Annotated in this window: 53 protein-coding genes (2 of these 53 only partly in view); 13 read left to right on the forward strand and 40 right to left on the reverse strand. The window is 69.8% G+C overall.

Translation table 11 applies throughout. From position 1 onward, the window contains the following. The 11 genes from FM069_RS22075 to FM069_RS13565 all read right to left on the reverse strand — a co-directional run. On the reverse strand, positions 1–448 hold the 5' end (the start) of the coding sequence (locus tag FM069_RS22075; RefSeq protein ID WP_143488886.1) for a cupin domain-containing protein. Its footprint begins 620 nt before the window's first position; the window shows 448 of its 1,068 coding nt (coding positions 1–448); the start codon lies at positions 446–448; the stop codon falls past the left edge of the window. 79 nt (positions 449–527) lie between these two features. Continuing rightward, entirely contained in the window at positions 528–1,616 is a 1,089-nt protein-coding gene (locus FM069_RS13520) for an MBL fold metallo-hydrolase (protein WP_143488887.1), read from the reverse strand. After that, a complete protein-coding gene (locus tag FM069_RS13525) occupies positions 1,595–3,226 on the reverse strand; it encodes a class I adenylate-forming enzyme family protein (RefSeq protein WP_233282046.1) in 1,632 nt (543 codons plus the stop codon). The genes FM069_RS13520 and FM069_RS13525 overlap by 22 nt, the downstream gene beginning before the upstream one ends. 78 nt (positions 3,227–3,304) lie before the next feature. Further along, complete coding sequence (locus tag FM069_RS13530; RefSeq protein WP_143488889.1) at positions 3,305–4,477, reverse strand: CaiB/BaiF CoA transferase family protein; 1,173 nt, start codon at positions 4,475–4,477, stop codon at positions 3,305–3,307. Between the two features lie 158 nt (positions 4,478–4,635). Next, positions 4,636–5,517 carry a DMT family transporter gene (locus tag FM069_RS13535; protein WP_143488890.1) on the reverse strand — a complete coding sequence of 294 codons (882 nt, stop codon included), beginning with the start codon at positions 5,515–5,517 and terminating at the stop codon, positions 4,636–4,638. A gap of 94 nt (positions 5,518–5,611) precedes the next feature. Further along, the gene (locus FM069_RS13540; protein ID WP_143488891.1) at positions 5,612–7,369 is read right to left on the reverse strand and encodes a GMC family oxidoreductase; all 1,758 of its coding nucleotides are present in this window, start codon (positions 7,367–7,369) and stop codon (positions 5,612–5,614) included. Positions 7,370–7,377: 8 nt separating this feature from the next. Continuing rightward, positions 7,378–8,871, reverse strand: coding sequence for an aldehyde dehydrogenase family protein (locus tag FM069_RS13545; protein ID WP_143488892.1), 1,494 nt, complete (start codon positions 8,869–8,871; stop codon positions 7,378–7,380). Positions 8,872–8,890: 19 nt separating this feature from the next. Next, a complete protein-coding gene (locus tag FM069_RS13550; protein ID WP_143488893.1) occupies positions 8,891–10,135 on the reverse strand; it encodes an NAD(P)/FAD-dependent oxidoreductase in 1,245 nt (414 codons plus the stop codon). A 40-nt stretch (positions 10,136–10,175) separates the two neighbouring features. Further along, a complete protein-coding gene (locus tag FM069_RS13555; protein ID WP_143488894.1) occupies positions 10,176–11,606 on the reverse strand; it encodes a cytochrome P450 in 1,431 nt (476 codons plus the stop codon). A 70-nt stretch (positions 11,607–11,676) separates the two neighbouring features. Then, positions 11,677–12,762 carry a zinc-binding dehydrogenase gene (locus tag FM069_RS13560; protein WP_143488895.1) on the reverse strand — a complete coding sequence of 362 codons (1,086 nt, stop codon included), beginning with the start codon at positions 12,760–12,762 and terminating at the stop codon, positions 11,677–11,679. Continuing rightward, the gene (locus tag FM069_RS13565; RefSeq protein WP_143488896.1) at positions 12,762–13,907 is read right to left on the reverse strand and encodes a CaiB/BaiF CoA transferase family protein; all 1,146 of its coding nucleotides are present in this window, start codon (positions 13,905–13,907) and stop codon (positions 12,762–12,764) included. The genes FM069_RS13560 and FM069_RS13565 overlap by 1 nt, the downstream gene beginning before the upstream one ends. 235 nt (positions 13,908–14,142) lie before the next feature. Between FM069_RS13565 and FM069_RS13570 the strand changes: the two genes are divergently transcribed. Then, positions 14,143–14,889, forward strand: coding sequence for a FadR/GntR family transcriptional regulator (locus tag FM069_RS13570; protein ID WP_178106734.1), 747 nt, complete (start codon positions 14,143–14,145; stop codon positions 14,887–14,889). A 90-nt stretch (positions 14,890–14,979) separates the two neighbouring features. Here FM069_RS13570 and FM069_RS13575 read toward each other — a convergent pair whose 3' ends face one another. From FM069_RS13575 to FM069_RS13625, 11 genes are all read right to left on the reverse strand, one after another. Beyond that, a complete protein-coding gene (locus tag FM069_RS13575; protein WP_143488898.1) occupies positions 14,980–16,602 on the reverse strand; it encodes an FAD-dependent oxidoreductase in 1,623 nt (540 codons plus the stop codon). A 79-nt stretch (positions 16,603–16,681) separates the two neighbouring features. After that, a complete protein-coding gene (locus FM069_RS13580) occupies positions 16,682–17,824 on the reverse strand; it encodes an acyl-CoA dehydrogenase family protein (protein ID WP_143488899.1) in 1,143 nt (380 codons plus the stop codon). Between the two features lie 19 nt (positions 17,825–17,843). After that, a complete protein-coding gene (locus tag FM069_RS13585; RefSeq protein WP_143488900.1) occupies positions 17,844–18,638 on the reverse strand; it encodes an SDR family NAD(P)-dependent oxidoreductase in 795 nt (264 codons plus the stop codon). Between the two features lie 37 nt (positions 18,639–18,675). Beyond that, positions 18,676–19,551: an enoyl-CoA hydratase/isomerase family protein gene (locus FM069_RS13590; protein WP_143488901.1), complete on the reverse strand. Its 876-nt coding sequence runs from the start codon at positions 19,549–19,551 to the stop codon at positions 18,676–18,678. Between the two features lie 193 nt (positions 19,552–19,744). Then, entirely contained in the window at positions 19,745–21,202 is a 1,458-nt protein-coding gene (locus tag FM069_RS13595) for an FAD-dependent oxidoreductase (RefSeq protein WP_143488902.1), read from the reverse strand. Beyond that, positions 21,199–21,942, reverse strand: a complete 744-nt coding sequence (locus FM069_RS13600) for an ABC transporter ATP-binding protein (RefSeq protein ID WP_143488903.1) — start codon at positions 21,940–21,942, stop codon at positions 21,199–21,201. Before FM069_RS13600 ends, FM069_RS13595 begins: the two co-directional genes overlap by 4 nt. After that, positions 21,935–22,741, reverse strand: a complete 807-nt coding sequence (locus FM069_RS13605) for an ABC transporter ATP-binding protein (RefSeq protein WP_218570300.1) — start codon at positions 22,739–22,741, stop codon at positions 21,935–21,937. The genes FM069_RS13600 and FM069_RS13605 overlap by 8 nt, the downstream gene beginning before the upstream one ends. After that, positions 22,738–23,727, reverse strand: coding sequence for a branched-chain amino acid ABC transporter permease (locus tag FM069_RS13610; RefSeq protein WP_143488904.1), 990 nt, complete (start codon positions 23,725–23,727; stop codon positions 22,738–22,740). Before FM069_RS13610 ends, FM069_RS13605 begins: the two co-directional genes overlap by 4 nt. Position 23,728: 1 nt before the next feature. Continuing rightward, complete coding sequence (locus tag FM069_RS13615) at positions 23,729–24,610, reverse strand: branched-chain amino acid ABC transporter permease (protein ID WP_143488905.1); 882 nt, start codon at positions 24,608–24,610, stop codon at positions 23,729–23,731. Between the two features lie 52 nt (positions 24,611–24,662). Beyond that, positions 24,663–25,913: an ABC transporter substrate-binding protein gene (locus FM069_RS13620; RefSeq protein ID WP_143488906.1), complete on the reverse strand. Its 1,251-nt coding sequence runs from the start codon at positions 25,911–25,913 to the stop codon at positions 24,663–24,665. Between the two features lie 298 nt (positions 25,914–26,211). Continuing rightward, the gene (locus FM069_RS13625; RefSeq protein WP_178106735.1) at positions 26,212–27,177 is read right to left on the reverse strand and encodes a PDR/VanB family oxidoreductase; all 966 of its coding nucleotides are present in this window, start codon (positions 27,175–27,177) and stop codon (positions 26,212–26,214) included. A gap of 46 nt (positions 27,178–27,223) precedes the next feature. On the opposite strand from FM069_RS13625, the gene FM069_RS13630 reads away from it, so the two are divergent. Continuing rightward, positions 27,224–27,874, forward strand: a complete 651-nt coding sequence (locus FM069_RS13630; RefSeq protein ID WP_178106736.1) for a TetR/AcrR family transcriptional regulator — start codon at positions 27,224–27,226, stop codon at positions 27,872–27,874. Here FM069_RS13630 and FM069_RS13635 read toward each other — a convergent pair. From FM069_RS13635 to FM069_RS13655, 5 genes are read right to left on the reverse strand one after another with little or no spacing between them, the layout of a single operon-like run. Next, complete coding sequence (locus FM069_RS13635) at positions 27,850–28,953, reverse strand: ABC transporter ATP-binding protein (RefSeq protein ID WP_143488909.1); 1,104 nt, start codon at positions 28,951–28,953, stop codon at positions 27,850–27,852. The two genes, FM069_RS13630 and FM069_RS13635, sit on opposite strands and share 25 nt — an antisense overlap. A 7-nt stretch (positions 28,954–28,960) precedes the next feature. Beyond that, positions 28,961–29,782, reverse strand: a complete 822-nt coding sequence (locus tag FM069_RS13640; protein WP_143488910.1) for an ABC transporter permease — start codon at positions 29,780–29,782, stop codon at positions 28,961–28,963. After that, positions 29,779–30,678, reverse strand: coding sequence for an ABC transporter permease (locus FM069_RS13645; RefSeq protein ID WP_143488911.1), 900 nt, complete (start codon positions 30,676–30,678; stop codon positions 29,779–29,781). Before FM069_RS13645 ends, FM069_RS13640 begins: the two co-directional genes overlap by 4 nt. 6 nt (positions 30,679–30,684) lie before the next feature. Then, a complete protein-coding gene (locus FM069_RS13650) occupies positions 30,685–31,824 on the reverse strand; it encodes an aromatic ring-hydroxylating oxygenase subunit alpha (RefSeq protein ID WP_143488912.1) in 1,140 nt (379 codons plus the stop codon). Between the two features lie 33 nt (positions 31,825–31,857). Further along, positions 31,858–32,931 carry an ABC transporter substrate-binding protein gene (locus FM069_RS13655; protein ID WP_143488913.1) on the reverse strand — a complete coding sequence of 358 codons (1,074 nt, stop codon included), beginning with the start codon at positions 32,929–32,931 and terminating at the stop codon, positions 31,858–31,860. Between the two features lie 362 nt (positions 32,932–33,293). Here FM069_RS13655 and FM069_RS13660 point away from each other — a divergent pair, with 362 nt between their 5' ends. Beyond that, a complete protein-coding gene (locus FM069_RS13660; protein WP_143488914.1) occupies positions 33,294–34,010 on the forward strand; it encodes an RraA family protein in 717 nt (238 codons plus the stop codon). Between the two features lie 115 nt (positions 34,011–34,125). On the opposite strand, the gene ehuD is transcribed toward FM069_RS13660, so the two are convergent. The 6 genes from ehuD to FM069_RS13690 form a co-directional block, all read right to left on the reverse strand. Then, positions 34,126–34,782 carry an ectoine/hydroxyectoine ABC transporter permease subunit EhuD gene (gene ehuD / locus FM069_RS13665; protein ID WP_143488915.1) on the reverse strand — a complete coding sequence of 219 codons (657 nt, stop codon included), beginning with the start codon at positions 34,780–34,782 and terminating at the stop codon, positions 34,126–34,128. 13 nt (positions 34,783–34,795) lie between these two features. Beyond that, positions 34,796–35,443 carry an ectoine/hydroxyectoine ABC transporter permease subunit EhuC gene (gene ehuC, locus FM069_RS13670; RefSeq protein ID WP_143488916.1) on the reverse strand — a complete coding sequence of 216 codons (648 nt, stop codon included), beginning with the start codon at positions 35,441–35,443 and terminating at the stop codon, positions 34,796–34,798. Between the two features lie 112 nt (positions 35,444–35,555). After that, on the reverse strand, positions 35,556–36,422 hold the full coding sequence (gene ehuB, locus FM069_RS13675) for an ectoine/hydroxyectoine ABC transporter substrate-binding protein EhuB (RefSeq protein ID WP_178106737.1): 867 nt from the start codon (positions 36,420–36,422) through the stop codon (positions 35,556–35,558). A gap of 146 nt (positions 36,423–36,568) precedes the next feature. Then, positions 36,569–37,363 (reverse strand): ectoine/hydroxyectoine ABC transporter ATP-binding protein EhuA, encoded by a 795-nt coding sequence (gene ehuA / locus FM069_RS13680; RefSeq protein ID WP_178106738.1) that lies wholly within the window; start codon positions 37,361–37,363, stop codon positions 36,569–36,571. 59 nt (positions 37,364–37,422) lie between these two features. Then, positions 37,423–38,289: a TauD/TfdA dioxygenase family protein gene (locus FM069_RS13685; RefSeq protein ID WP_143488919.1), complete on the reverse strand. Its 867-nt coding sequence runs from the start codon at positions 38,287–38,289 to the stop codon at positions 37,423–37,425. Between the two features lie 59 nt (positions 38,290–38,348). Then, on the reverse strand, positions 38,349–39,128 hold the full coding sequence (locus FM069_RS13690; protein ID WP_178106740.1) for an HpcH/HpaI aldolase family protein: 780 nt from the start codon (positions 39,126–39,128) through the stop codon (positions 38,349–38,351). Positions 39,129–39,318: 190 nt separating this feature from the next. Between FM069_RS13690 and FM069_RS13695 the strand changes: the two genes are divergently transcribed. After that, entirely contained in the window at positions 39,319–40,074 is a 756-nt protein-coding gene (locus FM069_RS13695) for an MBL fold metallo-hydrolase (protein WP_143488921.1), read from the forward strand. A gap of 36 nt (positions 40,075–40,110) precedes the next feature. After that, on the forward strand, positions 40,111–40,731 hold the full coding sequence (locus tag FM069_RS13700) for a TetR/AcrR family transcriptional regulator (protein ID WP_143488922.1): 621 nt from the start codon (positions 40,111–40,113) through the stop codon (positions 40,729–40,731). A gap of 142 nt (positions 40,732–40,873) precedes the next feature. Here FM069_RS13700 and gcvA read toward each other — a convergent pair whose 3' ends face one another. Then, a complete protein-coding gene (gcvA, locus tag FM069_RS13705; protein WP_143488923.1) occupies positions 40,874–41,788 on the reverse strand; it encodes a transcriptional regulator GcvA in 915 nt (304 codons plus the stop codon). A 117-nt stretch (positions 41,789–41,905) separates the two neighbouring features. Here gcvA and FM069_RS13710 point away from each other — a divergent pair, with 117 nt between their 5' ends. The 4 genes from FM069_RS13710 to FM069_RS13725 all read left to right on the forward strand — a co-directional run bounded on the left by FM069_RS13710 (position 41,906) and on the right by FM069_RS13725 (position 47,215). Beyond that, positions 41,906–42,610, forward strand: coding sequence for an SDR family oxidoreductase (locus FM069_RS13710; protein WP_143488924.1), 705 nt, complete (start codon positions 41,906–41,908; stop codon positions 42,608–42,610). A 2-nt stretch (positions 42,611–42,612) separates the two neighbouring features. Further along, positions 42,613–43,602 carry a DMT family transporter gene (locus FM069_RS13715; RefSeq protein ID WP_143488925.1) on the forward strand — a complete coding sequence of 330 codons (990 nt, stop codon included), beginning with the start codon at positions 42,613–42,615 and terminating at the stop codon, positions 43,600–43,602. Positions 43,603–43,653: 51 nt separating this feature from the next. Beyond that, positions 43,654–45,129 carry an inorganic phosphate transporter gene (locus FM069_RS13720; RefSeq protein ID WP_143488926.1) on the forward strand — a complete coding sequence of 492 codons (1,476 nt, stop codon included), beginning with the start codon at positions 43,654–43,656 and terminating at the stop codon, positions 45,127–45,129. Between the two features lie 211 nt (positions 45,130–45,340). After that, entirely contained in the window at positions 45,341–47,215 is a 1,875-nt protein-coding gene (locus FM069_RS13725) for a methyl-accepting chemotaxis protein (RefSeq protein ID WP_143488927.1), read from the forward strand. Positions 47,216–47,282: 67 nt separating this feature from the next. Here FM069_RS13725 and FM069_RS13730 read toward each other — a convergent pair whose 3' ends face one another. After that, positions 47,283–47,567 carry a hypothetical protein gene (locus tag FM069_RS13730; RefSeq protein WP_143488928.1) on the reverse strand — a complete coding sequence of 95 codons (285 nt, stop codon included), beginning with the start codon at positions 47,565–47,567 and terminating at the stop codon, positions 47,283–47,285. Between the two features lie 92 nt (positions 47,568–47,659). Further along, positions 47,660–49,198, reverse strand: a complete 1,539-nt coding sequence (locus tag FM069_RS13735; protein ID WP_143488929.1) for an FAD-dependent oxidoreductase — start codon at positions 49,196–49,198, stop codon at positions 47,660–47,662. A gap of 144 nt (positions 49,199–49,342) precedes the next feature. Between FM069_RS13735 and cysZ the strand changes: the two genes are divergently transcribed. After that, positions 49,343–50,095: a sulfate transporter CysZ gene (gene cysZ, locus FM069_RS13740; RefSeq protein ID WP_143488930.1), complete on the forward strand. Its 753-nt coding sequence runs from the start codon at positions 49,343–49,345 to the stop codon at positions 50,093–50,095. Positions 50,096–50,179: 84 nt separating this feature from the next. Here the strand turns inward: cysZ and FM069_RS13745 are convergent, their stop codons facing one another. The 4 genes from FM069_RS13745 to FM069_RS13760 form a co-directional block, all read right to left on the reverse strand. Next, positions 50,180–51,289, reverse strand: a complete 1,110-nt coding sequence (locus FM069_RS13745) for an NADH:flavin oxidoreductase (RefSeq protein ID WP_143488931.1) — start codon at positions 51,287–51,289, stop codon at positions 50,180–50,182. 62 nt (positions 51,290–51,351) lie between these two features. After that, entirely contained in the window at positions 51,352–51,942 is a 591-nt protein-coding gene (locus FM069_RS13750; protein WP_143488932.1) for a TetR/AcrR family transcriptional regulator, read from the reverse strand. Between the two features lie 131 nt (positions 51,943–52,073). Continuing rightward, positions 52,074–52,556 (reverse strand): glutathione peroxidase, encoded by a 483-nt coding sequence (locus FM069_RS13755; protein ID WP_143488933.1) that lies wholly within the window; start codon positions 52,554–52,556, stop codon positions 52,074–52,076. A gap of 131 nt (positions 52,557–52,687) precedes the next feature. Then, complete coding sequence (locus FM069_RS13760; RefSeq protein WP_143488934.1) at positions 52,688–53,173, reverse strand: FKBP-type peptidyl-prolyl cis-trans isomerase; 486 nt, start codon at positions 53,171–53,173, stop codon at positions 52,688–52,690. Between the two features lie 12 nt (positions 53,174–53,185). On the opposite strand from FM069_RS13760, the gene FM069_RS13765 reads away from it, so the two are divergent. The 3 genes from FM069_RS13765 to pta form a co-directional block, all read left to right on the forward strand. Beyond that, positions 53,186–53,473 (forward strand): DUF3565 domain-containing protein, encoded by a 288-nt coding sequence (locus tag FM069_RS13765; protein WP_143488935.1) that lies wholly within the window; start codon positions 53,186–53,188, stop codon positions 53,471–53,473. After that, on the forward strand, positions 53,473–54,660 hold the full coding sequence (locus tag FM069_RS13770) for an acetate kinase (protein WP_143488936.1): 1,188 nt from the start codon (positions 53,473–53,475) through the stop codon (positions 54,658–54,660). Before FM069_RS13765 ends, FM069_RS13770 begins: the two co-directional genes overlap by 1 nt. A 160-nt stretch (positions 54,661–54,820) precedes the next feature. Beyond that, a protein-coding gene (gene pta, locus FM069_RS13775; protein WP_143488937.1) for a phosphate acetyltransferase crosses the window boundary here: on the forward strand, positions 54,821–55,858 show its beginning. It continues 1,041 nt past the right edge of the window; only the first 1,038 of its 2,079 coding nucleotides appear in the window; the start codon lies at positions 54,821–54,823; its stop codon lies off the right edge, out of view.

The following is a 55,858-nucleotide window of genomic DNA, read 5'->3' on the forward strand; positions in this document are numbered from 1 at the left end:
CGGCGCCACGGTGCACGTGGTCGTGCCAGGCCATGCTCGGGGTGAGCACCAGGTCGCCCTCGTTCATCTCGTAGCACTCGCCGTCCACGGTGGTGCTGCACCCGGTGCCGCGCAGGATGAAGCGAAAGGCGTTGGCGGTGTGGCGATGCGCCTCGGCCACTTCCCCCGGCAGGATGTACTGGATCGACGCCCAGAACGTGTGGGTGGTGCCGAAGGGCAGGCCCGGGTTGGCCAGGCGCAGGGTGCGCCGTTGCCCGCCGGAGCCGATCCGGATGGCCTCGCCGACCCGCTCCAGCAGCGGCATCAGGTCGTTCCAGCACCACAGCACGGTCTGCATGTCCGAGCGCGGCTCGCGGGTGAACAGCGGCGGGTCGTCCGGCTGGTGGACGCGGCAGTTGAAGCGGGCCAGGTCCTCCTTGAGGGCGCGGCGGGCATCGCCGTCGGCCATGGAGCCAGTCGCTTCGGGGGAAGAGCCGTGAGCATTCATTGTTATTCTGCCCTTTTGGTTAAAAGGTTTAACCATTCTATCATTGAGAAGTCATTTGACAAGCCGGTTCCCGGAAAAACCAGGCCACGCCCTCCCCATCCACCTCGCAGCGCGCTTCGCCACGCCGCAGCAGGTGGTTGAGGTGGGAAACCGCCTCCCCCGTTGCCATGCGCAGCAGCGTCACGTTGCCGGGGTCGATGGGCCGGGCGAACAGCGCCTCGAAGGTGTCCAGCACCCGCCGCGGCTGCACCAGCGCCTCGCGCAGGGCGTCCAGGGCCTGGTCCGTGGACCGCCGCAGTTGCTCCAGCCGCGCGTGCAGGCCGTAGAAGCATTCGTTGTGGGAAGGCAGCACCAGCACGTCGTCGGGCACCTCGCGGCGCAACCGCGCCAGGGAGGCGTACCAGCCGGCCAGGGGGTCGGCGTCCGGCTCGCGGGGGTAGGTGGACAGGTTCGAGGTGATGCGCGGCAGCACTTGGTCGCCGGATACCAGCAGGCCCAGTTCGGGACAGTGCAGGCAGACGTGCTCCGGTGAATGGCCGGTGCCAACGATCACCCGCCAGCGCTGCTCGCCGATGGTGAACGTGTCGCCTTCCACCAGGCGCCGGTAGTGGTCCGGCAGCGGGTGGAACTGCGCCGCGTAGCGGACCTGGCCACGGGCCTGCTCGGCGATGGCCGAGGGGCTCCATCCGGCGCGGTGGTAGAAGGCCGCTGCCTCCGCCGAGGGTGCGCCGGCCTCGGCCACGGTCAGGCGGCTGCCCTGGTATTCCAGGCGGGACATCCACAGCGCGCAGCCGTGGCGCTCGGCGAACCAGCCGGCCAGGCCGACGTGGTCGGCGTGCAGGTGGGTGACGATCACCCGAGTCGGCGGGCGCCGGTCCGGCCAGTGGGCGAACAGCTCGTCCCAGACCGCCAGGCTGGTGGCGCTGCGCACCCCGGTGTCCACCAGGGTCCAGCCCGGGCCGTCCTCCAGGGCCCACAGGTTGATGTGGTCCAGGGCGTAGGGCAGCGGCATGCGGATCCAGTACACCCCCGGCGCCACCGGCAGCAGGCGGCCACGGGGCGGCGGCGCCGGGAACGGGTAGCGCAGCGACCCTTCGCCGGCACCGCTCACCCGCGTGCCCCGAGCCATTCCAGGAGTACGTTCTTCTGCACCTTGAGCGAGGCGCTGCGGGGGAAGCCGTCGAAGCACTCCACCCGTTCCGGCCAGCTGTAGCGGGCCACGCCCTTGGCTTCCAGGTACAGCCGCAGGTCGTCCAGGGACAACGGTGCGCCGTCGCGGGTGATGACGCAGGCGCAGGCGCGTTCCCCCAGGCGCTCGTCCGGCACCCCCACCACCGCCACGTGCTCGATGCGCGGGTGGCCGTAGAGCACCGCCTCCAGGTCCCCCGGTACGATGGTCACGCCGCCGCGGCGGATCATGTCCTTCTCCCGCGCCACGTAGTGCAGGGTGCCCTGGGCGCCCTGGCGGCCCAGGTCGCCGGTGCGAAAGAAGCCCTCGCGGTCGAGGGCCGCGGCGCTCAGGGCGTCGGCGCCGTAGTAGCCGAGGAAGCGGCTCGGGCCGCGCACCAGAATGTGCCCGACCTGCCCCGCCGGCACGGGCGCGCCGGCATCGTCCACCAGCCGCACCTCGGTACCGGGAAAGGGGTGCCCGTCGCTGCCCAGCAGCGCCTCGTCGTCGTCCCCGGGGGTGCAGCTGGCGAAGCCCAGGCACTCGGACATGCCGTAGGCCGGGAACGGATTGGGGCACAGCCGCTGGCGCACATCGAGTCGCCGGGAACGGCTGAGCCCGCCCATGGCGCAGCGCTGGAAGCAGCCGACGTCGGCGTCGGCCAGCAGCGGCGAGGCCAGTACGTCGTGGACGTGGGTCGGCATCAGCAGGCCGTAGGTCACCCGGTGGCGCTCGATCAGCCGCACCGCGTCGTCGCCGCTCCAGCTGCGCATCAGTACGCTGGTGAGCCCCAGCAGCGGCCCGGCCAGCAGGCCGAAGACGATGCTGCCGACGAAGCCGAACTGGGAGGCCACCAGGCTGACGTCGCCGGCGCCAACGCCGTGCATGCGGGCGCGTTGCTCGATGGCGTAGCGCACGGTGTTGGCGCTGTGCATCACGCCCTTGGGCGCGCCGGTGGTGCCGGAGGAGTACACCAGCAGCGCCAGGGCGTCGGCATCCGTCGGCCGCGGTGGCAACGCGCCCTCCCCGCGCAGGCTCGACCAGGTCAGGCAACCGTCCTCGGCCGGGTAATCGTCGGCCACCACCACCTGGGCCCCGCAGGCGGCCAGCCGTACGCCCTCCAAGGCGGCGGCCACCTCGCGCTCGTCCCCCAGGGCCAGCACCAGCCGGGCCCGGGCGTTGCGGCAGATCACGCCCAGTTGCGCGGCGGAGAACATCGGCGGGACCGGCGCCATCACCGCGCCCAGGCAGGCGCAGGCGAGCAGCGCCAGGGTCGCCGGAATGCCGTTGCGGCCATGGATCAGCACCACGTCGCCGGGCTGCACGCCCTGTTGATGCAGCCCGACGGCCACGGCACGGGCCTCGTCCAGCAGGGCGTCGAAACCCAGGCTCCGTTCGCCGTCGATCAGGGCCGGCCGGCCACCCTGGCGCCGGGCCATGGCCTCCAGGGAGGCCCACAGGTCGTCGTCGCGCCAGTAGCCGTCGCGGTAATAGCGGCGCGACCGTTCCGCCGAATCGGGCGCCGTCGGCAACGGGCCGGCCGGCGACCGGCCGGGGTCATCCGGGGTCATCAGGTTCACGTCATGCACTCCAGGGAAGGGCGCTGCGCGTTCCCGGCGCCACGGGACGCCGGGGCCACTCGCAGGGGATCAGGACACCACGGGCGCGGCCGGCTCGCGGACGATGCCGAACTCCGCCAGCACCTCGTCGGTGTGCTGGCCCAGCACCGGCGGCGGCTGGCACGGGCGGATGGCGGTCTCGGACAGGCGGATGGGGTTGTTGATCAGCTTGAAGCGGCCCGCCACCGGGTGGTCCACCTCCACCACCAGGTCGCGCTGCACGCGGGGGTCCTCGAACACCTCGGGGAAGGTCAGTACCGGCGAGAACATCACCCCGGCCGCCAGCAGCTTCTCGTTCCAGTAGGCCATGGGCTGCCGGGCGAACGCCGCGGCGACGCCGGCGTCGACCCGCTCGCGGTGTTCCAGGCGGCCGTTCTTGGTGGCCAGGCGCGGGTCGTCCAGCAGGTCCGGGGCGTCCAGGGCGGTGGCCAGGGCGCGCCAGAACTTGTCGGTGTGGGCGATGATCATGATGTGGCGGTCGTCCGCCGTGCGGTAGGTGTTGTAGGGGACGATCTGCCAGTGGGCGTTGCCGATCCGCCCGGGGGTCTCGCCGGTGGCGAAGTAGTAGGCGTCCCGCGGGATCATGCTGAAGATGGTGGCGTCCAGCATCGACAGGTCGACGCGCTGGCCGCGGCCAGTCTTGTTGCGCGCCTGCAGCGCCGCCAGCAGGCCGATGGTGGACAGCAGCGGGGTGATCAGGTCGGCGTAGGGCATGCCGGTCTTCAGCGGCCCGGTGCTCTCGTCGCCGGTGAGCTGCATGATGCCGGACATGGCCTGCACCACCGGGTCCATGCCCGGCCGGATCGCGTCGGGTCCGACCCGGCCGAAGGCCGAAGTGGAGCAGTAGATCATCCGCTCGTTGAGGGGCTGCAGGGTCTCGTAGTCGATGCCCAGCTTCTTCGCCACGCCGGGGCGGAAGTTCTCCACCACGATGTCCACCTGGGCCACCAGCCGGTGGGCGATGGCGCGGCCTTCCGGGGTGGTCAGGTCCAGCACCACGCTGCGCTTGTTGCGGTTGAGGGTCATGAAGTAGACGGCGTCGTCGCCGAGGAAGGTCTCGCCGGTCTTGCGCATGGTGTCGCCTTCCGGCGGCTCCACCTTGATCACGTCGGCGCCGAAGTCCGCCAGCAGCATGGTGCCGAACGGTCCGTTCATCATCTGCGTGAAATCCAGGACCCGAAGGCCCTCCAGTGCTCCCGACATAGGTCTCTCCTGCAAAGGCTGAGCGCGTTCTTGTTGTTGTATGGTCATCCGGGTATTCATTGGCCCATTGGATGAACCTTTGAAAAATAATCAGCGTTCGACGAGGCCTTGTCAACCGCTGGCGCAGCGAATGGCGAAGTGGGAAAGGGCGAAGAGGATCAGCCGCGGCGCCGCGGCCGTACGCTCACCAGCCGCCGCAGGTCCAGCTCGCAGAGCCCGACCCCGGCCACGGTGAGCAGGCCGCCCACGGCCAGGTTCCAGGTCAGCGGCTCGTGCAGCAGCGGGATCGCCAGGAACACCGCGATCACCGGCGGCAGCAGGGCGAAGGGGACGATGCGGCTGACCGGATGCAGGTTGAGCAGGCTGTACCAGAGGGTGTACCCCACCACCCCGGCGGCCAGCACGATGTAGCTCACCGCGGCCCACCCGGCCGCATCCGCCTCGCGCACCGCCTGCCACTGGCCATGCTCCACCAGCAGCGAGACCGCCAGCAGTTGCGGCGCGGCGAACAGCGCCATCCAGCCGGTCAGCATCAGCGGGTCGAACGGCCCGAAGTGCTTGATCACGCCGTTGGCCACCGCCCAGCAGGCGGCGCCGATGACGATCAGGCCGATGCCCAGGGGGTCGCTGGCAGTGCCGGGCGCCCCGGCGAGCAGGGCCACGCCGGCGAAGGCCAGGGCGATCCCCGCCACCTGGCGCAGGCCGAGCCGCTCCTTGAACAGCAGCGTGGCCAGCAACGCGCTGAACGGTACGCTGAGCTGGGACAGGATCGCGCCGGTGGCCGCCTCGACCCGGGACAGGCCGGTGAACATCGGCCCGAAGTGCAGGCCGCCAAGGGTGAAGGACACCGCCAGGATGCCCGGCAGCATGGCCCGCGTCGGCACCTTGACGAACGGCAGCATCAGCGCCGCCACGCAGGCGAAGCGCATCGCCGCCATGAAGATCGGCGGGAAGGCCTGGGTGGCCAGTTTCAGGGCGATGAAGTTACCGCCCCAGAGCACGGCGACCAGCAGGGCGAGCAGAACCGAACGGGCAGGCATGGGCGATCTCGCAGGCGGCGGGCCGCGACCCCTCGGCCCCGGCGGAACCACCGCCCGGCAGCCCGGGCGGTGGGTGGCGCGGTGGACGGCGCGGTCAGTCCGGCAGCGCGGCCGCCCGGTCGCTGTCGTGCCGGGCGAGGGCGGCGTCGGCGCTGGCCCGCTCGGCGAGGATCAGGTCGGCCATGCGCTCGGCGACCATCATGGTCGGGAAGTTGATGTTGCCGCTGGGCAGCGTCGGGAAGATCGACGCGTCCACCACCCGCAGACCGGACGTGCCCCGCACGCGGCCGGCGGCATCGGTCACCGCGCCCGGATCGTCGTCGGCGCCCATCCGGCAGGTGCAGCCGGGGTGCCAGACCCCCACGCAGGCGCCGCGGATGAAGGTCCGCAGCAGCTCTTCGTCGGCCAGCACCGCCGCCAGGCTGGGGCCGCCGGCCACCAGCTCGCGCATCAGCAGACGGCGCAGGGGCGCCGGGCCGTCCAGCAGGCCGGCGAGGACCCGGGTCAGCACCCGGTTGCGCCGGCTGAGCATGCCCACCTGGCGCACCTTTTCGCTGTAGCTGGCGGGAAACGCCTCGCTGGTGACCGCCGCCATGGCCGCGCTGGCCTGCAACGCGGCCATGCGGTGGAAGCCGTCCACCAGCCGGTCCAGGTCGCGGGGGTCCGACAGCAGGTTCAGCGCCACCGTCGGCGGCGTGCGCCAGTCAGTCGAGGCCAGGCGCACCTGGCCGCTGTCGGAATAGGGCTTGTTGACGTACATGAGCAGCGTACCCACCTGCTCGCCCACCGCGTGCCAGGAGGTCTTGGTGACCGCCGCGACGAACATGTCGCCCGGCGGCGCGCCGTGCAGGTTCGAGGAGTAGCGCCAGCCCAGCAGGATGTGCCGGCGGGTCGCCTGGTTGACCCGGGCCTCCTTGTGGATGAACGACGCCAGGGCGATGGAGGGGTGCTCCATGAGGTTCTGCCCCACCCCGGGCACGTCCGCCACCACCGCGATGCCGTGCTCCTGCAGGTGTGCGGCCGGGCCGACCCCGGAGCGCATCAGCAGCGCCGGGGAATGCAGCGCACCGGCGCAGACGATCACCTGGCGGGCGCGCACCGTGCGCACCTGCCCGGCCAGCACCACCTCGGCGCCGTAGCAGCGGGGGCCCTCGAACAGCAGCCGCGCCACCGGCGCGTCGGGCCAGATCGTCAGGTTCGGCCGGCGCCGGGTCTCGCCGTCCAGGTAGCCCATGGCCGCGGACACCCGCTGCTCGTTCTGGTTGGAGATGGCGATGGGGAAGTAGCCGTCCTCGAAAACCCCGTTCTGGTCCGGCAGGTAGGGGTAGCCGGCCTGCTCCAAGGCCGCGGCGACGGCGCGGGCGTGGCCCGGCCAGTGCTCGGGAAAGATGCGCCGCACCGGGATGCGGCCTTCCTTGCCGTGCAGCGGCCCGTCGAAATCCAGGTCGCGCTCCACCTTGCGAAAGTACGGCAGCACCGCCTCCCAGTTCCAGCCGCCGGCGCCCCGGGCTTCCCATTCCTCGTAGTCGCCGGGCCCGCCACGGTTGAAGAACTGCCCGTTGATGGAAGAACCACCACCCATCACCTTGGCCTGCTCGTACTTGCGCAGGGGCGGCCGGAACGCGTCCCGGGCCGCCTGGGTGGTGACCTGCAGCTCGCGCCAGAGGAAGCGCGGGTCCAGGTAGGCGGTGCCCGGGTAGCTGTCGAGGATCGCCGCCGGCACTTGCCCGTCCGGGGTGTCGACGCCGGCCTCGCACAGCAGCACGCGGTGGCGCGGGTCGCTGGACAGCCGGTGGGCCAGCACCGAGCCGGCCGAGCCGCCGCCGACGATGAGGTAGTCGTACTCGCTCATGGATTCGCTCATCCCAGGTTGATGGCGACGCTTTTCAGCTCGCAATACAGCTCCAGCGCCTCGCGCCCGCGCTCGCGGCCCCAGCCGGACTGCTTGTAGCCGCCGAAGGGCAGCGCCGGGTCGTTGACCATGTGGGCGTTCACCGACACCGAGCCGGCACGGATGCGCCGGGCGAAGCGGTGGGCCAGGGTCAGGTCACGGGTCCAGATGCCGGCGAACAGGCCGTACTCAGTGTCGTTGGCCAGCCCGGCGAGGCGCTCCAGGTCGTCATCGTCGAAGGGCATGGCGCAGAGCACCGGGCCGAAGATTTCCTCGCGCACCACCCGCAGGTCGGCGCGGGTGTCGGCCAGCACCGTGGGCGCCACGAAATGCCCGTGCTCCGGCAGCACCTGGCGCCCGCCCAGCACCTCGACGCCGCTGGCGCGGCCATCCGCCACGTAGGCCTCGACCCGCTCGCGCTGCGGGCGCGAGATCAGCGGGCCGAGGTCGACCCCCTCCTCCAGGCCGTGGCCCAGGCGCAGGCGTTCGCCGTGGGCGGCGATGTCCGCCAGCACCCGGTCGTAGACCCGCCGGTGCACGTACAGCCGCGACCCGGCGGAGCACACCTGGCCGCTGTTGAAGAAGATCGCGTTGGCGGCGCCGGGGATCGCCGCCTCCAGGTCCGCGTCGGGGAAGATGAATACCGGGGACTTGCCGCCCAGCTCCAGGGTCACCCGCTTGAGGTTGCCCAGGGCCGCCTGGACGATGCGCTTGCCGGTCTGGGTCGAGCCGGTGAAGGCCACCTTGTCCACCCCGGGGTGGGCCGCCAGGGCGGCGCCGGCATCGCCGCCGAAGCCGGTGACGATGTTCACCACCCCCGGCGGGAAGCCCGCCTCGAGGATCAGTTCGCCCAGGCGCAGCGCGTTGAGCGGGGTCTGCTCGGCCGGCTTGAGCACCACCGTGCAGCCGGCCGCCAGGGCCGGGGCGAGTTTCCAGATGGCCATGGACAGCGGGAAATTCCAGGGGATGATCTGCCCCACCACGCCCACCGGCTCGTGGGCGGTGTAGGCGTGCCATTCCCCTGGCATCGACAGCGGCACCGCCTCGCCGGTGAGCTTGGTCGCCCAGCCGGCCATGTAGCGGACCATGTCGGCGGTGCCGGCGATGCCGCGCCGCGCCACCGCCAGGGGCTTGCCGTTGTCCAGGGTCTCCAGTTGCGCCAGTTCGTCGCCGTGCTGTTCGAGGAGTTCGGCCAGGCGCAGTAGTAGCCGGGTCCGCTCGGCCGGGCGGCTGGTGGCCCAAGGGCCAGACTCGAAGGCGCGCCGCGCCGCGGCCACCGCCAGGTCGATGTCGGCCGCGGTGCCCTCGGCGACCCGGGCGATGACCGCGCCGGTGCCCGGGTCCTCCACGTCGAAGCGCCGCTCCGAGCGGGGCTCGACCCACTGGCCGTCGATCAGCAGGCGGTGCGGGCGGGCGAGGAACGCGGTGACGTTGGCGCCGAGCCGGGAATACAGGGTGTGCATGAGGTCCTCCGGGAACGGCCTAGGCCGTGGGGGCGGCCGCCGGCGAAGCGGGCAGCAGCGTCTTCAGATCCAACGTGGCGTCGCGCACCTGGGCGGGGGTGACCCGCGCCCCGCTGCTCAGCAGGCGCCGCGCGGCCATGTGGTCGGTGGGCCGCGCCACGGACTCCACCGCCACCAGCTCGCCGCCGCGGAACCGGTAGGCGGAGAACGCCGGCACGGCCGGATCGCCCCGCACCACCACCTCGTCGGCGCCCGTGGAGAGCCCGGCGATCTGCAGCTTGAGGCCGCCCTGGTCGCTCCAGAACCAGGGCACCGCGTCGTAGGCGGCGGCCTGCCCGGTGAGCCGGCGGGCCACGCAACGGGCCTGGTCCATGGCGTTCTGCACCGACTCGATGCGGCAGAAGCCGAGGGCGAAGCGCGACTCGAAGGCCGCGCAGTCGCCGATGGCGGAGATCGCCGGGTCGTCGGTGCCCAGGTGCGCATCGACGAGAATGCCGTTGGCGGTCCGCAGACCGGCCTGCTCGGCCAGCTCGACATTGGGCTGCACGCCGATGCTGACCACCACCAGGTCCGCCACCAGGCTCTCGCCGGTGGACAGCGTCACCCGGGCGCCGCCGTCGGCCGCCTGCAGCGCGGTCAGCGTGGCGCCCAGGCGGAAGGTCACGCCGAGGCCTTCCTGGTGACGGCGGAAGGCGTCGCTCACCTCGCCGCACACCGCGCGGCCCATCAGCCCCGGTCCGGCTTCCACCACGGTCACCCGGGCGCCCTTCTTGGCCGCCACGGCGGCGAACTCCAGGCCGAGGAAGCCGGCGCCGATCACCACGATGTCGGCGGCACTGGCCAGCCGCTCGCGGATCGCCCGGGCGTCATCGAGGCTCCGCAGGTCCAGGGGCACCGGCCCCGCGGGGTCGAGCCCCGGCAGGGTTCGGTTGCGCGCCCCGGTGGCCAGCACCAGGTGCGCGTAGCCCAGCCGTTCGCCGTCCGCGGTCTCCACCTGGCGGGCGGCGCGGTCGATGCGCGTCACGCGGCTGCCCAGGTGCAGGTCGATGCCGCGCCGGGCGTAGTAGTCGCGGGTCTGGAAGCTCAGCCCGTCGGCCTCGCACTCGCCGTTCATGTAGGCCTTGGACAGGGGCGGCCGCTGGTACGGCAGGTGCGCCTCGTCGCCCACCAGGCGGATGCGCCCGGTATAGCCCTCGTCGCGCAGGAAGCCGGCGAGCTGGAAGGCCGCCTGGCCACTGCCGACGATGATGATGCCTTGGTCCATCTGATCCCCCGGGGGCGGCGCGCCACGGCGCCGCGGCTGCTCACTTGTCGACGTGGATGCACAGGGCCGGGCACAGGCGCGCGGCCTCGCGCACGGCGTCGTGCTCCTCCGGCGGCGGGTTCTCGTCGAGGACGATCACCAGGCCGTCGTCCTCGTTCTGGGCGAACACCTTGGGCGCGGCCATCACGCACAGCCCACCGCCGACGCAGCGGGAGTAGTCCACCGAGAAGAAGCTGCCGCCCTTCTTCTTCGAGGCCCACTTCAGCGGCAGGGACTTGATGCCGTAGACAAAGGCGTCGTGGTTGAAGGTGAGGGACTCCAGGGGCACCGCCAGCTCCAGGGTGGGAAAACGCTGGAACAGCGAGGTGAAGACGATCTGCAGCTCCAGGCGCGCCAACTGCTGGCCCAGGCACTGGTGCGGGCCGTAGCTGAAGGCCACGTGGTGGCGCGCCTCGCGGTGGATGTCGAAACGGTCCGGGTCGGGGAACTGCTCGGGGTCGCGGTTGGCCGCGCTGATCATCGCCAGCACGCCCTCGCCCTTGCGGATCAACTGGCCGCCCACCTCCACGTCTTCCAGGGCGACCCGCGGGCCGTTGTAGTGGACGATGGTGTGGAAGCGCAGCATTTCCTCCACGGCGTTCTTCACCAGGGACGGGTCGGCGATCAGCTCGTCCTTCTGGTCCGGGTGGGTCAGCAGCGACAGGGTGCCCAGGGCGATCATGTTGGCGGTGGTCTCGTGGCCACCCATCAGCAGCAGCTCGATGGTGGCCAGGGCCTCCTCGCGGCTCAGGTGGCCGGGCACCACCTGGTTGACGATCAGCCGGCTGATCAGATCGTCGCGGTTGCCGGGGCTCGCCATCTTCTCGGTGAGCAGCTTGTCCAGGTAGGCGCGCATTTCCTCCCCGGCGCGCAGCGGCACCTCGGGGTCGGCGGTGAGGTCCAGCTTGGCCTGGGCGCGCTCCTGGAAGAAGTCGCGGTCCTCGTAGGGCACCCCCAGCAGGTTGGCGATCACCGTGGTGGGCAGCGCCAGGGCGAATTCCTCGGCGAAGTCCACCGGGCCGCCGTCGTGGCTTTCCAGCTGGTCGAGCAGCTCGTCTACCGTCTTCTGCACGAACGGCCGCATCGCCTCCACCTGGGTCAGCATGAATTCCTTGGTGAGCATGCGGCGGTGCTTGGTGTGCTCCGGCGGGTCCAGGCGGATCAGGGTCTTCGGCCGCTCGTTCATCAGCAGCGCGGCGCGCGCCGGGGCGATGAAGGGGTAGCCGGGGGTCGAGGCATCGGTGGAGAAGCGGTTGTCGCCGAGGACCGCCTTGACGTCGTCGTAGCGGGTCAGCAGCCAGGCCTGGGAGCCGTCGGGCATGGTCACCCGGGTGATGGGCGACTCGGCGCGGGCCTGCGCGTATTCGGGCGGCGGCGAGAACGGGCAGCGCTTCATGGGGAAGGCGGGTGGCGTGGAATCGTTGCGATGCATGGGTGTGTTCTCCCTTGTTTTTATTGGTCTGTCCCACGCGCCGGGCAGGGCCCGGCGCCGCGCGGGGCGCTCAGAAACCGATCACGGTCCGGGTCGCCGTGCCGCTGGCGAGCAGCTCGAAGCCCCGGTTGATGTCATCCAGTCCGATGCGATGGGATATCAGCGAATCCAGGGAGATCCGCCCCTCCATGTACAGGTCCACCAGCCCCGGCAACTGGCTGCGGGTCTTCACGTTGCCGAGGTAGGAGCCCATCAGCCGGCGTCCTTCCAGCAGCGCCCGGGGTCGCAGGGCGATCTCCTGGTCGCCGGGCAGCACGCCGATGGTCACCGTGGTGCCCCAGCCCGGCCGGGTGCATTCCACCGCGTCGCGCAGCACACGCTGGCTGCCGACGCACTCGAAGCTGTAGTCCGCGCCGCCGCCGGTCAGCTCGCGCAGGTGGCCGGGCAGGTCGGCGATCGCCCGGGGGTCGACGAACTGATGCACGCCAGCCCGCTGCGCGGCTTCGCGCTTGGACGGGTTGCTGTCGACCCCGACGATCAGCCGGGCGCCGGCCAGGCGCGCGCCTTCCACCACGTTCAGGCCGATCCCGCCCAGGCCGAACACCACCACGCTGCTGCCGGCTTCCACCCGGGCGGTGTACAGCGCCGCGCCGAGGCCGGTGGCGCCGGCGCACCCCAGGCAGCAGACCACGTCGAGGGGCGCGTCGGGGCGGATCTTCGCCACCCGGGTCTCGCGCACCACGATGTGCTCGGCGAAGGTGCCCAGCTCGCAGAAGCCCTTGAACGCCCGGTCGCCCAGGCGGAACGGACGCTGATCGCCGGGGGCGAAGTATTCGTCGCAGAGGTTGGTACGGGTGCTCAGGCAGGCCGGGCAGCCGCCGCACTCCGGCACGCCCACCGGGATCACGTGATCGCCGGGGGCGACACCGGTAACTTCGGCGCCGCAGGCCAGCACCACCCCGGCGCCTTCGTGGCCGAGCACCAGCGGGTAGTCCACGCCGGTGCGCTCGCCGGTGAGGAAGCTCAGGTCGGAATGGCAGATGCCGGCGGCCTTCATCTCGATCAGCACGTCCCGCGGGCCCGGTGGCGCCAGCTCGACGGTCTCCACCACCACCCGGCCCTCCGGCCCGTAGGCCACCGCTGCCCGGGTGCGCATCAGGGCGCCTCCGCCGGCTCGATCTGGGCGTCGTGCTCGCCGATGGCCGGCGGGCCGAAGCGCGGGGTCAGCAGGCGGTCGTCGAACCGTGCCGGGTAGCGGGCCGCGCGCAGCGTGCCCACCGGCGACTCCAGGGGCGCGAACAGGCGGTTGTGGGCGACCTGGGGGTCGTCCAGGAACTGGTCGAAGTCGAACACCGGCGCCGCCGGCACGTCCAGCTCGGCGAAACGCTGCAGCCAGAACGCGGTGGGCTTCTGCTTCACCACCTCGCCGACCCGGCGGAAGAATTCCTCGGCCATGCGCACCGGGTCGGGCATGCGCTTGAAGTCCTCCTTCCACTCCGGCCGCTCCACGGCATTGAGGGTCTTCGACATCTGCGCGCCGTTGGCCGGGGAGATCACCACGTAGCCGTCGGCGGTCTCCAGCACCTGGGACTGCGGCGGCTTCCAGCCGCTGGTGTCGCCCTCGAAGGTGCGGTGCTGGAACATGTCGGGGAAGTTGAAGTAGCCCATCACATCCAGCATCGGCAGTTGCACGTGGGTACCGCGGCCGGTGCGCTCGCGCTCGTAGAGGGCGGCGAGCACCGCCTGGGCGCCGAACGCGCCGGTGACCTTGTCGACCATGTTGAAGGGGGTCACCGCCGGGATGCCGGCGTTGCGCGCTTCCGCCTGCACCAGGCCGCTGCGGCCCTGGATCAGCGAGTCGAAGGCCGGCGCCGCGGCCAGCGGCCCGCTGTCGCCGAAGCCGGTGATGGACAGGCGGATCAGCCGCGGGTTGAGCGCCGTCAGCACGTCCTGGCCCAGCCCCAGGGAGGCGGCGACCCGCGGCCGCCAGTTCTCCACCAGCACGTCGGCCTTGCGCAGCAGGCGCTTGAGGCGCTCCAGGCCGTCCGCGGTCTTCAGGTCGATGACCACGCTGCGCTTGCCGCGGTTGGCGTTGGTCCAGGACGCGCCGAAGCCGCCGCGAGAATGGCCGAACTTGCGGAAGCCATCGCCGCCCGGCGGCTCGACCTTGATCACGTCGGCGCCCAGGTCCGCCAGCATCAGCGTGGCGAACGGGCCGGTGAGAAAGCTCGAGGTCTCCACCACCGTCACTCCGCTGAGCGGCCGTGCCGCGGTGTCCGCGGTCGCGTCGGAAGTCGCCATGCATCCCCCTTTTCTTGTTGGTGGTCCAAAGAACAGGTTTCTTCTTTGGTACATTGGATGAACCTTTGATAAAAGGTTGATCCTTATGCCGTGCCTTGTCAATACCTCGAACAATGCCCGGTGCGGACGGCGAAAAAACACGTACGCTGAATCAATGGATAAACCAATAACCGGTATACTCCATCGCTGTGGATTCGTTAACCCGTTACTTCATGGAATCTCCCAGGACTCTATTGTGGAAAAGAACTCTCAACGCCCGCGGCCTTCCTACATCCCGGTGCAAACCCGCCGGGCCTTCGAAGAGGTCGCGGAACAGATCCGCGATCAGCTCAGCAATGGATTACTGAAGCCAGGCGACCGCCTGCCGCCCGAACGCGAACTGGCCGAGCAGTTCAACCTCAGCCGCAACACTGTGCGTGAAGCGCTGCGGGCCCTGGAGATGTCGGGGCTGTTGGAATTCCGCAAGGGCGCCACCGGCGGCGCCTTCGTCCGCGAAGGCCAGAGCGATGCGGTGGTGGCCGGCTTCTCCGACCTGTTCCGCCTGGGCGTCATCCGCCCGGCGGACCTGATCGAGGCGCGGATGATCGTCGGCGTCGAGGTCACCCGCCTGGCCTGCGCCCGGGCCAGCGACCAGGACTTCGCGGAGCTGGAGGCCAACCTGGACGCCAGCGAGGCGGCCGAGCGCGACAACGCCGCGGACCAGCGCCTGAAGATCAACCTGGACTTCCACGTGATCCTCGCCCGGGCCGCCAACAACCCGGTGCTGCTGATCCTCATCGACGCCCTGACCGGCATCCACCTGAAGCTGCTGCAGACCATGACCCCGGCCGCCAACGCCAAGGTCATCGCCTCGCGGCGCAAGCTGCTGGGCTACCTGCGGGCGCGCAACGAGGAAAAGGCGGTCACCGAGATGAAGCGCCACCTGGCCGCCCTGGGCCACCACTACATGACCCAGTACGAGGAACGCGAGAAGAGCGCCTGACGGCGCCGGTGCCCGCCGCCTACGACGGGCAAAAAAAAGCGGACCGCGGGGGTGTGGCACCCCGCGGTCCGCAACAGGGGACGCTGCCGTTCAGGCGCCGTTGCCGGTCCCTCGAACGGTATCGATCAGGCCATCGACGTCCGCCGGCAGCGCGTCGCCACGCCAGGCCACCTGGCCATCCGGGCGCACCAGCACCAGGGCGCGCTCGTACAGCGCGGCAGCCTCGGGGTTGTCGATGAGCACCGTGCGGAACGGCACCCCGCGCGCCTCGGCCGCCCGCTGCAGCGGCGCGCCGTCCGGCGCTTCGGCGCCGAAGCGCAACAGCACGAACTCGCGGCCGAACAGGTCGATCAGCGATTCGCCCGGCGCCAGCCAGACGTGGGGCGCCCGGGACCCGGGGCGCGCCGTGGGCGTGTAGGTGGAGACCTCGTCCGGCGGCTGTGGCGTCCCATCCGGCACGACGATGGGCGAGCCCTCGAACATATAGCCCAGGTGGATGCCGATGGAGAACCACTCGCGCTTCATCTGTTCGGTGTAGGCATCGCCGAATTCCACCCGAGCCCGGTCGCCCTCCGGCCCCTCCTGGAAGACCGCCGCCGTGGGCGAGCTGACCCGTGGCGAAAGCATGCGCTTGAGGTTGCCGGTGGCCTCGGCGACGTTGCGCAGCGCCACCGGGCGCATCTCGATCTCGTAGGAGTCCAGCAGCGTACGGCCGCCCCAGCCCTGCAGGTAGCCCGCCAGCTTCCAGGACAGGTTCACCGCGTCCTGGATGCCGGTGTTCATGCCGAAGCCGCCGGTGGGCGAGGTCAGGTGCGCGGCGTCGCCGGCGATGAACACCCGGCGGGTGCCGTAGGACTCGGCCACCAGCTGGCGACGCACCCAGGGCAGCATGGAAAGGATCTCGAAGTCGAACTCGCGGCCCACGGCGCGGACGATGGCCTCGCGCATGTAGGCCTCGTCGTGGGTCAGGCGGTTCTCGTCGCCCACCAGGGAGAAGCGCCACTGGTCGCGGCCGTTGATCGCCACCAGGGTCGCCCAGGTGCCTTCCGGCCCGATGAAGATATAGCGGTAGGCCGGCTCCAGGTCGTGCAACGCCTCCAGGCCGTCGCAGCGGAACACCACGTTGGTGGTGTAGGTGAGCGCCGGCTCGCCGGTCATCTGGATGCCCAGGGACTGGCGCACCTGGCTGGCGCCGCCGTCGGTGCCCACCAGGAATTCCGCCTCCACCTCGCGCTCCTCGCCGCTCAGGGTGTCCCGCAGCCGCGCGCGCACGCCGTCCGCGTGCTCCTCGAAGGACACCAGCTCGGTGTTGTACGCCAGGGTCACTCCCGGGAACTGGCCGGCGAAGCGCCGCAGCACCGGGTCGAAGAAATTCTGCGGGCAGCGTTCGCGCTTCTGCGGGCTCTGGGGCGGGCACTTCTCGTCCTTCGGCGAGGGGAAGCGCTCGCGGCCGAACTCGTAGCCGCTGAGGGTGGTGACCCAGGCGCAGTCCTGGGGGTAGTCGCGGTTGTAGCCGGCGCTCTCGACCCAGGGGACGATGCCCCAGCGCCGGCAGAACTCCATGGTACGGATGCCGACCATGTCCATCTTCGGCTGCAGCACGGCGCCGTCGGTGCGCTCGATGAGCAGGCAGTCCACTCCCCGGAACCCCAGGTCACCGGCCAGGGCCAGGCCGATGGGGCCGGCTCCGATAATCAACACGGGCGTTTTCATCGTCAGTCTCCCTCGGGTCGCGACGGGGTCGCGCCCTGTTTCTTGTAGGCCGCGGCGCGGCTGTGGTGTGTGTGGCGATTCAGGACGCGAGCAGGCGACGGCCGATGATCATCCGGTGGATTTCATTGGTGCCTTCGATGATCTGGTTGACCTTGGCGTCGCGCATCATCCGCTCCACCGGGAACTCCCGGGAGTAGCCGTAGGCGCCGAGCACCTGCACCGCCTCGGTGGTGACGGCCATGGCCATGTCGGTGACGAAGCACTTGGTCATGGACGAGAGCAGGGTCATGCGGCCGTGGTCGCCGGCGTCGATGCTTTCCGTGCAGGTGCGCAGCAGCGCCCGCGCCGCCTCGATCTGGATGGCCATGTCGGCCAGCTTGAACTGCATGCCCTGGAACTGCCCCACCGGCTTGCCGAACTGCACCCGCTCCTGGCTGTAGCGCAGCGCCACGTCCAGCGCGCCCTGGGCCAGGCCCAGGGATTGGGCGGCGATGGTCGGGCGGTTCAGGTCGAGCACCTTCATGCAGGCTTTGAAGCCTTCCCCCTCGCGGCCCAGCAGGCAGTCGGCGGGCACCCGCATGTCCTCGAAGAACAGCTCGTGGCTGGGCGAGCCGTGGCGGCCCATCTTGTGTTCCTGGCGACCGACCCGGAAGCCCGGCGTGCGGGTGTCCACCATGAACGCGCTGATGCCGTCGGAGCCGGGCGCGTCGGAGGTACGGGCGAACAGCAGCAGGAAATGCGCGTTGCCGCCCCAGGTGATCCAGCTCTTCTGGCCGTTGATCACGTAGCTGTCGCCGTCGCGCACGGCGCGGGTGCGCAGGGAGGACACGTCAGACCCGGTCTGCGGCTCGGTGATGCCGATGGCCGACACCAGCCGGCCTTCCGCCGCCAGGGGCAGCCAGCGGCGTTTCTGCTCCTCGCTGCCGTAGTGGAGGATCGGCAGGATGAAGGAGATGGAGTTGTTGCCGCACAGGGTCGAGGCGGCCAGGGAGACCTTGGCGATCTCCTCCTTGGCGATGCACACCGTGGTCAGGTCGCCTCCGGGTCCGCCGTATTCCTCAGGTAGCCACAGTTGCAGCAGGCCCATGTCGCCAAAAACCGGTACCAGTTCGTCGGGAAAGCGGTCGGTGCCTTCCAGGGACGGCACCAGGGGCGCCACGTCCCGCGCCACCATGCGGCGAATCGAGTCGCGCAGCATTTCATGTTCTTCATTCACGGCCATCTCGTGCTCCTGGCGGCGTTCAGTAGCTGGGGAAGGACAGGCCGCCGTTGATGCTCAGGGTCGAGCCGGACACCTGGTCGGACTCGGGGCTGGCCAGGTAGAGGATGTACTCGGCCAGGTCGCGGGCGGTGTTCAGGCGGAACTTCACCTTCTGCTCGGCCTTGGTGAAGGCCTTGACGATCACCTCCTGGGAGCCCTGGTCGCGGGCCGCGAGGAAGCGCTCGTGGGCGGGGGTGTCGGTGGTCAGGGTGGTGGCCACCGCGTTGACCCGGATGCCCAGGCCCGCCAGCTCGGCGGCCAGGGCGCGGGTGAGGAACATGATCGAAGCGCCGGCGGCGCCGATCATGGATTCGCTGGGGGTGGGGATGCGCGCCGCGTCGGTGGTCACCAGGATCACCTTGCCGTAGCCCTGGCCGCGCATGTGCTTCACCGCCGCGTGCAGGGCGTTCAGGCGCGGCATCAGGCGGCTCTGCAGGCAGGCGATACCTTCCTCCGGCGTCATCTCGGCGAACAGCTTGGGCCGCGGCTCGCTGGGGCCGCCGCTGGCCACCACCACGTCCACCTTGCCGAAGCGCTGGTGGGCGGCGGCCACCGCCGCCTCGATGCCGGCGTAGGTCAGCAGGTCGCTGGCGACGAACAGCCGCTCGCCAGGGAATTCGGCGCAGGCCCCGATCAAGGCTTCGGCGGCCTCGCGATCGCGCCCCTGGATCACCACGTGGGCGCCGCTCTGGGCCAGCTTGCGCACGCTCTCGCGGCCGATGCCCTTGGTCCCGCCCAGCACCACCGCGACCGAGCCGGTCATGTCTGCGATCATCCTGCGTCTCCTCTTCGTGTCGTTGGGGGCTGGCGCTTCATTCGGGCTGGGCGTCGCCGTCGTAGTGCTTCTCGCGGGTGTGGGCGGCCTGGGTGGTGCCCTTTTCGCGGCGTTCCTTCATGAAGTTCACCTCGTCCGGCTCGTAGCGGATGTTGGTGCCCAGGGCGTGGCCGATGTAGCCGTGGACGAACTGCGAGGTCATGCCCAGGGAGTCCATGGCCAGGTGGGTGGCGGCCTTGCCGATGGCGATGGCGTCGCGGGGCAGGCGGACGATGCGCTCGGCCCATTCCTCGCCGGCGGCGATCAGCTCGTCCGGCGGTACCGCCTTGTTCACCAGGCCGATCCGCGCCGCCTCCTCGCCGTCCACCACCTCGCCCAGCAGCAGCATCTCCCGGGCCTTGCGCGGCCCCATGGCGAGGATGTTCCAGCTGGTGAGGTAGGCCGCGCCGGCCAGGCCCATCTTCTGTTCCGGGTGGCCGATCTTCGCGTCGCTGGCGGCGATGGCCAGGTCGCTGGCCTCGACGATGTACAGCCCGGCCCCCACGCACCAGCCCTGCACCAGGGCCAGGGTCGGCTTCACGCAATAGAACAGCTGGCGGAATTGCTCCACGTGGCGCTTATCGAAGTGCAGCCGCGCGCGCTGGCTCGGCCGGCGCGCCTTGGGGTCCTTGGAGAAGCCGTACTCCGCGCCGCCCACCTGGGCCAGGTCGTGGCCGGTGGAGAAGTCGCGGCCGTCGCCGCGGAACACGATGACCCGCACGTCGTCGTCGCGCTCGGCGCGGTCGATGTGCTCCATCAGCCGGTCGAACATCTCGTAGGTCAGGGCGTTGCGCTTCTCGTCCCGGCAGAAGGTGATGTAGGCCCGGCCATCGCGGGCTTCGTAGCGCACCAGGTCGCGGAGATCTTGTTCCATGTCGGAATCCTTGTTTTAAGGTTCATTGGATGAACCTTTGAAATAATGAGTAGCCACCTTGGCTTTGTCAAGCCGGGGCGCCTGCGCTTTTCGGGCCGCAAGGCCGAGAAATCACGGCATGCAGGCGAGCCGACGCCTGCCCCTGCGGCGAGCGATGAACGACACGACAACGGTGACGAAGGCGGCCCGACCCTCAGCCGGCGCGGCGCTCCCGGGCCACCTGCTCGCCGGCACGCAGGCCGAAGACCAGGGCCTTGGCCAGGCCGCCCACGTAGCCGCTCAGGGGCCCGCCCTCCAGGCCGGCACTGGTGGAACCGGCGGCGAACAGGCCGGGGATCGCCCGGGCATGGCGATCCAGCACGCGGCCGTGGGCGTCGATGGCGACGCCGCCCATGGTGTAGGTGATCCCGGCGCACAGGCGGATCGCCATGAACGGCGCGGTGGTGATCATCGCCGGCGGCCGCCCCAGGGTGCTGGTCCGGGCAGTGCGTGGCGGCGCCAGACTGGCCCCGCGCCCGGTGACGGCCGCCGCGTTGTGGTCGGCCAGGGTCCGCGCCAGGACGTCGGCGGGCATGCCCAGCTGCGCGGCCAGGCGCTCGACGGTGGGCGCGCGGTGGATGCGCACGCCCCGCTCTTCCAGGGTCGGGTTGGGCGGCAGGAGGAACTCCCGGCCGACCCGCTCCCAGATCGGCTCGTCCATGATCACGAAGGTGGACAGCGGGTCCGCCTGGGCGGCGATGGCGTTGGCCAGGGACACGCCACCCAGGCCCTCGTCGGTGAAGCGCCGGCCGCTGCCGTTCACCACCACCGCCACCGAGGCAACCAGGTCGAGGATCGGATAGGGCCACAGGGCATCGTCGGTGAGGGCCTCGGCGGCCTGGACGTGGCCGTAGAAACGGTCCAGGTGGCGCAGCCAGGCGCCGGCCGCCTCGGCCATCAGCAGGCCATCGCCCCGCCCGCTGCCGGCGCCCCGGGCGCAGAGGGCCTCGGGCCGGGGCGACAGGTGGCGCTCCACCAGCGCCGGGTTGCCCTGGAAGCCGCCGTCCGCCAGCAGCACCGCAGCGGCCGGTTGCACCTGCCGGGTGCCGTCCGCGAATTCCACTTCGACGCCCTGGCAGACCCCGTCCGCCATGCACAGGCGGCGCCCGCGGGCGCCGCGCACCACTACACCGCCCTGGCGTTCGATGCGCCGTTCCAGCTCGGCCAGCAGCCGGTCGGCGCCCCGCTCCGGCCAGTGATTGGCCAGGCCCGGCTCGCGCAGGCTGAACGGCTGCAGCATGCAGCCCATGAATGCCAGGGGCCCGCCGCGCCCGAACAGCGCGCCATGGCCCGCCAGCCAGTCCACCGCGCGCCCGGCATCTTCCGCCAGGGCCCGCACCAGCGCCGGCTCGGCGAAACCGCCGGTGGCGGCCAGCAGCGCTTCCTCCAGCAGGGCCGGCGGGGCATGGATGTCCTCGAAGGCGACGTGGAACACCCCGCCGCTGTAGCGGGTATTGGCCGGGTACTTGTGTTCGCGCCCGGCCTCGAAGACGGCGACCCGCAGGCCCAGCTCGGCGGCCCGCAGGGCGCCGGTCAGGCCGGCGAGGCCGGCGCCGATCACGGCCAGGTCCAGGTCCGGCTCCGCTGCCCGCGTCGACTCCGTCGCCTTCACGCGCGGACCTTCAGCTCGGCGGGGTGCTCGCCCAGGTAGGAATGCTGCAGCGCCTCGCTGGCGGCCAGCTCCGCGCCCGTGCCCTGGGCGGTGATGGCGCCGCTGGCCATGACGTAGCCGTAGTCGGCGACCCGCAGGGACTCTTCGGCGTGCTGCTCCACCACCAGCATGGTCAGGCCGCTTTCCCGCAGGGTGCCCAGTACCCCGAACAGCAGCTCCACCACCAGCGGCGCCAGGCCGATGGACGGCTCGTCCAGCAGCAGCAGACGCGGGTCGGCCATCAGCGCCCGGCCCACGGCGACCATGGACTGCTCGCCGCCGCTGAGGGTGATGGCGCGCTGGCCGGCCCGCTCCTGCAGGCGCGGGAACAGGGCGTAGACGTAGTCCAGCCGCTCGCGGAACAGGGCCTTGGCCCCGGGCCGGCCGCTGAGCCGCTGGAAGCCCAGGCTGAGGTTTTCCGCCACGCTCAGCGGGCCGAACAGTTGGCGCCCCTCGGGCACCTGGACGATGCCCAGCTCGACGATTTCCGGCGCCGACAGCCGGGTGATGTCGGTGCCCTCGAAGCGGATGCTGCCGGCGCTGGCGCGGTTCAGCCCGGAGATGGCGTTGACCAGGGTCGACTTGCCCGCGCCATTGGGCCCCAGCAGGGCCACCACGCTGCCCGCCTCGATCCGCATGGAGACCGCGCGGATGGCGTCGGAGCCGTTGTAGCCGGCCCGCAGGCCCTCGATCTCAAGCATGGGACGCCCTCCTGCCCAGGTAGGCCTCGATCACCTTGTCGTCCCGCTGGATCTCCCGGGGGGTGCCCTCGGCGATCTTGCAGCCGTGGTCGAGCACCGCGATGCGGTGGCAGAGGCCCATCATGAAGTCGATGTTGTGCTCCACCAGCAGCACGGTCAGGCCCGAGCGGTTGAGCTGCTGGATCAGCGTGCCCAGGTGGCGGGTCTCGCCGTCGTTGAGGCCGGCAGCCGGTTCGTCCAGCAACAGCAGCCGCGGCTCGCTGGCCAGGGCGCGGGCGATCTCCAGCAGGCGCAGCTGGCCGTGAGGCAGGTGCTCCACCGGCTCGTCCGCCCGCCCCTCCAGGCCGACGAAAGCCAGCAGTTCCCGCGCCCGCTGGCGCAGGGCGCGCTCGGTGCGCAGCACATGGGCAATGCGCAGCAACGACGGCAGGATGCCGTCCACCAGGCGCGGGTGAAAGCCCATCATCACGTTCTCCAGCACGCTCAGCCCGGGGAACACCCGGACGATCTGGAAGGTGCGCGCCATGCCCAGGGCGCTGCGGGTGTGCAGCGGCGCCCGGGACATGGGCCGGCGGTCGAAACCGATCTCGCCGGCGCTGGGGGACAGCACCCCGGTAACCAGGTTGAACAGGGTCGACTTGCCGGCGCCGTTGGGACCGATCAGGCCGAACACGTGGCCCGCGCCCACCTGGAACGACACGTCGTTCACCGCCACCAGCCCGCCGAAGTGCTTGCTGGCGCCCTGGATATCGAGGATCACGTCGGACACTGCGGAGTTCTCCGAAACCATCGCGTTCATGGGCTCACCTTCAGGCGGGGGGCGGGTTTCGCGGCCGCCGGGCGGAACAGGCGCAGGCACAGCGCGCGCAGGAAGCCGGACAGCCCGTGGGGCATGAACAGCAGGAACAGCAGCAGGCAGACCCCGTAGAGCAGCGTTTCCAGGTCGCCGAAGGCGGTCAGGCCCTGGGGCGCCAGCACCACCACGATGGCCCCCAGCAGCGCACCGTAGCGGGTGCCGAGGCCGCCCACCACCGAGACCGTGAGGATGGTCACCAGGATCGGGAATTCGCCGAAGCTGGGGTTCACCTGGCGGCTGACCAGGGCGAAGCCGACGCCGGCCAGGCCCGCCAGCACCGAGCTGAGGACGAACACCCGCAGCTTGTAGGCGGTGACGTTGACCCCCAGGGACTCGGCGGCGGTCTCGTCGCCCCGCAGGGAATACAGCACGCGGCCCAGGTGGGTGCCGACGATGAAGTTCTGCAGCAGCAGCACCGCCACGGCGATCACCACCAGCCCGTAGTACAGCTCGGTGCGGCTGACCAGGTGGCCGGCCACCTTCAGGCTCGGCACCATCATCCCGGCGGTGCCGCCGGTGACGTCGATCCAGCGGCTGGCGACGCCGGCGAAGATCAGCCCGAAGCACAGCGAGGCCATGGCCAGGTAGTGGCTGCGCAGGCGCAGCAGCGGCACGCCGATCACCAGGGTCACCCCCGCGCACACCAGCAGGCTGGCCGGCAGCGCCGCGTAGAACGGCCAGCCGGCCTGGGTCAGCAGCGCATAGGCATAGGCGCCCAGGGCGAAGAACCCCTGCTGGCCCATGGAGATCTGCCCGGCGTAGCCGTAGAGCAGGTTGAAGCCGACGCAGAGGATCGTATAGATGCAGACGATGGACGCCAGGCGCAGGTGGAAGCCGCTGGACAGCAGGTGCGGCACCACCAGGCCCGCCAGCAGGATCAGCAGCGGGATCTGCCAGATACCGGTGCCCAGGGCATGGATGCGGTTCATGTCAGTGCCTCCCGGCTTCGAAGTCGCCCAGCAGACCGTAGGGGCGGAAGAACAGGATCATCAGGATCAGCGCGAAGATGATCGGCTCGGCGTACAGGCTGGAGCCGTAGCCGGCCACCAGCGCCTCCACCAGGGCGATCAGCACGCCCCCGGCGGCAGCGGCGAAGGGGCTGCCGAGGCCGCCGAGGATGGCCGCCATGAAGCCCTTCACCGTGAGGGTCACGCCCATCCCCACCTGGCCGCCCAGCAGCGGCCCCACCAGCAGGCCGACGATGCCGCTGATCAGCGCGCTGAACAGGAAGCCGAAGCGCACGATGCGCCGCGAGCGGATGCCCATCAGCAGCGCCACCCGGGCGTTCACTCCGGTGGCGCGGATACACAGCCCGAAGCGGGTGCGGTACAAGAGGAACCAGGTCAGGGCCAGCAGCGCGGCGAACACCACGATGATGGCGATCTGCTGGGGGTTGGTGATCAGCGGCCCGACCCGCATGGCCTCCAGCGGCAGCACGTTGGGTACGTACAGCTGCAGCGGCCCCCAGACCAGCAGCGCGGCGCCGGTGGCGATGATCGCCGCGGCCAGGGTGCCGATCATGATGGTCAGGGGCGGCGCACCGCGCCGCAGCAGCGGCTGGTAAACGCCGAACTCCAGGGCCAGGGCGGCCACCAGCACCACCCCCAGCACGGCGGCGATGGCCGGCAGCAGCGGCAGCGCGCAGGTGACCATGAACAGGATCGCCGACATGACGCCGAGCATCACGAACTCGCCCTGGGCGAAATTGATGACCCGGTTGGTGCCGTAGATCAGCGAGATGGACAGGCCGACCAGGCCGTAGACGCTGCCATTGGTCAGCCCGGCCAGCAGAATGACTCCGATTTGTTCCATAGCGGCTTACCTGTGGGCGCGACGCCGCGGGCCTCGCGCCGGTGGCGCCCGGTCAGGGCGTGGGCGTGAAGGCGGCGAGATCGGCGTCGACCAGTTGCTTGCCGTTGCCGGTCACCTGGACGAAGACGAACCAGTTGTCGTCCGGCGGGCCGTGGCGCTGGCTCTCGGAGAACTGGTAGGTGGCGCCGGTACGGCCCTGCAGGCCGGCGTAGTGGCCGTTGGCGACGATGGCGTCGCGCAGGGCCACCCGCGCCGCGGCCAGCTCGCCGTCATCCAGGGCCGCCAGCACCTTGGGCTCGGCGAGGGCCTTGAACACCAGCTTCGCCGCGTCGTAGCCCAGCACCGGGTACATGGTGGGCTGCTCCGCGCCGAAGCGCGCCTTGTAGGCCTCGAACAGGCGCTTCACGTCGTCCCGGTGGATATCCACGGTGTTGGGGATCAGCACCCCGTCGCTGGCCGCGCCGGCCAGGTCGCGCAGGGTGCTGAGCAGCGCGCTGCGGGCGACAATCCGCGGCGTCTGCATGCCCAGTTGCTGCAGGGTCCGCAGCACCCGGGCGCCGTCCGCCGCGTAAGGGAACACCAGGACCACGTCGGGCTTGGCGTTGCGCAGGGTGCTCACCTGGGGGGCGAGGTCCGTGGCGTTGATGTCGTAGGTCTGCTGGGCGACCACCTCGATGTTCTTGGCCTTCAGCGCGGCCAGGGCGGCGTGGGCGCTGTCGGTGCCGAACGGCAGCGAGTTGTTGATGATCGCTACCCGCTTGAAGCCCTGGGTGGAGACCAGCCCGGCGATGGCGTTGGCGTCCTGGGAGTTGCGCGGCCCGACGCGGAAATGGAACGGCGCGGGCGCGTCGGTGAGGTTGTCGGTGCCCGCCGACAGCATCAGGTAGGGAATCTCGTACTCGGTGGCGATGGGGATCATTGCCGCCGCCGGCGCCGCCGGGTTGCCGCCGACGATGGCCAGCGCACCGTCGTCCTCGGCGCAGCGGCTGGCGAAGGTGGCCGTCAGTTGCGGGTCGGTCTTGCCGTCGTAGGCCACCGCCTCCACCGGGTGCCCGGCGATACCGCCGGCGGCGTTCACTTCGGCCAGGGCCAGTTGGAAACCGTTGTAGCTCTGGATGCCGGTATCCGCCGCCGCGCCGCTGCGGTCGTCGACGAAACAGACCTTGATGGCGTCCTTCGCCCAGGCCGGCTGGGCCAGCACGGCGCCGGCCAGCACCAGCGCGGCGAACGGCCAGGCAGGCCGGCGCCGGGTTTCGCCGTGCGGATGCGCAGCGCGGGATCGGAGATCGATCGGGTTGTTCATGATTTCTCCTTTCTTGTTTTTATGAGCGAAAGCGGAGACCTCGGTCGCGCCGAAGCGCTAGGTTCATTGGATGAACCTTTGAAAAAGAATGCACAGGGCTTTTTCCCCTGTCAACGAAAAAAGTGAAACAGGCGGATGGCGGACACCGGCGGAACGAAAGGCGGCAACGGGCACCCCGGATGGGGTGCATCGCGCAAGGAAAGGGCGTGGGGTGCCCGGTGATCGCGACGACTCGGCGCCGCCAGGGTGCGGCGGCGAGCCGGCCGGGCAAGCGTTGCGCGTTATCGGGCGCCGCGGCTCACGGCCGCTCCAGCACCAGCCGGCCGGAGGCGCAGCGGGAGACGCAGGTGATGATGAGCCGGCCCTCGGCCTTTTCCGGGTCGGTGAGGTAGCTGTCCCGGTGCAGCGGCTCGCCCTCGACGACCCGCATCAGGCAGGTGCCGCACAGGCCCATCTCGCAGGAGGTCTCCACCGCCACGCCCGCCTCCCGCAGCACCTGGACGATGCTCTTGTCGCCTGGCACCCATAGGACCTCGCCCTGCGCGCCCAGCTGCACGCTGAAGCCGTCGCCACCGGCCTGGGCCGGATCGGCCTGGAAGCGCTCCTCGAAGAACTGCCCGGGCCCGAGGCGGGGTTCCAGGCGCGTGCGCGCCGTGTCGATGAAACCGGCGGGGCCGCAGGCGTAGACCTGGGTGGCGGCGGGCAGCGTCCCGGCCAGCTGCGCCAGCCGTTCGCGGGTCGGCGGGCCCAGGCGCGAGGCGTGCTTCTCGACGCGCTCGCCCCAGCGCGGGTCCAGCAGGTCGTCGAACAGGTGCAGGTCGCGCGCCTCGCGGCAGTAGTAGACGAGCCGGAAGTCGCGCCCGTCCCGGGCCAGCTGGTGGGCCATGGACAGCAACGGCGTGATGCCGATGCCGGCGCCCAGCAGCAGCGTGCTTCCCGGGCCCGGGCGCAGGGGGAAATTGTTCGGTGCCAGGGACACCCGTAGAATCCGCCCCACCTGCAGGCCGTGCATCGCCTCGGAGCCGCCCCGGGACGGGCTCTCGCGCTTCACCGCGATGCGGTAGCGGCCGCGGGTCGCCGGGTCGTCCAGCAGCGAGTAGTGGCGGGTCAGCCCCGGCGCCAGGTGCACCGCCAGGCTGGCCCCGGCCTCGAAGGCCGGCAGGGGCGCCGCGGTGGCCGATTGCAGCTCGAACAAGCGGATGCCATCCGATAGCATGGACGCCGCCGTGAGCCTTACGTCGAAGTCGGTGTCTGCGGTGCGCATCGAAGCGGTTCCCATCGTGGCAAATTCATCGTGTCGAGGAGTTCGTGTGGCAGCGCCAGGGCAGAGAGAAAAGACCAAGAGCCAACGGCGGCTGAAGATCCTCGAAGTGGCGTCCCGGCAGTTCAAGGAACAGGGGTTCGAGAAGACCCGCATCGAGGAGATCGCCCGCCAGGCGGACGTCGCCCCCGGCACCGTCTACAACTACTTCCCCACCAAGGACATCCTCCTGATGGAGCTGGTGGCCTATCACCGGGAACACTCCCCCAAGGCCCTGGCGTCGCTGCTCTCGGCGCCGCCCCTGGAACCCACCCGGGCCTTCCTGCAGTTCTATACGGTCATGGCCGAGGAAAGCCTGCGCTACCTGGACAAGCTGCTGTGGCGCCACGCCCTGGCCGCCTTCGCCGCCGGCAGCTGGCACGAGGCCATGGAGAAGCGCTGGCAGCACGAGCGCGAGCTGATCACCTACCAGGTGGCCATCGCCAAGTCCCTGCAGCACGAGGGCGTGCTGCCCCGGGACCTGGACGTGGCGGCGCTGGTGGAAGTCATCCACGCCTGCGGGTTCTGCTACTGGCAGCAGTTCCTGGTGCGCGACGACTTCGACTTCCCGCTGTTCCTCGACAAGCTGCGGGCCAACCTCGACTTCATCTTCGCCAGCGTGGTACCGCCGGCGCCTCATGCCCCCTCGGCGGGCCAGTAGAAGGCGTCGTCGCCCCCGAACCCCAGGACCACCCGACTGCCCACCGCCGGCACGCGCTCGTCGCGGCGGTGGGTAACCATCAGGCTCTGCCCGCCGTCGAGGGCCACGCACAGCTCCACGTTGGTGCGATTGGCCTGGACCCGGTCCACGCGGCCCTCGACCCGGTTGCGGATCGCCGGGCGAACCGCGTCGTCGGCCAGGGCCAGGCGCTCGGGGCGGATGCCGATCTCCAGGGCGCTGCCCAGGGCGGGTCGCGGCCCCCGGGCCGCCAGGACGATGCGCTGACCATTGCCCAGCTCGGCCTCGACCGGCCCGTCGTCGCGGTGCGCCACGACCCGCCCGGCGAGCCAGTTCACCTCGCCGAGGAATTCCGCGCAGAAGCGCGAGCGTGGCCGGTCGTAGATCCCCAGGGGCGGCCCGTCCTGGATGATCCGCCCCTCGTGCATCAGCACGATGCGGTCGGCCACCACCGCCGCCTCCTCGTGGTCGTGGGTGACGATCACCGTGGTGATGCCCACCTCCCGCAGCACCTGGCGCAATTCCACCTGCAGCTTGCCGCGCACCGAGGCGTCCAGGGCCGACAGGGGCTCGTCCAGCAGCAGCACCGCGGGGTTCGGCCCCAGGGCCCGGGCCAGGGCGACCCGCTGCTTCTGGCCGCCGCTGAGCTGGGCGGGGTAGCGGTCGGCGAAGGCTTCCATGCGCACCAGCCGCAGCAGCTCGTCGACGCGCTCGGCGTGGGGCCGCGCCCGGTAGCGGCGATGCTTCAGGCCGTAGCGGATGTTCTCCGCCACGGTCAGGTGGGGGAACAGCGCGTAGTCCTGGAAGACGATGCCGAAGTCCCGCTCCGGCACCGCCAGGCGGGTGACGTCCTGGCCCTTGATGCGAATCCGCCCGCTGTCCGGGGCGACGAAGCCGCCGATGGCCCGCAGGGTGGTGGTCTTGCCGCAGCCGCTGGGGCCCAGCAGCGCCACGATCTCGCCCTGGTGCAGGTCCATGTCGATGCCATGGAGCACGCCGATGTTGCCGTAGCCCTTGCTGATGCCGCTGAGGCTCAAGGCGACGATGCTGCTGTCGATCATGGGTTTCTCACCTTTTCGTTGTGCCGGTGCCGAACAGCCTGTCGACGCCGATGAGCCACTCCACCAGGACCAGGGCGATGCACGACACGGCGATCATCGCGGTCGAGGCGGCGGCGATGGTCAGGTCGAAGTTGGAGCGCATCATCGACACCAGCGCCAGGGGCAGCGTGGTGCTCTCCGGGTCGGCCAGGAAGATGCCCACCGAGACGTCGTCGAACGACACGGTGAAGGCCAGCACCGCGCCCACCACGATGCCGGGGCGGCACAGCGGCAGGACCACCGTGCGGATCACCGTCCACGGCGAGGCGCCCAGGCTCATGGCGGCTTCCTCCAGGGACGGGCCGAGGCCGGCCAGGGTGGCGGTCACCGAGCGGATCACGTACGGCAGGGTGATCACCCCGTGGGCGATCAGCAACTTGCCCATCCCCGATACCACGCCCAGGGCGGACAGGGTGACCAGCAGGCCGAAGCCGATGACCACCGCCGGCACCACCAGCGGCGCGAGGAAGATCGACACCAGCAGCTGCCGCCCCCGGAAGCGTGCCTTGTGCAGGCCGATGGCCGCGGCCACCCCGAGGCCGACGCTGAGCAGGGTCGACAGCGAGGCCAGCAGCAGGCTGTTGCGCAGGCCGTGCATGTACAGCGGCTCGTCGATGAAGCGCTGGTACCAGTGCCAGGAGAACGCCTGGGGCGGGAAGGCGCCGAGGAAGGTGCGGGCGTCGAAGGACATCATCACCGCGATGGCGATGGGCAGCAGCAGGAAGGCCACCGAGAGGATCACCGTCAGCCCGCCGAAGGCGCCCCACAGGCCGTCGAGCAGGCGTCTCATGCAGACCTCCCGAGGCGGTTGCCCAGCAGCTTGCCCAACAGCCCGACGATGGCCAGGCTGACCGCCAGCAGGACGATGGAGACCGCCGCGCCGCCGGGGTAGTCGGCCATCTCGCCGAAGCGCACGTAGGCCAGGTTGGCGAGGAACAGCACCTTGCCCTGCCCCAGCACCAGCGGGATCACGAAGGAGCTGGCCGCCAGGCTGAAGGCGACGATGAACGCCGAGTACAGCCCGGGCAGGGCCAGGCGCACGGTGGTGTCCAGGTGCGCCCGCCAGCTGGCAACGCCCAGGGAGCGCGCCGCCTCGTAGTACGAGCCGGAGATGCCCTGGAAGGTGCCGATGAGGATCAGGGTGACGATGGGCAGGAGGAAGTGCAAAAAGCCCAGGATCACCACGCACTCGATGTATTCCCGCGACCCCAGGGCGACCCCCAGGCTGCGCAGGAACGCCCCGGCCGGCCCGCCGACGCCGAAGGTCAGGGAGATGGCGTAGACCCGCACCAGCACGCTGAGGAAGGTCAGCCCGAGCATCAGGCCGATCAGCGCCTTGCGTGCCCAGCCGCTGCGGATGCGGGTGATGCGGTAGGCGATCAGCCCGCTCAGCAGCACCGCCGCCAGGGCCGCGCAGGCGCTGATGCGCAGCGTGCCCCAGAGGAAGTTCAGGTAGGACGGCGAAGTGAACAGCAGGTAGTTGCGGTAGCTGAGCGGGCTGTCCGCGGCGGCCCCCACCTGCCCGGGCACATGTTCCAGCAGGCTCTGCCAGGCCAGCACCAGCAGCGGCCCGCAGATGAACAGCAGCGCCGCCACCGATGCCGGCAGCAGGAGGGCCACCGGCAGCAACGGGCGCCCGCCCCGGCGGGGCGGCGCGCATGGCCTGGACGACACGGCGAGTTCCATGGGCCGTCAGGCTCCGGACCGGTCGAGGGTGCGCAGCACGTAGCCGGCGAAGGCGTGCACCAGGCGCTCCTGTTCCTGGTACAGCCCGGGGATGCGCCGGCCGTGGGTGATGCCGCGCTGCTGGATCTCGGTGATCTCGATGTCTTCCTGGCTGACCACATCGAAGCGGCGGAAATAGCGCTCGGCGATGGCCTCGTAGTCCGGGCGCTCGCGGGTGCCCACCGGGAACGCATGGTTGACCACCAGGGTGCTGGTGTTGACGTCGAGGGGCAGCAGGGTGATCCACCAGATGGCATCGACGGTCATGGTCAGCACGGTGTTGGGCAGCAGCGTCACCAGGATGTGCCGGGCCGGCTGGTCCAGGGAGAACCCCGGCATCGGCGGGAAGCCTTCCTCGCCCTTGAGCACGCCGAGGGTGCCGGCGAACTCGGCCCACTGCAGGTAGAAATGTTCGTGGGGCTCGCACTGCCAGGCGGACATCGGCGCCACCGGCTGCAGGCTGCGGGCGTGCACGCTGGCGACGTGGTAGGCCTCGATGGAGTTGTCGATGTAGGACTTCCAGTTGGCCTTGATGGTGTAGGTCTTGGTCCGCGCCAAGCGCATGTCCCCCAGGCGATAGGGCTCGACGATGGGCCCCAGGTCGGCCAGGTCGTCCTCCAGGGACGACGGCGTGTCGCTGAGGTTGATGAAGATGAAGCCCTGCCACACCGCGCAGGAGATGCCCGCCAGGGGGAAGTCGGCCTTGTCGAAATTCGGGTGGCCGTCCATGCCCGGGGCGCCGATCAGGCTGCCGTCCAGGCCGTAGGTCCAGCGGTGGTAGGGGCAGACGAAGGCGCGCTTGTTGCCCTCGCCCTCGGCGATCAGCGCGCCGCGGTGGCGGCAGCTGGGGGAGAACGCACGTACCTGGCCGTCCTCGCCGCGGGCCAGCAGCACGCACTGCCCGGTGACGTGGCAGGTGAAGTAGTCGCCGGCGTTGGGGATCTGCTCGGCGCGGCCCACCACCACCCAGGCGTTGCCGAAGATGCCGGCCTTCTCGCGGGCGTACCAGTCCGGGTCGATGTAGGCCTCGCTGGGCAGCATGTGGGCGTTCTCGAACGCCTCGGTGACACGGGGGTAGAGCAGGTTCAGGGGAGTCTGGACGTTCATGGCGTCTCCGGCATCAGGCGGTTGGCGGCACACTCACAGCAGGTGCGCGATCTCGGTTTCCCAGCGCTGGGTCCACTCGTTCACCCGGGTGGCGAGGTAGGCCCAGTCGGGGAGGTTGGTGTAGGTGCGGGATTCCTCCGGCGAGAACTTCATCTGCTGCATGCTCTCGTCCACCGGCACCTGGCTGCTGGCCGGCACCTCGCCCACCACCGCGCAGTAGGTGGCCAGGTTCTCCGGCTCCAGCGCGTGGTTGAGGAACGCCGCGGTGGCCTCCTTGTGGGTGCTGGTGGGCAGGATCACCCAACCGGTGGTGCTCAGGTACGTGGTGAACCCGGGGCGCTTGGTGAGGTGCACCACCGGCGCGTTCTTCGCCACGTTGGCCCAGGCCGCCAGGTGCCAGAAGGACACCGAGGTCTCCCCCACCGACAGGGAATTGATGAAGTCGACTTCAGTCTGCGCCACCCGGCCGATGTTGCCGGCCTTGGCGATCTCCTTGAGCAGTTTCCAGCCCGGCTCGATGTCGTGCTCGTCGCCACCGGCGTGCCGCGCCAGGGCGACGATGTGCAGCCCGCTCATCTGGGTCGGGTGCGGCCAGCAGATCTGCCCTTTCAGCTTCGGCGACAGCAGGTCGTCGATACGCTCGATCGCCAGCGGTGCGATGTCCGAGCGGTAGCCGAAGTAGAACCCCGACAGCCCGCGGGGCACGACCCGGGCGCGGCCCTGGGCATCCGGCAGGGTCAGGTGGGTGGGGATGTGGCGCAGGTTGGGCACCAGGGCCGGGTCGATGGGCTCGGCCCAGCCCTCGTTGATCATTGCGGTGAACACCGGGTCGTAGGCGGCGATGAAGTCATAGGGCACGTTCGGCCAGTTCGCCTTGAGCTTGCCCAGGATCGCCGCAGCCCCCGAGGCATGCAGCTCCCAGCGCACCTTCACGGCCGACTGGCGTGCCTCGATCTGCTTGAAGGCATCGATGTAGGGCCCGCCCCACTCGACGCCGGACAGGGTGGTCTGGGCGGCCAGGGCGCGGCCGATGAACCCGGGGGTGCCGAGTACGGCGAGGGTAGCCGCGCTGGCGAGGGTGAAGCCACGTCGGGTGATACCGGTCATCTTGATTCTCCTGCTTGCACGCGGGTCGATGTCCGCCGGGTGGCCCCGGCCGGGCCGAGCCGGGTGCGCGCACCTCGGCTCGAATCTTGGCGGCAGAATCAAAAAGCGCAGTCCGCGACGGCGGGTGAGGCCGGTACGTTCTGGCGCGCCTTGTCGGTGTTGTTCTGCGGCGCTTTCTCACGGTTTCCGAGCATTCGCGGCGGCGGCTCGCCGGAAGGCTTCGATCAGGATTGCACCACAGCACTTTTCCCGGCGCAATCTATTTTTGAACTCTACTATAAATTTTTATATGGATTTAACGGGATTCAGGCTGTAGCGTTTTTATTTCCTGTACCTGACTTTATTTTCTGGAGACGACTGCCATGGCCCATTCACCCGACGCCTCGACGCTGCAGGCCCTGCGGGGCTACCGCACCCCGCTGCTCTACGACGCCATCGAGCGGTTCGCCGTGCGCGGCAAGACCGAGGGCTACACCGACGGCTCCATCCGCTGCGTCTTCCCCCAGCTGGGCAGCTTCGTCGGGCATGCGGTCACCGCGAAGATCATCGGCGAATTCCCCCTGGCCGAGGGCGAGGCGCACCTCACCTACCGGGACGTCTGGGAGCACGTGGCCGCGCAGCCGGCCGGCAGCATCATGGTGGTCCAGGACCTGGACACGCCGACCGGGCGCGCCTGCGCCTGGGGCGACGTGGCGGCGACGGTGTTCCAGCGCCTGGGCTGCGTCGGGGTGCTGACCAACGGCAGCGTGCGCGACCTGCCGGACATCCTGCCCCTGGGCTTCGGCCTGTTCGCCGGCAGCGTCAGCGTGGGCCACGGCAACATCCGCTTCGTCACGGTGGGCACGCCGGTGCGGGTCGGCGGGTTGCTTGTGAACCCCGGCGACCTGCTGCACATGGACGAGCACGGCGCCATGATCATCCCGCCCGAGGTGCCCCTGGACGAATTGCGCCGGGTCGCCGACGAGATCATCGCGGCAGAGGCCGGGGTGAAGCGCTACTGCGCCCGGGCGGACTTCGATTTCACCCAACTGGACCATATGCACGCAGCCTCCATGGGCGAGCGCGTGGACGGCGCCTGAGGACCCGGCGGGCGGCACGTTCGCCCGCCGCCCGTTCCTGCCAGGCCGGCCGTGAGCGGCGCCGGCCCGGGTGGCGGGCGAACGTGCCGCCCGCCAGTGCCGCGTTCTCCGCGGCCTAGCGCAGGCCCTCGGCCTTGCGCTCGGCCAGGCGCAGCAACAGGGTGAAGATGATGGTGAGGGTCAGGAACGACAGGCCCACCAGGGTCAGCGGCTCGGTGAAGCGGTAGGTCTCGTTGCCGATGGCCTGGGCCCTGGCCACCAGCTCGAAGACCGAGATGGTGGAGAGCAGCGCCGACTCCTTGAGCATGCCGATGGAGTAGTTGCCCAAGGGCGGCACCATCTTCGGGATGGCCTGGGGCAGGATCACGTGCAGCCAGACCTGCCGGCGGCTCAGGTTGATGGCGGTGGACGCATCCCACTGCCCCCTGTCGACGCTGTCGATGCCGGCGCGGTACACCTCCGCCAGGTAGGCGGAATAGTGCACCCCCAGGCCGATCACCCCGGCGAGGAAGGCCGGCAGCACGATGCCGATGTCCGGCAGGACGAAGAAGATCACGTACAGCTGCACCAGCAGCGGCGTGCCGCGCAGGAACTGCACCACGAAGGCGATGGCGCCGCGCACCAGGCGGTAGCGCGAGTACCCCGCCACGGCGAGCACCGCCCCCAGCAGCAGGGCGATCACGGTGCCAACGACGGTGGCCAGCACGGTGAGCCAGGCGCCCTCCAGCAGGGTGGGCATGAACGACCAGACAAACTGCCAATCCCAGGTCATGTGCATCGCCTTCTTAACGGGGGCTCGTGGAGCCGCGTTTCTCCAGCCACTTCACGGGTGCGGTGAGCACCAGCGAGAGCAGGTAGTAGAGGATCAGGATCGCCAGGTACGGCATCAGCGTGTCGCCGGTGGCCGAGCGAATGGCCTGGGCCTGGGCGGTCAGCTCGTTGATGGTGATCAGCGAGACGATGGCGGTCATCTTCATCAGCTCGACCACGTTGTTGCCGAACGACGGCAGCATCAGCGGCAGGGCCTGGGGCAGGATCACGTAGCGCATGCGCTGCCAGCGGGTCAGGTTGATGGCCACCGCCGCCTCGGACTGCTCCCGGGGCACGGCGAGGATTGCGGCGCGCACCACCTCGGCGGCGTAGCTGCCGACGTTGAGGCCGAGCACGGCGATACCCACCAGCATGGGCGACAGCTCCACCCCCATCTGCGGCAGCACGTAGAACGCCCAGAACAGCTGCACCAGGCTGGAGGTGCCGCGGAAGAACAGGGTGTAGAAACGGCACGCCAGGCGCACCGGCCAGGCCCGCGAGACACCGCCCAGTCCTATGGCGAAGGCCACCAGGGCCGCCAGCAGGCAGCCGGCCACCGTGAGTTGCACGGTGACCCACAGCCCTTGGAGGATCAGGCCGTAATAGCCCAGGGACTCTTGCATACGCATTCTCCCGCGGGGACGCCGCCCGCCGAGTAGGGCCGGCCGCGCCGCCGCGCGACGTCAGGCCGAGGGAACGGGCACGGCGGCGAGGACCGCCGCGCCGGTGCGCGCATCACTCGCGTTCGCACATCTCGTCGCGGGAGGCCTGCAGCGCCGGCTCCACCGGGAAGCCGTAGCGGGTCAGGCTAGCCTGGAACTCGCCGGACGCCTTGAGCTGCTCCAGGGCCTGGTCGTAGGCGTCGCGGAACGACACATCAGCCTTGCGGAACACCGCGCCGGCGCACTGCACGACGGCACCGTCCACTGCCACCACGTCGAAGCCGGCGGACTGCTCGCCGAGGGCGGAGAAGGTGTCGCTGGGGTCGACCCAGACATCCACCCGGCCGCTCTGCAGCAGCTTGAGCTTGCTCTGCACGTCGCTGTTGGTGAGCATCTGGGCGTCCTTGACGCCGGCCGCCTTGGCCGCGCGAACTTCCATTGAACCGGGGGCCATGGTGATCTTCAGGGCCGGGTCGGCGGCCACGTCGGCGAAGGAATGCAGCTTCTTCGGGTTGCCCTTGGGCACCATGAAGGTCTGCGCGCTGCAGGTGTCGGGCTGGGAGAACAGCACCGCGGCGCAACGCTGCTTGTTCATGAACATGCCGGTGCTGACTAGGTCGAAGCGCCGCGCCTGCAGCCCGGGGATCAGCGCGCCCCAGTCCACCACCCGGGCGCGCACGTCGTTGATGCCCATGCGCTTGAGCGCGGCGATGGAGATGTCCGGCGCGGCGCCGGTGGGCTTGCCGTCGGCCCCGACCCCCGCGTAGGGGAAGCCGCCGGAGCCGATGCCGATTTCCACGTAGCCCTTCTTCTGCACGTCGGCCAGGGTGTCGGCCCGGGCGCTGCCGAGCACGGCGCCGGTCAGCACGACGGCGGCCATCAGGGAGGCGAGCAGCGGGCCCGCGCCGGTGGTCACGTTCGGGTGTTGGTTCATGGTCATGTCGAAGCCCCTCATTTTTGGAAGTACGGTTCTTGTAGCGAGGCAGTCATACAGCGGGAATGCACATGGCATGGGCGATGGCGTCCCTGTAGGGAGGTCGCGTCGGCGGCCGTCCGGCAGGGCTCTCGTGGGGTCGCCCGTCCTCTTCAGAGATCCTGGCCGGAGGCGAGGATCTTGCGCAGGAAGGTACGCGTACGCTCTTCCCGCGGTTCACTGAATATCTGTTGCGGTGGGCCCTCCTCGAGGATGCGGCCGCGCTCGAAGAACAGCACGCGGTCGGAGAAATCCCGGGCGAAGTTCATCGCGTGGGTCACCAGCAGCATGGTCATGTCGGTCTCCCGGGCCAGGGTGCGCATCACCGCCAGCACCTCGTCCACCAGCTCCGGGTCCAGCGCCGAGGTCACTTCGTCGAAGAGCATGATCTTCGGCTTCAGCGCCAGGGAGCGGGCGATGGCCACCCGCTGCTTCTGGCCGCCGGACAGCTGGCTGGGCCGGCTGCGGGCCTTGTCCGCCAGGCCGACCATGTCCAGGTAGCGCAGCGCCTGGGCCTCGGCTTCGTCGCGGCTCACGCCCTGGGTCAGCATCGGCCCGAGGGTGATGTTGCGCAGCACGTCCATGTGGGGAAACAGGTTGAAGTGCTGGAACACCATGCCCACCTTGCCGCGGATGCGCTGCAGCCCGCGCTCCGCAGAGCGGGAGAGGCGCTGCTGCTCGCCGGGCACCCGCAACGGCTCGCCCTCGATGCGCACGGTGCCGCCGTCGATGGACTCCAGGGTCATCAGCACCCGCAGGATGGTGGTCTTGCCCGAGCCGCTGGGGCCGATCAGGCTGAGCTTCTCGCCCGGCCGGGCCTGGAAGCTCACGCCATTGAGCACCTGCAAGTCGCCATAGCGCTTGGAGACGTCATGAAATTCGATGCAGGGGGTCTGTAGTCGGGTCATTTTCCACGCTCCTGACGGTCGTCTGGCCGGTTCTGCCGCCAGGCCGGCGGCGACTCGCCTCAGTTCGGCCATTCGCCCTTGACCGTGACCCGGTGCAGGCGGCGGCGCTCGGTGGATTGGAACGGCGTGCGGGCGTGGATGGTGCAGCGGTTGTCCCACACCAGCACGTCGCCGACCTGCCAGCTGTGCTCCCAGATCAGGTGCGGCTGGGTCATGTGCGCCCAGAGCCTCTCCAGCAGGCGGTCGCTGTCCTCGCTGGACAGGCCGACCACGTAGCCGCCGCCCTCGCGCTGCAGGTGCAGGGCCTTGCGCCCGGTCTCCCCGTGGGTGCGCACGATGGGCCACCAGGGGCCGGGCATGCGGCTCTTGTCGAACGCATCGAGGGTAGCACTGGAGCTGTGGAACAGCGTGTTCTTCTGCAGCCCGTAGATGCGGTCGTGGATCGAGGCGCGGCCTTCCACCTGCTCGCGCAGGTCGTCGGGCAGGGTCTCGTAGGCGGTGTACATGTTGCCGAAGCGGGTACGCCCCCCCTGGGACGGGGTTTCCAGGGCGTGCAGGATCAGCGCTGAGTTGGGCACCGGCTGGGTGTCGGTGTGCCACAGGGCCTCGCCGTCCCCCAGGGCGCCGATGGGCTTGCCGTCCACCACCACGTTGGAGATCACGTCGATGCGATCCGGGTATTCGGTGTCGGCGGCGCGGTTGTAGTCCACCGGCCGGTTGTCCGCCAGAACCTCGCCGAAGCACTCGCCGAACTGCAGCAATGCCGGGTCACTCAGGTTCTGCCCGCGGAAGTACAGCACCAGGTGCTCGTGCCAGGCGGCGAGGATCTGCCGCCGGGTGTCGTCGCTCAACGGCTTGGACAGGTCCACGCCGCGGATTTCCGCGCCCAGGGCCGCGCCGCTGGGAATGACTTCGATCGTGCTCATTTCACTGTTCCTCGATTCGCTTCACCGACCCGGGCGGGCGGCGCTGGACGGTTCGCGGCTCACGCCTGGAAAGCCTGGACGGCCTCCTGGTAGCGCTCGCGGATGATCATGGTGTCGGTCATGTAGGTGAGGATCTGCGCGCCCCGGCCCCGCCACTCGCGGGCTTCCTGGGTCGACCAGACGCCGATCTCCAGTTGCTTGCCATGGGCGCGCGCACTGGCCTGCAGGCGCGCCTGGTACTCGCGGATCACCGCCTGTTCCTCGGGCTTCTGGTAGATCCCCAGCTCCTGGGCGAGGTCCGCCGGGCCCATGGCCAGGGCGTCGATCCCGGGCACGCTGGCGATCTCGTCGAGGTTCTCGAAGGCCTCGATGGACTCCAGCATCACGGTCAGGTGGACCTGGCGGTTCAAGGCCGGCAGTTGTGCGCTGGGCTCGCCGGGCTCGCAGTAGTCGTCCTGGGGGCCGGGCTCGAAGGTGCCGCGGTTGCCCAAGGGGGCATAACGCGCCACCTGCACCAGTTGCCGGGCCATCTCGGCGTTGTGGATCTGCGGCACGTAGAGGTTCCACACCCCGGCGTCCAGCAGCCGGTTGACCCAGACCCGCCCGCCATCCGGGGGCCGCACCACCAGGGAAAAATCCAGGGCCCGGGCGAGCAGCGCCATGTCCGCCACGGTCTCCAGGGAGATCGGGGTGTGCTCCATGTCCACCTTGACGAAGTCCAGGCCGGACAGGCGCAGCACGTTCAGCATCGTGGCGTGGCGGGCGCTCATCAGCCAGGTGCCGAGCAGGCAGCGGCCGTCGTTCAGGTCCCGGGTGAAGGGGTTGGGGCGCACAGGCATGGCGGGTTTCTCGTGTAGGTGATGTCGGTACAGCTGCGACCGCTTGCCGCAGCCGTTGGGAATATTGATATCACCAACAAAATTACTGTCAACTATATTTTTATAGTTGATTTCATATTTTTCAGCGCGCATTGTGTCGGGACGATGGGCGATGATCCGCCTGTCCCGCGACGACCCAGGAGAGACCTCGATGACCAGCCGCCCAGAGGCCACCGCTCGGGAGTGGTACCACGTAGATCGCCTCGCCGATGGCGTGACCCACATCCAGGAGCGCTTCATCGACCCGTTCTACCGCTGCAACATCTGGCATGTGCGCGGGCGTGACCGGGACCTGCTGTTCGATTCCGGGATGGGCGTGGTGAGCCTCACGCGGATGCTGCCCTGGCTGCGCCTGAAGCCGCTGATCGCGGTGGCCAGCCATGCCCACTTTGATCACATCGGCTGCCACCACGAGTTCGAGGAACGCGCCTGCCACCGGGCCGAGGCCGCCATCCTCGCCCGCCCCGACGGCCACGAGACCCTGGCCGACCGCTACGCGGTGATCGACATGTTCGAGCGCCTGCCCCCGGGCGGCTACCGCCAGGCGGACTACCACGTGCACAGCGCCCCGGCGACCCGCCTGCTGGAAGCCGGCGACGTGATCGACCTGGGGGATCGCCACTTCGAGGTGCTGCACGTCCCCGGCCACTCCCCCGGCAGCATCGCCCTGTGGGAGGCGCGCAGCGGTATCCTGCTTTCCGGCGACGCGGTCTACGACGGCCCGCTGGTAGACGACGCCCATCACTCGCACCTGCCCGATTACCTGGACACCCTGCACCGCCTGCGGGAAATGCCGGCCAACGTGGTGCACGGCGGCCACTTCCCGAGTTTCGGCCGGGCGCGCATGCAGCAGATAATCGACGAATACCTGGCGGGCAAGCGGGCGGGCGGCTGCCCCTCCGCCTGAGCACCGCGGTCCGCTTCGAACAAGGAAACGAGGGTTATGAGCTTACGAGAACGAAAGCGCCGCGAACGGCAACGGACCATCCTGTTGGCCGCGGCCGATGCGTTCAAGGCCAAGGGCGTGGACGGCGCCCGGCTGGAGGAGATCGCCGAGAAGGCCGACGTCTCCCTCGGCACCATCTACAACTATTTCCCCACCAAGGATGCCCTGCTGCTGGCGCTGGTCACCCTGTACCGCACCGAGGCGCGGGAAGAGCGCCTGCCGCTCATGGAGAACCCGCCGGCGGACGTGTGCGAGACCTTCTGCCAGCTCTATTCCCACCTCATCGACGGTGCCCTGAAATACCTGGACCGGGCGATCTGGCGCCACGGCCAGGTGGTCGGCCTGGTCAGTTCCTGGGAACCCGGCCGCCAGGAATCCTGGGACAACGAGCAGATCCTGATCAAGGACCAGGAGGCCCTGCTGCTGCACTTCCAGGCCCAGGGCCGGCTGCCGGCAGACCTGCAACCCGCCCTGTGGGCCACCACCCTGCACGCCGTCGGCCTGTTCTGGTGGCAGTACTTCCTGGCCAACGATACGTTCAGCGCCGACGAAGCCAAGCAACGGCTGCGGGAGCACTTCCAGGGCCTCTTCGCGCACCTGGTGATACAGCCCGCCTGACGGTCCTCCCGGGGACCACCGCGCCCGGTTTGTCGTCCGATCGAGCCGGGCTACGGCCCCCGCCGCCCTCCCCCATGCCGATGCCGGCTCCGACCGGCCGGCCCGTGCTCGCTTGCCGGTGCGGCCCCCCCTTGTGCCGGGGTCACCCGTGTCCCGGCGACGGGTCCATCGCCTGCCCGCGTGCCTCCAGCAGCCAGTCGCGCACCGTCTCCACCGGCCCGGAGCGGCGATGGCGCGGCATCACCACGTAGAAATCCGCGTCACGGCGCAGGGTGCCGTCGATGGGCTGCACCAGGCGGCCGGCGGCCAGGTCCTGGCTGAGGAAGAAGCGGTTGGCCAGGGTGATGCCTTGCCCGGCGAGGGCCGCGTCGATGGCGTGGGAGGTCTGGTTGAAGCGGATGCCCTTGGCGGTGGCGGAAGAGGCGCTGCCGAGGAAGGTCTCGATGAATTCCGGCCAGAGGTTGTGGGTGTCGTGGAGCAGCACGAAGCCGTCCAGGTCGTCCGCCCGCAGCGGCAGGTCCCGGCCCTGCAGCAGCACCGGGCTGCACACGGCGATGATGTCCTGCTCGAACAGCAGCTCCGCCGTCAGGCCGGGCCCGAACGGCGGGCGCCCGAAGCGCACGGCGATGTCGACGCGGTCGGCGTGGAAACTGGACAGGCGCTCGGTGGCGAGGATGTGCAGCTCCAGTTCCGGGTGCCGCGCCATGAAGTCCGGCAGGCGGGGGATCAGCCATTTCGAGGCGAAGGTGGGCGTCACGCTGATGGTCAGGGGCAGCGGCGCCGGGCGCAGCGCCCGGGTCGCCTCGGCGATGATCCCGAACGCCCGGCCGATATCCGCCTGGTAGGCGCGCCCGGCGCCGGTCAGGACCAGACGGCGGGGCAGCCTGTCGAACAGTTGCATGCCCAGCTCGGCCTCCAGCCCGCGCACCTGCTGGGCCACCGCGCCCTGGGTGACCCCCAGCTCCTCCGCGGCCAGGCGGAAGCTGGAATGACGGGCGGCCGCCTCGAAGGCCCGCAGACCATTGAGGGAGGGAAGACGTCGAGCGGATGGACTCATGGGATAGTTTTTCTACTGCGAAAGAGGATGAAAACTCGTTCGTCGAGTCATGGGCGCGATGATATACCTGATCTACAAGCCCATCACAGCGGGGCCCAGCCCCCTCGGAGATCATCCATGACAGTAGAAAAAGTCGCCATCCTCACCGCCGCCGGCAGCGGCATGGGCGCCGCCGCGGCCGAACGCCTGAGCGCCGACGGCTTCAAGGTGGCGATCCTTTCCTCCTCCGGCAAGGGCGAGGCCCTGGCCAAGCGCCTGGGCGGCCTCGGCGTGACCGGCTCGAACCAGTCCAACGAGGACCTGCAGCGCCTGGTCGACGCGACCCTGGACGCCTGGGGCCGCATCGACGTGCTGGTGAACAGCGCCGGGCACGGCCCACGGGCGCCGATCCTGTCCCTCACCGACGAGGACTGGCACAAGGGGCTGGACACCTACCTGATGAACGTGATCCGCACGGCCCGCCTGGTGACGCCGGTGATGCAGAAGCAGAAGGCCGGGGCGATCATCAACATCTCCACCGCCTGGGCCTTCGAGCCGGACGCGATGTTCCCCACCTCCGGGGTGTTCCGCGCGGGCCTCGCCGCCTATACCAAACTGTTCGCGGACGCCTACGCCGCCGATAACGTGCGCATGAACAACGTCCTGCCCGGCTGGATCGACAGCCTGCCCGGCACCGAAGAACGCGCCCGCCAGGTTCCCCTGCAGCGCTACGGCAAGGCCGAGGAGATCGCCGCCACCATCGCTTTCCTCGCCTCCGAGGGCGCCGGCTACATCACTGGCCAGAACCTCCGGGTCGACGGCGGTCTGGGCCGTTCGGTCTGACCATGGCGCGGCAGACCGCCTACGGCGTCTTCCTCCTGCTGGGGGTGATCTGGGGCAGCAACTTCATCTTCGTGAAGTGGGCCGCCGACTGGATCAGCCCCGCCCAGATCGTGCTGCTGCGGGTGGTCTTCGGCTTCCTCCCGGTGCTCGGTTACGCCCTCGCCACCCGTGCCCTCAGCGTCCGCCACCTGCGGCATGCCCACCATTTCCTGGTGATGTCGCTGCTGGCCACGGCCGTCTACTACGTGGCCTTCGCCCAGGGCACGTCGCTGCTGCCGTCCAGCGTCGCCGGCATGCTCAGCGGCGCGATCCCGCTGTTCACCTTCGTCTGCGCCTGGCTATTCCTGCACGACGAGCCGCTGAACGGCCGCTCGGCCTGCGGCGTGGGGCTGGGCTTCCTCGGGGTGCTGCTGATCGCCCGGCCGTGGTCCGGCGTCGGCGAAACGGTCAACCTGGTCGGCACCCTGTACATGATGGGCGGCTCACTGAGCGTGGGCTGTTCCTTCGTCTACGCCCGCCGCTTCCTCAGCCCGATGAAGCTGCCCGCGGCCGCCCTTACCACCTACCAGATCGGCCTCGCCATCCCCACCCTGCTGCTGGTCACCGACCTGCAGAACCTCGGCGCGGTGTTCGCCGACACCCGGGCCTGGGTCGGGCTGATCGTGGGGCTGGGCCTGCTGGGAACCGGGCTCGCCTACATCCTCTATTACCTGATCGTCGAGACCCTGGGTGCGGTGGTGGCGTCCAGCGCCACCTACCTGCCGCCGGTGGTGGCGCTGCTGATCGGCGTGCTGGTGGCCGGGGAGGCACTGCATCCACTGGACCTGCTGGCCATGGGCCTGATCCTCGCCGGGGTCGCGGTCCTGCAGGGCCGGCGCCGCGCCGAACGCCTCGTCCGGCCCGCATCGCACGGACCGTCGCGGCCCCGCCTGAGCGGAGCAGGCGGCGGCTCGCGCGGCCGACCGGCCAGCGGCCCGTTAATAGGGTTGTAATGGCTTTTCTGGCATAATCGCCGCCCCTTCACGAGTGGGGTCGCATCCCTCATGTTCGAACTATTCGCCGGGCTCGATGCCTGGCTGGCGCTCAGCCTGATCCTGGCGCTGGCCTTCGTGCTTTTCTTCGAGTTCATCAACGGTTTCCACGACACCGCCAATGCCGTGGCCACGGTGATCTACACCAAGGCCATGCCCCCGCAACTGGCGGTGATGCTCTCCGGTATCTTCAACTTCTTCGGGGTCCTGCTGGGCGGCGTCGGCGTCGCCTACGCCATCGTCCACCTGCTGCCGGTGGAGCTGCTGATCGAAGTCAACACCGCCCACGGGCTGGCCATGGTGTTCTCGCTGCTGGCCGCCGCCATCACCTGGAACCTCGGCACCTGGTACCTGGGCATCCCCGCCTCCAGCTCCCACACCCTGATCGGCTCGATCCTCGGCGTCGGCATGGCCAACGCCTTGCTCACCGGCATCCCGGTGGGCGAAGGGATCAACTGGCAGAAAGCCATCGAGATCGCCACCTCCCTGGTGATCTCGCCGGTCGCCGGCTTCCTCTTCGCCGGTCTGCTGCTGCTGGGCCTGAAGGCCTGGCGCCCGCTGTCGAAGATGCACAACACCCCGGAAGACCGCCGCGAGGTGAAGGGCAAGAAGCACCCCCCGTTCTGGAACCGCCTGGTGCTGGTGATCTCCGCCATGGCGGTGAGCTTCGTCCACGGCTCCAACGACGGCCAGAAGGGCATCGGCCTGATCATGCTGGTGCTGATCGGCATCGTGCCGGCGAAGTTCGTCCTCGACCTGGACAGCACCACCTACCAGATCGAGCGCACCCGCGACGCCGCGGTGCACCTGAACGACTTCTACCAGCGCAACGCCCAGGTCCTCGGCGAATACCTGGCACTGGACCGCACCCGGGGCGGCACCGACCTGCCCGAGCAGTTCCACTGCGACCCGAAGCTCACCGTGCCCACCATGGACGCCCTGCACAAAGCCCTGGCCGGGGTCAGCGACTACCGCAACCTCAGTGATGGCACCCGGGCCCAGGTCCGCCGCTACCTGCTTTGCCTGGACGACACGGCGAAGAAGGTGAGCAAGCTGGACAGCCTGGAAGCCCGCGAGCGCGCCGACCTGGAGAAACTGCGCAAGGACCTCACCGCCACCACCGAGTACGCCCCGTTCTGGGTGATCATCGCCGTGGCCCTGGCCCTGGGCGCCGGCACCATGGTGGGCTGGAGGCGCGTGGTGAAGACCGTCGGCGAGAAGATCGGCCGCCAGGGCATGACCTACGCCCAGGGCATGTGCGCGCAGATCACCGCCGCCAGCGCCATCGGCATGGCCAACATCTTCAGCCTGCCGGTCTCCACCACCCACGTGCTGTCCTCCGGCGTGGCCGGCACCATGGTGGCGAACAAGAGCGGGCTGCAGGGCAGCACCGTGCGCGCCATCATGCTGGCCTGGGTGCTGACCCTGCCGGCGGCCATGGCCCTCGCCGCCGGGTTGTTCTGGCTGGCGGTGAAACTGTTCGTCTGACCTCCGGACGAGACACGAAGGGCGCCCACGGGCGCCCTTTTCGTGATCGGCCATTTTCACGGCCCGCCGCCCCGCCGCTTGCCTTCCGGGCGGCTAAAGCTTTACTGAAACCGTGCCGACATCTAAGAACGGGCGTCCGCCAACGAGCGGCGCTCCCCAGCAAAGCGTGTTCCCGAACGCAGTCGCCGACCTGACCGGAAGTACCCCGACGATGAACAATCTCAAGTTCAGCCATAAGATCCTGCTGGCGGCCGCCCTGGTGGTGATCGCCGCATTCACCCTGTTCACCCTGTACAACGACTACCTGCAACGCAACGCCATACGCGCGGACCTGGACAACTATCTCGAGGAGATGGGCGGGGTCACGGCGAGCAACATCCAGAACTGGCTGTCGGGGCGGATCCTGCTGGTGGAAAGCACCGCGCAATCCATCGCCAGCGATCCCGATCCCGAGCACGTGAACCGCCTGCTGAAACAAAAGGCCCTCACCTCCACCTTCGGCTTCACCTACTTGGGCACCCAGGAAGGCGTCTTCACCATGTTCCCGGCCAGCGACATGCCGGCGGACTACGACCCGCGTACCCGCCCCTGGTACAAGGACGCCATGAGCGCCGGCGGCTCGACCCTCACCGAGCCCTACGTCGACGCCGCCACCCACGGGCTGGTGATGACCATCGCCACCCCGGCCGACCGCCTCGGCGTAGTGGGCGGCGACCTGGGCCTGGAAACCCTGGTCAACATCATCAACTCGCTGGACTTCAACGGCATCGGTTACGCGTTCCTGGTCAGCGCCGACGGCAAGGTGCTGGTGCACCCGGACAAGAACCTGGTGATGAAGAACCTGTCGGACATCTTCCCGCAGCACACGCCGCGGATCAGCACCGACATCACCGAAGCCGAGCAGAACGGTGACACCCGCATCGTCACCTTCACCCCGGTCAAGGGCCTGCCCTCGGTGAACTGGTACGTGGGCCTGTCCATCGACAAGGACAAGGCCTACTCGATGCTCAGCGAGTTCCGCACCTCGGCGGTGGTCGTCACGCTGATCGCCGTGGTGCTGATCATCCTCCTGCTGGGCATGCTGATCCGCGTGCTGCTGCGCCCGCTGAACCAGATGAGCCGCGCCATGGAAGACATCGCCCAGGGCGAAGGTGACCTGACCAAGCGCCTGGACGTCCAGGGCAAGGACGAGTTCGGCGAGCTGGCCAAGGCCTTCAACCACTTCGTCGGGCGTATCCACACTTCGATCCGCGAGGTGTCCTCCACCACCGCCCAGGTCAACGAAGTCGCCAAGCTGGTGCTCAACGCTTCCAACTCGTCCATGAGCAACTCCGACGAGCAGGCCCAGCGCACCAACAGCGTGGCCGCCGCCATCAACGAGCTGGGCGCTGCCGCCCAGGAGATCGCCCGCAATGCTGCGGATGCCTCGACCCAGGCCTCCGAGGCCCGGGTACAGTCCGAGGACGGCCGCCAGGTGGTGGAGCGGACCATTCGCGCCATGAGCGAGCTGTCGGCGAAGATCAGCGGCTCCTGCGCCAACATCGAGGCCCTCAACAGCAAGACGGTGAACATCGGGCAGATCCTGGAAGTGATCAAGAGCATCTCCCAGCAGACCAACCTGCTGGCGCTCAACGCCGCCATCGAAGCCGCCCGGGCGGGCGAAGCCGGCCGCGGCTTCGCCGTGGTGGCCGACGAGGTGCGCAACCTGGCCCACCGGACCCAGGAGTCGGCCCAGGAAATCCAGAAGATGATCGAGGAGCTGCAGGTGGGTGCCCGGGAAGCGGTCAATACCATGACCGAGAGCCAGCGCTACAGCGAGGAAAGCGTGGAGATCGCCAACCAGGCCGGCGAACGCCTGAGCAGCGTGACCCACCGCATCGGCGAGATCGACGGCATGAACCAGTCCGTGGCCACCGCCACCGAGGAACAGACCTCGGTGATCGAGACCCTGAACATGGACGTCACCGAGATCAACACCCTCAACCAGGAAGGCGTGGAAAACCTCCAGGCCACCCTGCGCGCCTGCGCCGACCTGGAACAGCAAGCCACCCGCCTGAAAGTCCTGGTAGACAGTTTCCGCATCTGACCCCCGCCGGGCCAGGGATGGCCCAACGCCCTGGACGCCCTCGCGCTACCCAGCGGATGGAAAGCGTTCACGGCATCCGCATCAATCCCGTACGCAGACGCTTGATCAACTTCGGGTCCTCAAGGCAATCCAGCGGCCTCAACCCTTCCAGCGCCGGGACCTCCTGCTCGATCCACCAAAGCCCCTCCTCGAGGCCACGCTTGCCGCGAATGATGACCGCCATGTCCAGATTCCCCCCCATGGCCTCGGCCAGGGTGCGGGCGTCGTCGTCGAGGTATTCCGCCTTGTAGTCCCCCACGTGCAACAGCCATTCGGCATCGCCTGGGTAATCGTCTTCGAGCGAATCGTCCATCGTCAGCTCCATCAGATAACAACGAAGGTGTTTGACGCTTTACAGGCGTGTACTGACCTGGAAAAGCCACGTCGAGGCTAACCCTCGTGGGGCTATTCCCGCTCTGCCTCCCGCACCAGATGCCAGGCCCGCTCGACGTCTAGCGGCTCGCCCAATGCCTCCAACAGCCGGGCGGTGGCACGCTCGCGCTGGCAGGCGACGACCGCCTGGACCTGACCGGCCTTCACCAGCAGCGCGATGAAGCGGTGCTGGTCGAGGTGCCCCTCGATCCGCTCCTCATCCCAGTCTTCGGCATGGCCGAGGTACTCGAAGCGCTTGCCGAAGTGGTAGGTCCAGAAGAACGGCACCGCCTCGAAGGCCTGGTCGGCGCCCAGCATGTTAGCGGCCGCGAGGCGTCCGTGCTGCTGGGCCAGCCGCCAGTGTTCCACCCGCAGCCACTGGCCGTCCTGGGGGTAACGGGCGATGTCGCCGCCCGCCCAGAGCCCGTCGGCGGCCCGCAGGCGATCATCGAGACGAAGCCCGCCATCCTTCTCTTTCTCCACGCCCTCGACGAAGTCCGTGGCCGGCTTCACGCCCACCCCGACCACCACCAGGTCGGCCGCCAGGCGGGTGCCGTCCTTCAGCGTCACGCCGTGTACCCGGTCTTCGCCGTCGACCTGGGCCACCTCGGTCGAGTGGAAGACCACGCCATTGTCCTCGTGCAGCGCCCGGAACATGCGCCCCAGCCGCTCGCCGAACTGCTTGGCGAACGGCGTGCCGTGGGGCGCCACCACGTGAACCGCCATGCCCGCCTTGCGCAGGGCGGAAGCGGCCTCCAGGCCGATGAACCCGTTGCCCACCACCACTGCCCGCCCCTCCGGGCGGACATCCGCGAGGATCGCCGCGGCCTGCTCCCGGCTGCGCAGCAGGTGGACGCCCGGCAGGTCGTGGCCCGGCACCTCCAGGGGCTGGGCCTCGCCTCCGCTGGCGAGGAATGCCGCGTCATAGTCCAGTACCCGCCCGTCCGCCAAAGTCGCCTGCCGGGCCCGGGCATCCAGGTGCGTCACCCGCGCGACGACGCGCTCGATGCGCTGGCGCGCCCACCAGTCCGCCGGCCGCAGGGGCGGCACCTCGTCGGGCGGCATGTCGCCGGCGAGGACGAACTTGCTCAGGGCGGTCCGGTCGTAGGGCGCCGAGGGCTCGTCCCCCACCAGCAGCACCCGTCCCGGGAAGCCGTTGTCCCGCAGGGCGGTCACCGCCGCGGTGCCGGCGGCGCCGGCGCCAATCACCAGGAACACGCGGTCGTCGTCGCCGACCGGTTCATCGGCAGGCGCCTGCAATGGCCGGGCGGATACGTACACCTCGCCCTTCTCCACCCGCACCGGGTAGCGGCGCAGTGCATCCAGGGCCGGTGGCTCGCAGAGGGCACCATCCTGGATGCGGAAATTGGCCTTGTGCCAGGGACAGATCAGCCGGCCGGCGCAGACCGCGCCCTGCTCCAGGGGCGCACCGGCATGGGGACAGGTCGCCTGCAGCGCCTGCACCTTCATGCCGTCCCGCACCAGCAGGATCGGTTCGCCGTCCACCTCCACCCGGGTGCCGCGGTCCTGGGGCAGTTCACTGAGGGTGGCGACGCGCGCGAAGTCGGCCATGGGGCATCTCCGGAAAGACTGTAGGGTTTTGGAGCCCCGCCTTCCGGCCAAGGTTTCACGCACGGGAGCCCGCCCCGTCGGGTGCTTTTCCCCGGCCGGCAAAGCCGGTAACGTCGCGCGGTCCCCCTTGCGATGGAACCTGCCATGCCCGCCCCTGCCCTGAGCGGCCCGCGCTACCTCGGCGAAGGCCTGAAACTGATGCTGCGCCCCGGCCTGCGCGCCTTCGTGCTGCTGCCGCTGAGCCTGAACCTGGCGCTGTTCATCGGCCTGGTGAGCTTCGCCGTGCGCCAGTTCCGCCACTGGGTGGAGGTGCTGATGCCGAGCCTGCCGGACTGGCTGAGCTTCCTCGAGTACCTGATGTGGCCGCTGTTCGTGGTACTCGTCCTGGTGCTGATCTACTTCACCTTCACTCTGCTGGCGAACCTGATCGCCGCGCCCTTCAACGGCTTCCTGGCGGAAAAGGTGGAGGTGGTGGCCCGTGGCCGCGACGATTTCCCGCCCTTCAGCTGGGGCGAACTGGCGGCGATGGTCCCGCGCACCCTGCGCCGCGAGCTGCGCAAGCTGGGCTACTTCCTGCCGCGGGCGGCCGGGCTGCTGGTGCTGACCGTCATCCCCGGCGTCAACCTGATCGCCACGCCCCTGTGGGTGCTGTTCGGCATCTGGATGATGGCGGTGCAGTACATTGACTACCCGGCGGACAACCACAAGCTGGCCTTCGACGACATGCTGGCCTGGCTGCGGCGCACCCGCTGGCAGAGCCTGGGTTTCGGCGGCGCGGTGTACGTGGCACTGCTGGTGCCGTTCCTGAACATCCTGATGATGCCCGCCGCCGTGGCCGGCGCCACCCTGTTCTGGGTGCACGAAGGGGGTGAGAGACAGGTGGCGCGGCGGCCCTGAGCCGGGCCTCGCGCATAAAAAAGCCCCGCTGTGCCGGGGCAAAAGTGGAACGGTCACCGCCCGGCCGGAGCCGGGCGGTATGCCTCAGACCAGGCTGGTGAGGGCGTCGCGGCTGAACGGCAGGATGTCCTGCTGGCGGCCGTCGCGGACCTTGCGGGCCCAGTCCGGGTCCACCAGCAGGGCGCGGCCGACCGCCACCAGGTCGAACTCGCCGCGGTCGAGCCGCTCCAGCAGCCCTTCCAGGCCGGCGGGCTGGGCCACCTTGTCGGTCTTGACCATGAACTGCAGGAACTCGCCGTCCAGACCCACACTGCCCACGGTGATGGTGGGCTTGCCGGTGAGCTGGCGGGTCCAGCCGGCCAGGTTGAGGTCCGAGCCGTCGAACTCCGGCTCCCAGAACCGCCGGGTGGAGCAGTGGAAGATGTCGACGCCTGCCTCTGCCAGGGGCACCAGGAAAGCCTTCAGTTCTTCCGGGGTCTGCACCAGGCGGGCGCTGTAGTCCTGCTGCTTCCACTGGGAGAAGCGGAAGATGATCGGGAAATCCGGCCCGACCGCGGCGCGCACCGCGCGGACCAGCTCCAGGGCGAACCGCGACCGGCCGGCCAGGTCGCCGCCGTAGGCGTCGTCCCGAGTGTTGCTCTCGGCCCAGAAGAACTGGTCGATCAGGTAGCCGTGGGCGCCATGGATCTCCACGCCGTCCATGCCGATGGCCTGAGCATCCCGGGCGGCCTGGGCGAAGGCGGCGATGACCGCGTCGATGTCCGCCTGGGTCATGCCGTGGACGACCACCTCGCCGTCCTTGCGCTTCTCCACCGGGCCGTAGCCGGGCACACGGGGGTCCGGCTCGGTGCCCAGGCGGCGCACGTTACCCACGTGCCACAGCTGCGGCACGATGCGGCCGCCCTCGGCGTGCACCGCGTCCACCACCCGTTTCCAGCCGGCCAGGGCATCGGCACCGTGGAAACGCGGCACGTGGGGGTAGCCGTTGGCGGCCAGGTGGCCCACCGTGGTGCCCTCGGTGACGATCAGCCCGACCCCGGCCGCCGCGCGGCGCCGGTAGTACTCCACCACGTTGTCGCCGGGCACGCCGCCCGGTGAGAACGAACGGGTCATGGGCGCCATCACCACGCGGCTCGGCAGGGTCAGCGACCCCAGGCTGAAGGGTTCGAACAGGGCATCGACGGCTGTGCTCATGGGGGTCCTCTGCCGGTGTCCACCGGCGTCTGTGTCGTGGCTGCGGGTGCGCCGAGGCGCGGTCAGGGGGTCAGCAGGCGCTCCAGGCGCCACAGGAATGCGTCGAGGGGCGCGAGGTCGTCCCCCACTTTCAGGCGGGTCAGCACGCCCTGCCAGGCGTCGGCGATGAAGCTCGCGAGGTTCCCGCAGTCCTCGTCGGCGGCCAGCTCACCGGCCGCCCGGGCGTCTTCCAGGCAGGCCTGGAGGATCTCGGCGGCACGTCGCAGGATCGCCTCCACCTGGCCGGTGATGGCAGGCGAATGGTCGGCCATCTCGAAGCCGAGGCTGCCGATGAAGCAGTGGCAGGCCCGGGCCGGGCGGCTGGCGAAGTGGGCCCGCAGATCGCCGTAGTAGGCGAGGATGCGCGCCCGTGGTGAGCGCTGCGGGTCGCCCAGGGCTTGGGCATAGCGCTCCAGGCGCGGGCCGTACAAGTGCTCCAGGGCCTGCAGGGCAAAGTCTTCCTTGCTGGCGAAGTAGTGGTAGAAGGAGCCCTTGGGGATGCAGGCAGCCTCGACGATCTCCTGCACACCGGTGGCGTGGTAGCCGCGGTGAACGATCACCTGGGCACCCCGGGCAAGGATCAGGTCGCGCTTTTCGAGTCGGTCGGGAGTCATGCCGACGAGAATATGACCGGTCGTCTAGCCAACCCCAGCACTATCGACCGGCGTGATGGGCCACCAGAAGCGGGGCTGAGGACAGGAGAGGGAAAAACGCGACGCCGCCCCGGGCGGGGGCGGCAGAAGACTCAGCCGAGGGCTTTCTCGATGGCCTGGATCAGCGCGGGGTCGTCGGGGGCGGTACGCGGCGAGAAACGCGCCAGCACCCTTCCGTCCTGACCCACCAGGAACTTCTCGAAATTCCAGGTGATCTCCCCGGGGAATTCGGCGCCCTCGCCCGCCAGCAGGCGGTACAGGGGGTGGCGGCCGGGGCCGTTGACTTCCAGCTTGCTGCCCATGGGGAAGGTCACCCCGTACTGGGTGTCGCAGAAGGACCGGATGCCCGCTTCATCGTCCGGCTCCTGGCCGGCGAACTGGTTGCACGGCAGCCCGAGTACGCTGAAACCACGGTCGCGGTAGCGCTGGTAGAGGGCTTCCAGGGCGGCGTACTGCGGGGTCAGGCCGCACTTGGATGCGACGTTGACCACCAGCACCACCTGTCCCTTGAGCGGCGCCAGGGGCAGGTCCTGGCCGTCCAGCGCACGCAGGTTGAGGTCGTGAAAGGCACTCATGACGGAACTCCTAGAGAACACGGCGCATTCCGCGCAACGGACGAAAAAGGCGCCCGCAGGCGCCCTTCCGCTTCCACTCCAGCGTAGCAGCCGGACGCTCCGCCGCTAGCGGGGAACGCACGGCGCGCCGGTCAGTGGTGGTGGCCACCTTCGCCATGGACGTGGCCATGGGCGACTTCCTCGGCGCTGGCATCGCGCACATCAACCACCTTGACCTGGAAGTTCAGGCGCTGGCCAGCCAGCGGGTGGTTGCCGTCGACGGTGACTTCGTCGCCTTCGATGTCGCGCACGGTGACGATCTGCATGCCGCCGTTGGGGCCGGAGGCGTGGAACTGCATGCCCACTTCCAGTTCGTCGACGCCTTCGAACATGGAGCGGTCCAGGGTCGCCACCAGCTCGGCGCTGTACTCGCCGTAGGCGTTCTCCGGCTCGATGGACACCTGAAGCTCGTCGCCCGGCTGCTTGCCTTCCAGCGCCTTCTCCAGACCGACGATGATGTTGCCGGCACCGTGCAGGTACACCAGCGGCGCGCCGCCAGCGGAACTGTCGATCACCTCACCGGCGTCATTGGTCAGGGTATAGTCGATGGAGACTGCCTTGTTGGCGGCGATCAGCATGGTGCGAGACCTTTGCAAAAGAATGAAGAAGGGCCAAGTCTACTCGGCGATCTGCCCGAATGCGACCCGAACCCTGACGGACGGGACGCGCCGCGGCCGCGGCTGACGGGCTTCCACCGGGACCCGGAAGGACACTGGGTGGCCGAACTGTCCTGTGGCCACACACAGCACCTGCGCCACCAGCCGCCATGGCAGAATCGCCCGTGGGTGCTCGACCCGCGGCAGCGCGAAAAGCGCCTGGGAGAGCCCTTCGCCTGTGGCTGGTGCGCCCCGCGACATCCATTCAACGAGGAAGACTGATGCCGGCACGGAACATCCTGGTAATCAACTGCGGCAGTTCGTCGATCAAGTTCGCCCTGGTCAACGAGGCCCATTCGCAATTCCCCCTGCATGGCCTGGCCGAGTGCCTGGGCAGCCGCGACGCGGTGCTGCGCTGGCAGCGGGGCGGCGAGAAGGACAGCCTGATGCTTCCCCAGGGCGACCACCGGGCGGCGCTGGCGCAGTTGCTGCCGCTGGTGCAGGGCGCCTCCGGCGGCACCCTCCACGGCATCGGCCACCGGGTGGTGCACGGTGGCGAACGCTTCACCTCGGCGCAACGCCTGACCCCTGAGGTAATCGCCGCGATCCGCGCCATCGCGCCCCTGGCGCCGCTGCACAACCCCGCCAGCCTGCAGGGCATCGACGCCGCCCTGAGCCTGTTCCCGCAGCTGCCCCAGGTGGCGGTGTTCGACACCGCCTTCCATCAGAGCCTGCCGGAGCACGCCTACCGCTACGCGGTGCCGGAGACCCTGTACCGCCAGCACGGCGTGCGCCGCTACGGCTTCCACGGCACCAGCCATCGCTACGTCAGCCGCCGCGCGGCGGAGATGGCCGGCCTGGCGGTGGGCGACAGCAGCTGGCTGGTCGCCCACCTGGGCAACGGCTGCTCCACCTGCGCGGTGGTGGACGGCCAGAGCCGCGACACCAGCATGGGCCTGACGCCCCTGGAAGGGCTGGTGATGGGCACCCGCAGCGGCGACGTCGACCCCAACCTGCACGGCCACCTGGCGCGCACCCTGGGCTGGAGCCTGGAGGAGATCGACCGGATGCTGAACAAGGACAGCGGCCTGCTGGGCCTCTCCGGCCTGTCCAACGACATGCGCAGCCTGGAGCAGGCCCGCGAGCGGGGCCACGCCGGTGCGACCCTGGCCATCGAAGTGTTCTGCTACCGCCTGGCCAAGTCCCTGGCCGCCCTGGGCTGTGCGCTGCCGCAGCTGGACGGCCTGGTGTTCACCGGCGGCATCGGCGAGAACTCGCCCCTGGTGCGCAGCAAGACCGTCGCCCACCTGCGCCTGCTGCACCTGGCCCTGGACAAAGAGGCCAACGCCCGCTGCGTGCGCGGCGTCGGCGGCGCGATCCACGTGCCGGGGCACCCGCGGGTGCTGGTGGTGCCCACCAACGAGGAACGGCAGATCGCCCTGGACACCCTGACCCTGCTGGAAGCCTGACCTCCCCGCCGGCGAGGCGCACAGGCGCTTCCCGGCAGCCGATGCCCGCCATCGGCACCGACACGGCGGAGGCGCCCCTTGCGCCCCGCCCGGCCACACGGGCCGCGTCCCGGCCGCGCCAGCACGGCGCCCGGCGAGCGGCGCACACAGAGGAACGTCGATGCACACTTTCTTCGTCGCCCCCACCGGTTTCGGTGTCGGCCTCACTTCCATCAGCCTGGGCCTGGTCCGCGCCCTGGAGCGCGCCGGGCTGAAGGTCGGCTTCTTCAAGCCCATCGCCCAGCCGCACCCGGGCGACGAGGGCCCGGAGCGCTCCACCGAGCTGATCGCCCGCACCCACGGCCTGACGCCACCGCGCCCGCTGGCCCTGGCCCACGTGGAGCGGATGCTCGGCGAGGGGCAACTGGACGACCTGCTGGAAGAAATCATCAGCCTTTACCAGCAGGCGGCGGTGGACAAGGACGTGGTGGTGGTGGAAGGCATGGTGCCGACCCGCCACGCCAGCTACGCCGCGCGGGTCAACTCGCACCTGGCCAAGAGCCTGGATGCCGAGGTGATGCTGGTCTCGGCGCCGGAAGAGGAAAGCCTCAGCGAGCTGTCGGACCGCATCGAGATCCAGGCCCAGTCGTTCGGCGGGCCGAAGGACCCGAAGGTGGTGGGGCTGATCCTCAACAAGGTCCGCGAGGAAGGCTTCGCCGCACGCCTGCAGGCCCATTCGCCGCTGCTGCGGGGCGAGGGCTTCCGCCTGCTGGGCTGCATTCCCTGGAACGACGCCCTGAACGCGCCGCGCACCCGCGACGTGGCCGACCTGCTGTCCGCCCGGGTGCTCAACGCCGGCGACTACGAACAACGCCGGGTGCAGCAGATCGTGCTGTGCGCCCGGGCGGTGCCCAACACCGTACCGCTGCTCAAGCCCGGGGTGCTGGTGGTGACCCCCGGCGACCGCGACGACATCATCCTCGCCGCCAGCCTGGCCACCATGAACGGCGTGCCCCTGGCCGGCCTGCTGCTGTGCAGCGACTTCCCGCCGGACCCGCGGATCATGGAGCTGTGCCGCGGCGCGCTGCAGGCCGGCCTGCCGGTGCTGACCGTGGCCACCGGCTCCTACGACACCGCCACCAACCTCAACCGGATGAACAAGGAAATCCCGGTGGACGACCGCGAGCGGGCCGAGACGGTCACCGACTTCGTCGCCAGC

Origin of the sequence: Pseudomonas mangiferae (assembly GCF_007109405.1) — a bacterium.
GTDB classification, from domain to species: domain Bacteria; phylum Pseudomonadota; class Gammaproteobacteria; order Pseudomonadales; family Pseudomonadaceae; genus Pseudomonas_T; species Pseudomonas_T mangiferae.

Excerpts from the sequence above, each read along its gene's own strand:
- FM069_RS13520 (WP_143488887.1), bottom strand. The coding sequence starts at position 1,616 with ATGGCTCGGGGCACGCGGGTGAGCGGTGCCGGCGAAGGGTCGCTGCGC.
- FM069_RS13525 (WP_233282046.1), bottom strand. The coding sequence starts at position 3,226 with ATGACCCCGGATGACCCCGGCCGGTCGCCGGCCGGCCCGTTGCCGACG.
- FM069_RS13530 (WP_143488889.1), bottom strand. The coding sequence starts at position 4,477 with ATGTCGGGAGCACTGGAGGGCCTTCGGGTCCTGGATTTCACGCAGATG.
- FM069_RS13535 (WP_143488890.1), bottom strand. The coding sequence starts at position 5,517 with ATGCCTGCCCGTTCGGTTCTGCTCGCCCTGCTGGTCGCCGTGCTCTGG.
- FM069_RS13540 (WP_143488891.1), bottom strand. The coding sequence starts at position 7,369 with ATGAGCGAGTACGACTACCTCATCGTCGGCGGCGGCTCGGCCGGCTCG.
- FM069_RS13545 (WP_143488892.1), bottom strand. The coding sequence starts at position 8,871 with ATGCACACCCTGTATTCCCGGCTCGGCGCCAACGTCACCGCGTTCCTC.
- FM069_RS13550 (WP_143488893.1), bottom strand. The coding sequence starts at position 10,135 with ATGGACCAAGGCATCATCATCGTCGGCAGTGGCCAGGCGGCCTTCCAG.
- FM069_RS13555 (WP_143488894.1), bottom strand. The coding sequence starts at position 11,606 with ATGCATCGCAACGATTCCACGCCACCCGCCTTCCCCATGAAGCGCTGC.
- FM069_RS13560 (WP_143488895.1), bottom strand. The coding sequence starts at position 12,762 with ATGCGCACCCGGGCAGCGGTGGCCTACGGGCCGGAGGGCCGGGTGGTG.
- FM069_RS13565 (WP_143488896.1), bottom strand. The coding sequence starts at position 13,907 with ATGGCGACTTCCGACGCGACCGCGGACACCGCGGCACGGCCGCTCAGC.
- FM069_RS13575 (WP_143488898.1), bottom strand. The coding sequence starts at position 16,602 with ATGAAAACGCCCGTGTTGATTATCGGAGCCGGCCCCATCGGCCTGGCC.
- FM069_RS13580 (WP_143488899.1), bottom strand. The coding sequence starts at position 17,824 with ATGGCCGTGAATGAAGAACATGAAATGCTGCGCGACTCGATTCGCCGC.
- FM069_RS13585 (WP_143488900.1), bottom strand. The coding sequence starts at position 18,638 with ATGATCGCAGACATGACCGGCTCGGTCGCGGTGGTGCTGGGCGGGACC.
- FM069_RS13590 (WP_143488901.1), bottom strand. The coding sequence starts at position 19,551 with ATGGAACAAGATCTCCGCGACCTGGTGCGCTACGAAGCCCGCGATGGC.
- FM069_RS13600 (WP_143488903.1), bottom strand. The coding sequence starts at position 21,942 with ATGCTTGAGATCGAGGGCCTGCGGGCCGGCTACAACGGCTCCGACGCC.
- FM069_RS13605 (WP_218570300.1), bottom strand. The coding sequence starts at position 22,741 with ATGAACGCGATGGTTTCGGAGAACTCCGCAGTGTCCGACGTGATCCTC.
- FM069_RS13610 (WP_143488904.1), bottom strand. The coding sequence starts at position 23,727 with ATGAACCGCATCCATGCCCTGGGCACCGGTATCTGGCAGATCCCGCTG.
- FM069_RS13615 (WP_143488905.1), bottom strand. The coding sequence starts at position 24,610 with ATGGAACAAATCGGAGTCATTCTGCTGGCCGGGCTGACCAATGGCAGC.
- FM069_RS13620 (WP_143488906.1), bottom strand. The coding sequence starts at position 25,913 with ATGAACAACCCGATCGATCTCCGATCCCGCGCTGCGCATCCGCACGGC.
- FM069_RS13625 (WP_178106735.1), bottom strand. The coding sequence starts at position 27,177 with ATGCGCACCGCAGACACCGACTTCGACGTAAGGCTCACGGCGGCGTCC.
- FM069_RS13635 (WP_143488909.1), bottom strand. The coding sequence starts at position 28,953 with ATGATCGACAGCAGCATCGTCGCCTTGAGCCTCAGCGGCATCAGCAAG.
- FM069_RS13640 (WP_143488910.1), bottom strand. The coding sequence starts at position 29,782 with ATGAGACGCCTGCTCGACGGCCTGTGGGGCGCCTTCGGCGGGCTGACG.
- FM069_RS13645 (WP_143488911.1), bottom strand. The coding sequence starts at position 30,678 with ATGGAACTCGCCGTGTCGTCCAGGCCATGCGCGCCGCCCCGCCGGGGC.
- FM069_RS13650 (WP_143488912.1), bottom strand. The coding sequence starts at position 31,824 with ATGAACGTCCAGACTCCCCTGAACCTGCTCTACCCCCGTGTCACCGAG.
- FM069_RS13655 (WP_143488913.1), bottom strand. The coding sequence starts at position 32,931 with ATGACCGGTATCACCCGACGTGGCTTCACCCTCGCCAGCGCGGCTACC.
- FM069_RS13660 (WP_143488914.1), top strand. The coding sequence starts at position 33,294 with ATGGCCCATTCACCCGACGCCTCGACGCTGCAGGCCCTGCGGGGCTAC.
- ehuD (WP_143488915.1), bottom strand. The coding sequence starts at position 34,782 with ATGACCTGGGATTGGCAGTTTGTCTGGTCGTTCATGCCCACCCTGCTG.
- ehuC (WP_143488916.1), bottom strand. The coding sequence starts at position 35,443 with ATGCAAGAGTCCCTGGGCTATTACGGCCTGATCCTCCAAGGGCTGTGG.
- ehuB (WP_178106737.1), bottom strand. The coding sequence starts at position 36,422 with ATGACCATGAACCAACACCCGAACGTGACCACCGGCGCGGGCCCGCTG.
- ehuA (WP_178106738.1), bottom strand. The coding sequence starts at position 37,363 with ATGACCCGACTACAGACCCCCTGCATCGAATTTCATGACGTCTCCAAG.
- FM069_RS13685 (WP_143488919.1), bottom strand. The coding sequence starts at position 38,289 with ATGAGCACGATCGAAGTCATTCCCAGCGGCGCGGCCCTGGGCGCGGAA.
- FM069_RS13690 (WP_178106740.1), bottom strand. The coding sequence starts at position 39,128 with ATGCCTGTGCGCCCCAACCCCTTCACCCGGGACCTGAACGACGGCCGC.
- FM069_RS13695 (WP_143488921.1), top strand. The coding sequence starts at position 39,319 with ATGACCAGCCGCCCAGAGGCCACCGCTCGGGAGTGGTACCACGTAGAT.
- FM069_RS13700 (WP_143488922.1), top strand. The coding sequence starts at position 40,111 with ATGAGCTTACGAGAACGAAAGCGCCGCGAACGGCAACGGACCATCCTG.
- gcvA (WP_143488923.1), bottom strand. The coding sequence starts at position 41,788 with ATGAGTCCATCCGCTCGACGTCTTCCCTCCCTCAATGGTCTGCGGGCC.
- FM069_RS13710 (WP_143488924.1), top strand. The coding sequence starts at position 41,906 with ATGACAGTAGAAAAAGTCGCCATCCTCACCGCCGCCGGCAGCGGCATG.
- FM069_RS13715 (WP_143488925.1), top strand. The coding sequence starts at position 42,613 with ATGGCGCGGCAGACCGCCTACGGCGTCTTCCTCCTGCTGGGGGTGATC.
- FM069_RS13720 (WP_143488926.1), top strand. The coding sequence starts at position 43,654 with ATGTTCGAACTATTCGCCGGGCTCGATGCCTGGCTGGCGCTCAGCCTG.
- FM069_RS13725 (WP_143488927.1), top strand. The coding sequence starts at position 45,341 with ATGAACAATCTCAAGTTCAGCCATAAGATCCTGCTGGCGGCCGCCCTG.
- FM069_RS13730 (WP_143488928.1), bottom strand. The coding sequence starts at position 47,567 with ATGGACGATTCGCTCGAAGACGATTACCCAGGCGATGCCGAATGGCTG.
- FM069_RS13735 (WP_143488929.1), bottom strand. The coding sequence starts at position 49,198 with ATGGCCGACTTCGCGCGCGTCGCCACCCTCAGTGAACTGCCCCAGGAC.
- cysZ (WP_143488930.1), top strand. The coding sequence starts at position 49,343 with ATGCCCGCCCCTGCCCTGAGCGGCCCGCGCTACCTCGGCGAAGGCCTG.
- FM069_RS13745 (WP_143488931.1), bottom strand. The coding sequence starts at position 51,289 with ATGAGCACAGCCGTCGATGCCCTGTTCGAACCCTTCAGCCTGGGGTCG.
- FM069_RS13750 (WP_143488932.1), bottom strand. The coding sequence starts at position 51,942 with ATGACTCCCGACCGACTCGAAAAGCGCGACCTGATCCTTGCCCGGGGT.
- FM069_RS13755 (WP_143488933.1), bottom strand. The coding sequence starts at position 52,556 with ATGAGTGCCTTTCACGACCTCAACCTGCGTGCGCTGGACGGCCAGGAC.
- FM069_RS13760 (WP_143488934.1), bottom strand. The coding sequence starts at position 53,173 with ATGCTGATCGCCGCCAACAAGGCAGTCTCCATCGACTATACCCTGACC.
- FM069_RS13770 (WP_143488936.1), top strand. The coding sequence starts at position 53,473 with ATGCCGGCACGGAACATCCTGGTAATCAACTGCGGCAGTTCGTCGATC.